This is a genomic window from Pseudomonas sp. NY15356 (assembly GCF_048068175.1).
Taxonomy (GTDB): Bacteria; Pseudomonadota; Gammaproteobacteria; order Pseudomonadales; family Pseudomonadaceae; genus Aquipseudomonas; species Aquipseudomonas putida_K.
The window spans coordinates 56,570-112,664 of sequence record NZ_JBLUPW010000001.1; the positions used below are offsets into that span (position 1 = coordinate 56,570).

The 56,095-nt window shown below is 64.6% G+C and carries 54 protein-coding genes (1 of these 54 only partly in view); 34 read left to right on the forward strand and 20 right to left on the reverse strand.

Annotated elements, in window-relative coordinates:
• The 14 genes from ACNFCI_RS00255 to ACNFCI_RS00320 form a co-directional block, all read left to right on the forward strand.
• A protein-coding gene (locus tag ACNFCI_RS00255) for a diguanylate cyclase (RefSeq protein WP_084858752.1) crosses the window boundary here: on the forward strand, positions 1-665 show its 3' end. 709 nt of this gene lie to the left of the window's left edge; 665 of the gene's 1,374 nt are visible here — the last part of the coding sequence; the start codon falls outside the window, past its left edge; its stop codon occupies positions 663-665.
• Positions 666-2,060: 1,395 nt separating this feature from the next.
• On the forward strand, positions 2,061-2,840 hold the full coding sequence (locus tag ACNFCI_RS00260; protein WP_416767354.1) for a methyl-accepting chemotaxis protein: 780 nt from the start codon (positions 2,061-2,063) through the stop codon (positions 2,838-2,840).
• Positions 2,841-2,957: 117 nt separating this feature from the next.
• On the forward strand, positions 2,958-4,742 hold the full coding sequence (locus ACNFCI_RS00265; RefSeq protein WP_416767186.1) for a protein-disulfide reductase DsbD: 1,785 nt from the start codon (positions 2,958-2,960) through the stop codon (positions 4,740-4,742).
• Positions 4,743-4,922: 180 nt separating this feature from the next.
• Positions 4,923-5,375 carry a type II 3-dehydroquinate dehydratase gene (gene aroQ / locus ACNFCI_RS00270; protein ID WP_070090423.1) on the forward strand — a complete coding sequence of 151 codons (453 nt, stop codon included), beginning with the start codon at positions 4,923-4,925 and terminating at the stop codon, positions 5,373-5,375.
• Between the two features lie 98 nt (positions 5,376-5,473).
• Entirely contained in the window at positions 5,474-5,941 is a 468-nt protein-coding gene (gene accB, locus ACNFCI_RS00275) for an acetyl-CoA carboxylase biotin carboxyl carrier protein (protein WP_416767188.1), read from the forward strand.
• A 17-nt stretch (positions 5,942-5,958) separates the two neighbouring features.
• Positions 5,959-7,314 carry an acetyl-CoA carboxylase biotin carboxylase subunit gene (gene accC / locus ACNFCI_RS00280; protein WP_084858756.1) on the forward strand — a complete coding sequence of 452 codons (1,356 nt, stop codon included), beginning with the start codon at positions 5,959-5,961 and terminating at the stop codon, positions 7,312-7,314.
• A 251-nt stretch (positions 7,315-7,565) separates the two neighbouring features.
• Positions 7,566-8,444, forward strand: coding sequence for a 50S ribosomal protein L11 methyltransferase (prmA, locus tag ACNFCI_RS00285; protein WP_416767190.1), 879 nt, complete (start codon positions 7,566-7,568; stop codon positions 8,442-8,444).
• Between the two features lie 39 nt (positions 8,445-8,483).
• Positions 8,484-9,803, forward strand: coding sequence for a DUF3426 domain-containing protein (locus ACNFCI_RS00290; RefSeq protein WP_416767191.1), 1,320 nt, complete (start codon positions 8,484-8,486; stop codon positions 9,801-9,803).
• Between the two features lie 370 nt (positions 9,804-10,173).
• Complete coding sequence (gene dusB / locus ACNFCI_RS00295; protein WP_084858759.1) at positions 10,174-11,187, forward strand: tRNA dihydrouridine synthase DusB; 1,014 nt, start codon at positions 10,174-10,176, stop codon at positions 11,185-11,187.
• Entirely contained in the window at positions 11,184-11,504 is a 321-nt protein-coding gene (gene fis / locus ACNFCI_RS00300; protein ID WP_008093076.1) for a DNA-binding transcriptional regulator Fis, read from the forward strand. Before dusB ends, fis begins: the two co-directional genes overlap by 4 nt.
• A gap of 76 nt (positions 11,505-11,580) precedes the next feature.
• Positions 11,581-13,188 (forward strand): bifunctional phosphoribosylaminoimidazolecarboxamide formyltransferase/IMP cyclohydrolase, encoded by a 1,608-nt coding sequence (gene purH, locus ACNFCI_RS00305; protein ID WP_224457041.1) that lies wholly within the window; start codon positions 11,581-11,583, stop codon positions 13,186-13,188.
• Between the two features lie 182 nt (positions 13,189-13,370).
• The gene (gene purD, locus ACNFCI_RS00310) at positions 13,371-14,663 is read left to right on the forward strand and encodes a phosphoribosylamine--glycine ligase (RefSeq protein ID WP_416767194.1); all 1,293 of its coding nucleotides are present in this window, start codon (positions 13,371-13,373) and stop codon (positions 14,661-14,663) included.
• 134 nt (positions 14,664-14,797) lie between these two features.
• Positions 14,798-17,569, forward strand: a complete 2,772-nt coding sequence (locus ACNFCI_RS00315; RefSeq protein ID WP_416767196.1) for a response regulator — start codon at positions 14,798-14,800, stop codon at positions 17,567-17,569.
• A 109-nt stretch (positions 17,570-17,678) separates the two neighbouring features.
• Positions 17,679-18,275 carry a MarC family protein gene (locus tag ACNFCI_RS00320; RefSeq protein WP_084858763.1) on the forward strand — a complete coding sequence of 199 codons (597 nt, stop codon included), beginning with the start codon at positions 17,679-17,681 and terminating at the stop codon, positions 18,273-18,275.
• Here ACNFCI_RS00320 and ACNFCI_RS00325 read toward each other — a convergent pair.
• The 7 genes from ACNFCI_RS00325 to cobG form a co-directional block, all read right to left on the reverse strand.
• Positions 18,268-18,921, reverse strand: a complete 654-nt coding sequence (locus ACNFCI_RS00325) for a hypothetical protein (RefSeq protein WP_084858764.1) — start codon at positions 18,919-18,921, stop codon at positions 18,268-18,270. The two genes, ACNFCI_RS00320 and ACNFCI_RS00325, sit on opposite strands and share 8 nt — an antisense overlap.
• The gene (locus tag ACNFCI_RS00330) at positions 18,914-19,600 is read right to left on the reverse strand and encodes a hypothetical protein (RefSeq protein WP_416767197.1); all 687 of its coding nucleotides are present in this window, start codon (positions 19,598-19,600) and stop codon (positions 18,914-18,916) included. The genes ACNFCI_RS00325 and ACNFCI_RS00330 overlap by 8 nt, the downstream gene beginning before the upstream one ends.
• Positions 19,601-19,650: 50 nt before the next feature.
• The gene (locus tag ACNFCI_RS00335) at positions 19,651-20,340 is read right to left on the reverse strand and encodes a hypothetical protein (RefSeq protein ID WP_084858766.1); all 690 of its coding nucleotides are present in this window, start codon (positions 20,338-20,340) and stop codon (positions 19,651-19,653) included.
• 117 nt (positions 20,341-20,457) lie between these two features.
• Positions 20,458-22,164: a precorrin-3B C(17)-methyltransferase gene (cobJ, locus tag ACNFCI_RS00340; protein WP_084858767.1), complete on the reverse strand. Its 1,707-nt coding sequence runs from the start codon at positions 22,162-22,164 to the stop codon at positions 20,458-20,460.
• Entirely contained in the window at positions 22,152-22,883 is a 732-nt protein-coding gene (locus tag ACNFCI_RS00345; protein ID WP_084858768.1) for a precorrin-2 C(20)-methyltransferase, read from the reverse strand. Before ACNFCI_RS00345 ends, cobJ begins: the two co-directional genes overlap by 13 nt.
• On the reverse strand, positions 22,883-23,509 hold the full coding sequence (locus ACNFCI_RS00350; protein ID WP_084858769.1) for a precorrin-8X methylmutase: 627 nt from the start codon (positions 23,507-23,509) through the stop codon (positions 22,883-22,885). The genes ACNFCI_RS00345 and ACNFCI_RS00350 overlap by 1 nt, the downstream gene beginning before the upstream one ends.
• Positions 23,502-24,827 (reverse strand): precorrin-3B synthase, encoded by a 1,326-nt coding sequence (gene cobG / locus ACNFCI_RS00355; protein ID WP_084858770.1) that lies wholly within the window; start codon positions 24,825-24,827, stop codon positions 23,502-23,504. The genes ACNFCI_RS00350 and cobG overlap by 8 nt, the downstream gene beginning before the upstream one ends.
• Before the next feature lie 177 nt (positions 24,828-25,004).
• On the opposite strand from cobG, the gene cbiE reads away from it, so the two are divergent.
• The 12 genes from cbiE (at position 25,005) to ACNFCI_RS00415 (ending at position 35,939) form a co-directional block, all read left to right on the forward strand.
• Positions 25,005-26,216, forward strand: a complete 1,212-nt coding sequence (gene cbiE / locus ACNFCI_RS00360; protein ID WP_324815306.1) for a precorrin-6y C5,15-methyltransferase (decarboxylating) subunit CbiE — start codon at positions 25,005-25,007, stop codon at positions 26,214-26,216.
• Positions 26,209-27,303, forward strand: coding sequence for a cobalt-precorrin-5B (C(1))-methyltransferase (locus ACNFCI_RS00365; protein WP_084858772.1), 1,095 nt, complete (start codon positions 26,209-26,211; stop codon positions 27,301-27,303). Before cbiE ends, ACNFCI_RS00365 begins: the two co-directional genes overlap by 8 nt.
• The gene (locus tag ACNFCI_RS00370) at positions 27,300-28,064 is read left to right on the forward strand and encodes a cobalt-precorrin-6A reductase (RefSeq protein ID WP_416767199.1); all 765 of its coding nucleotides are present in this window, start codon (positions 27,300-27,302) and stop codon (positions 28,062-28,064) included. The genes ACNFCI_RS00365 and ACNFCI_RS00370 overlap by 4 nt, the downstream gene beginning before the upstream one ends.
• Positions 28,065-28,109: 45 nt before the next feature.
• Positions 28,110-28,340, forward strand: a complete 231-nt coding sequence (vapB, locus tag ACNFCI_RS00375; protein WP_084858774.1) for a type II toxin-antitoxin system VapB family antitoxin — start codon at positions 28,110-28,112, stop codon at positions 28,338-28,340.
• Complete coding sequence (vapC, locus tag ACNFCI_RS00380; RefSeq protein ID WP_084858775.1) at positions 28,340-28,750, forward strand: type II toxin-antitoxin system tRNA(fMet)-specific endonuclease VapC; 411 nt, start codon at positions 28,340-28,342, stop codon at positions 28,748-28,750. Before vapB ends, vapC begins: the two co-directional genes overlap by 1 nt.
• 172 nt (positions 28,751-28,922) lie before the next feature.
• Complete coding sequence (locus ACNFCI_RS00385; RefSeq protein WP_084858776.1) at positions 28,923-29,312, forward strand: DUF2946 domain-containing protein; 390 nt, start codon at positions 28,923-28,925, stop codon at positions 29,310-29,312.
• 46 nt (positions 29,313-29,358) lie between these two features.
• A complete protein-coding gene (locus ACNFCI_RS00390) occupies positions 29,359-29,841 on the forward strand; it encodes a copper chaperone PCu(A)C (protein ID WP_084858777.1) in 483 nt (160 codons plus the stop codon).
• A 16-nt stretch (positions 29,842-29,857) separates the two neighbouring features.
• Complete coding sequence (locus ACNFCI_RS00395; protein WP_416767202.1) at positions 29,858-30,292, forward strand: DUF2946 domain-containing protein; 435 nt, start codon at positions 29,858-29,860, stop codon at positions 30,290-30,292.
• Between the two features lie 68 nt (positions 30,293-30,360).
• Entirely contained in the window at positions 30,361-32,400 is a 2,040-nt protein-coding gene (locus ACNFCI_RS00400; protein WP_416767204.1) for a TonB-dependent copper receptor, read from the forward strand.
• Positions 32,401-32,457: 57 nt separating this feature from the next.
• Positions 32,458-33,822 carry a PepSY-associated TM helix domain-containing protein gene (locus ACNFCI_RS00405; RefSeq protein WP_084858780.1) on the forward strand — a complete coding sequence of 455 codons (1,365 nt, stop codon included), beginning with the start codon at positions 32,458-32,460 and terminating at the stop codon, positions 33,820-33,822.
• A 143-nt stretch (positions 33,823-33,965) separates the two neighbouring features.
• Positions 33,966-35,381 (forward strand): D-serine/D-alanine/glycine transporter, encoded by a 1,416-nt coding sequence (gene cycA / locus ACNFCI_RS00410; protein ID WP_084854279.1) that lies wholly within the window; start codon positions 33,966-33,968, stop codon positions 35,379-35,381.
• A gap of 39 nt (positions 35,382-35,420) precedes the next feature.
• Positions 35,421-35,939: a GNAT family N-acetyltransferase gene (locus tag ACNFCI_RS00415; RefSeq protein WP_084854277.1), complete on the forward strand. Its 519-nt coding sequence runs from the start codon at positions 35,421-35,423 to the stop codon at positions 35,937-35,939.
• A gap of 204 nt (positions 35,940-36,143) precedes the next feature.
• Here the strand turns inward: ACNFCI_RS00415 and ACNFCI_RS00420 are convergent, their stop codons facing one another.
• Both ACNFCI_RS00420 and cbpA read right to left on the reverse strand, forming a co-directional pair.
• Positions 36,144-36,449: a chaperone modulator CbpM gene (locus ACNFCI_RS00420; RefSeq protein ID WP_084854275.1), complete on the reverse strand. Its 306-nt coding sequence runs from the start codon at positions 36,447-36,449 to the stop codon at positions 36,144-36,146.
• A 2-nt stretch (positions 36,450-36,451) separates the two neighbouring features.
• Complete coding sequence (gene cbpA, locus ACNFCI_RS00425) at positions 36,452-37,399, reverse strand: curved DNA-binding protein (RefSeq protein WP_084854273.1); 948 nt, start codon at positions 37,397-37,399, stop codon at positions 36,452-36,454.
• A gap of 164 nt (positions 37,400-37,563) precedes the next feature.
• On the opposite strand from cbpA, the gene ACNFCI_RS00430 reads away from it, so the two are divergent.
• A complete protein-coding gene (locus ACNFCI_RS00430; protein ID WP_084854271.1) occupies positions 37,564-38,835 on the forward strand; it encodes an Hsp70 family protein in 1,272 nt (423 codons plus the stop codon).
• A 134-nt stretch (positions 38,836-38,969) separates the two neighbouring features.
• Here the strand turns inward: ACNFCI_RS00430 and ACNFCI_RS00435 are convergent, their stop codons facing one another.
• From ACNFCI_RS00435 to ACNFCI_RS00445, 3 genes are all read right to left on the reverse strand, one after another.
• Complete coding sequence (locus ACNFCI_RS00435) at positions 38,970-39,977, reverse strand: AI-2E family transporter (protein ID WP_084854268.1); 1,008 nt, start codon at positions 39,975-39,977, stop codon at positions 38,970-38,972.
• A gap of 71 nt (positions 39,978-40,048) precedes the next feature.
• Entirely contained in the window at positions 40,049-40,321 is a 273-nt protein-coding gene (locus tag ACNFCI_RS00440; protein ID WP_084854266.1) for a PsiF family protein, read from the reverse strand.
• A gap of 73 nt (positions 40,322-40,394) precedes the next feature.
• Positions 40,395-41,180 (reverse strand): helix-turn-helix transcriptional regulator, encoded by a 786-nt coding sequence (locus tag ACNFCI_RS00445; protein WP_368829448.1) that lies wholly within the window; start codon positions 41,178-41,180, stop codon positions 40,395-40,397.
• 137 nt (positions 41,181-41,317) lie between these two features.
• Here ACNFCI_RS00445 and ACNFCI_RS00450 point away from each other — a divergent pair, with 137 nt between their 5' ends.
• Positions 41,318-42,211: a DMT family transporter gene (locus tag ACNFCI_RS00450; protein ID WP_368829449.1), complete on the forward strand. Its 894-nt coding sequence runs from the start codon at positions 41,318-41,320 to the stop codon at positions 42,209-42,211.
• On the opposite strand, the gene ACNFCI_RS00455 is transcribed toward ACNFCI_RS00450, so the two are convergent.
• Positions 42,192-43,082, reverse strand: a complete 891-nt coding sequence (locus ACNFCI_RS00455; protein WP_368829450.1) for an esterase/lipase family protein — start codon at positions 43,080-43,082, stop codon at positions 42,192-42,194. The two genes, ACNFCI_RS00450 and ACNFCI_RS00455, sit on opposite strands and share 20 nt — an antisense overlap.
• A 125-nt stretch (positions 43,083-43,207) precedes the next feature.
• On the opposite strand from ACNFCI_RS00455, the gene osmE reads away from it, so the two are divergent.
• Both osmE and ACNFCI_RS00465 read left to right on the forward strand, forming a co-directional pair.
• Positions 43,208-43,549 (forward strand): osmotically-inducible lipoprotein OsmE, encoded by a 342-nt coding sequence (gene osmE, locus ACNFCI_RS00460; protein WP_084854257.1) that lies wholly within the window; start codon positions 43,208-43,210, stop codon positions 43,547-43,549.
• A 47-nt stretch (positions 43,550-43,596) separates the two neighbouring features.
• A complete protein-coding gene (locus ACNFCI_RS00465; protein WP_084854306.1) occupies positions 43,597-44,127 on the forward strand; it encodes a ferritin-like domain-containing protein in 531 nt (176 codons plus the stop codon).
• A 64-nt stretch (positions 44,128-44,191) separates the two neighbouring features.
• On the opposite strand, the gene ACNFCI_RS00470 is transcribed toward ACNFCI_RS00465, so the two are convergent.
• Positions 44,192-46,255, reverse strand: coding sequence for an AsmA family protein (locus ACNFCI_RS00470; protein WP_368829451.1), 2,064 nt, complete (start codon positions 46,253-46,255; stop codon positions 44,192-44,194).
• Positions 46,256-46,575: 320 nt separating this feature from the next.
• On the opposite strand from ACNFCI_RS00470, the gene ACNFCI_RS00475 reads away from it, so the two are divergent.
• The 4 genes from ACNFCI_RS00475 (at position 46,576) to ACNFCI_RS00490 (ending at position 49,313) form a co-directional block, all read left to right on the forward strand.
• Entirely contained in the window at positions 46,576-47,031 is a 456-nt protein-coding gene (locus ACNFCI_RS00475) for a phage infection protein (RefSeq protein WP_368829452.1), read from the forward strand.
• Between the two features lie 121 nt (positions 47,032-47,152).
• Positions 47,153-47,785, forward strand: a complete 633-nt coding sequence (locus ACNFCI_RS00480; RefSeq protein ID WP_084854253.1) for a TetR family transcriptional regulator — start codon at positions 47,153-47,155, stop codon at positions 47,783-47,785.
• Between the two features lie 105 nt (positions 47,786-47,890).
• Positions 47,891-49,009 (forward strand): AGE family epimerase/isomerase, encoded by a 1,119-nt coding sequence (locus ACNFCI_RS00485; RefSeq protein WP_084854251.1) that lies wholly within the window; start codon positions 47,891-47,893, stop codon positions 49,007-49,009.
• A gap of 52 nt (positions 49,010-49,061) precedes the next feature.
• Complete coding sequence (locus ACNFCI_RS00490) at positions 49,062-49,313, forward strand: hypothetical protein (protein ID WP_084854249.1); 252 nt, start codon at positions 49,062-49,064, stop codon at positions 49,311-49,313.
• A gap of 47 nt (positions 49,314-49,360) precedes the next feature.
• Here ACNFCI_RS00490 and ACNFCI_RS00495 read toward each other — a convergent pair whose 3' ends face one another.
• The 6 genes from ACNFCI_RS00495 to ACNFCI_RS00520 form a co-directional block, all read right to left on the reverse strand.
• A complete protein-coding gene (locus ACNFCI_RS00495; protein WP_084854246.1) occupies positions 49,361-50,128 on the reverse strand; it encodes an SDR family oxidoreductase in 768 nt (255 codons plus the stop codon).
• Positions 50,129-50,788: 660 nt separating this feature from the next.
• Positions 50,789-51,505: an ABC transporter ATP-binding protein gene (locus ACNFCI_RS00500; RefSeq protein ID WP_084854241.1), complete on the reverse strand. Its 717-nt coding sequence runs from the start codon at positions 51,503-51,505 to the stop codon at positions 50,789-50,791.
• Entirely contained in the window at positions 51,502-52,377 is an 876-nt protein-coding gene (locus tag ACNFCI_RS00505; protein ID WP_084854238.1) for an ATP-binding cassette domain-containing protein, read from the reverse strand. The genes ACNFCI_RS00500 and ACNFCI_RS00505 overlap by 4 nt, the downstream gene beginning before the upstream one ends.
• The gene (gene livM / locus ACNFCI_RS00510; RefSeq protein ID WP_324817887.1) at positions 52,374-53,678 is read right to left on the reverse strand and encodes a high-affinity branched-chain amino acid ABC transporter permease LivM; all 1,305 of its coding nucleotides are present in this window, start codon (positions 53,676-53,678) and stop codon (positions 52,374-52,376) included. Before livM ends, ACNFCI_RS00505 begins: the two co-directional genes overlap by 4 nt.
• Before the next feature lie 2 nt (positions 53,679-53,680).
• A complete protein-coding gene (locus ACNFCI_RS00515) occupies positions 53,681-54,595 on the reverse strand; it encodes an ABC transporter permease subunit (protein WP_084854233.1) in 915 nt (304 codons plus the stop codon).
• A 157-nt stretch (positions 54,596-54,752) separates the two neighbouring features.
• The gene (locus tag ACNFCI_RS00520; RefSeq protein WP_084854231.1) at positions 54,753-55,889 is read right to left on the reverse strand and encodes a branched-chain amino acid ABC transporter substrate-binding protein; all 1,137 of its coding nucleotides are present in this window, start codon (positions 55,887-55,889) and stop codon (positions 54,753-54,755) included.
• Between the last annotated feature and the right edge of the window lie 206 nt (positions 55,890-56,095).

A 56,095-nucleotide genomic window follows, 5' to 3' on the forward strand; every position in this document is an offset into this window, starting at 1 on the left:
ACCGCTACGTCAGCGTGCCGATCATCTACCTCTCCGCCGAAGATGACCTGGACAAGCAGCTGGACGCCATGAGCGAGGGCGGCGACGATTTCCTGACCAAACCGATCCGCTCCCGACACCTGATCACCACAGTGCGCAACCGGGCCGCCCGCGCTCGCCACCTCAAGGCCCGCATGGTGCGCGACAGTCTCACCGGCCTGTACAACCACACCCATATCCTCCAGCTCCTTGAAGATTGCAGCTTTCGCGCTCGCCGCGAGATGCAGCCGCTGAGCTTCGCCATGCTCGATATCGACCACTTCAAGAAGATCAACGACCGCCATGGCCACCCCATGGGCGACCGGGTGATCAAGAGCCTGGCGCTGTTCCTCAAGCAGCGCCTGCGCAAGACCGACTTCATCGGCCGCTATGGCGGCGAGGAATTCGCCATCGTGATGCCCGACACGCCGCTTGAGGCCGCGCACAAGGTCCTCGACGAGATTCGCCAGCGCTTCGCCGAGATCCTCTACCCGGCCCAACCCCATGACCTGCGCTGCACTTTCAGCGCAGGGGTGGTGCAACTGGACCACAGGCTCGATGCGCTGACCATGGCCAGCGCCGCCGACGAAGCGCTGTACCGGGCCAAGCATGCCGGGCGCAATTGCGTGATGCGTGTAGAACCCTGAGCCCCGTGAAGCTTCAATCGCCGGCAAGCCGGCTCCCACAGGTATGGCGGTGTCTTTGAAAACAGCGCAGGACAGGTGGGAGCCGGCTTGCCGGCGATTGGACCAATACAGGCAAAACGCCACTTTTTTTCGCTCTCGGTCATCACCCGGTCACAAAACCGAAATAACTTCAGGCACCTACCGTTCCACCTCTATTGCTGGAAGTTCACGGCTATGCGCCTGAAGTGGCTGACCAATTTCAATACCCTGCTGCTGGTAACTGTCTGCATCGCACTGGGCGCGACCCTGTGGTGGTCGCAGCGCGCACTGGAGCGCCCCTATCAACTGATGGAACGCTACCTGGGCCTCTCCCAGCAGTTCCAGAACGATGCGGTGCGCAACATCCAGGCCTACCTGGCCAGCGGCGACGCCCTGCGGCACGCTGCAGCCACCGAGGCCACCCAAGCGCTGCAAGTAGCGCTCGCCGACTGGCCGGCGAACCTGGCCGAAACGCTACGCCCCAGCCTGGACGACCTGCAGGCCTTCACCGCCAACGAACTGCTCGCCGCCGGCAAGCTGGCCGGCGACCCGCAGGCTTTGCTGTTGCAGGCTGAACGCGAGCTGGGCGCCCATTTCGAGCAACTGGCCGAGTATGCCCGCAACAGCGACAACCCGGACGCTGCCCGCTACCTGGCACCCTTGCTGGACGCTTCGGTACACCTGGGGCGCCTGTCGCTGGCCCGTGGCAAGCTGGTCGCCAGCGGCCGCGCGGAGCTTGCCGAGGAAGTCGAGCGCGAACTGCAGCTGATTCGGGCACAGGCCCAGGTGGTCGATGGGCTGCCGTTGCTCGGCGTGACCCGTGCCACCGAATCCAACGCCGACGATTTCGCCGCGCTGATGGGCCTGGATACCCAAACCAGCGCCCAGCAGGAAGATGTCGCGGTAAGCCTCAAGCGCGAACTGCAGAGCCTGCTGGCGCGCTACCCGGCCGAGCTGCAACGAACCCGCGAGCAGATCGAGCGCCGCGCGGCCCTGGCCGCCAGCACCCGCGAACGCCTGGGCGCCGTGCAGCAGGCCATCGCCGGGCTGGAACCGGAAGTGCGCGGCCTGCATGCCAAGATCGCCAGCGAAGTGCGCCTGATCCAGGGCCTGATGATCGGCCTGATTCTGCTTATCGCCCTGCTCATCGACACGCTCCAGCGCCGCCTGGCACGCACCCTGAGCGACCTGGCCCCGGCCCTGTCGCGCTGGGCCGATGGCGATTTCGCCCGGCCGGTCGCCCTGGGCCGCACCAACCGCGAGCTGCACGATATCCAGGCCTCGCTCAACCGCCTGCGCCAGTACCTGGTGGAGCTGGTCGGTACACTGCGCCACAACGCCGAGCAGGTGGCAGGCAGCAGCCATGCCTTGGCCAGCATGAGCAGTGCCCTGCACGAAGGTGCCGAACGCCAGGCCGGGGACACGGGGCAGATCCGTGACGCCCTTGGCGAGCTCGAGGCGACCATCCAGCAGGTGGCCGGTGACGCCAGCGCCGCCGCCGATGCCAGCCGTGACGCTGGCCGCGCGGTGGAACAGGGGCAGGCGGTGATCGGCCAGAGTCTGTCCGGCCTACGGGCATTGGTGGACGAGGTTCAAGGCAACGCCCAGGCGATCGAGCAACTGGCCGAGGAATCGGCCACCATCGGTGGCGTGCTGACGGTGATCCGCGCCATCGCCGAACAGACCAACCTGCTGGCCCTCAACGCCGCCATCGAAGCGGCACGGGCCGGCGAGATGGGCCGGGGGTTCGCCGTGGTCGCCGACGAAGTGCGCTCCCTGGCCCAACGCACCACCGGCGCCACCGGCGAGATCCAGGCACTGATCGACCGCCTGCAACAAGCCGCCCGCGAGTCGGTGAGCGGCATGCGCGCCCAGCTCGCGCACGCCGAGGCCACGGCCAGCCAGGCCCAGGCGGCCGATGGCGCGCTGGATGAAATCGTCGGGGCGATTCGTACCATTGCCGATACGGCCGTACGCATTGCCGATGTGACAGCGCAGCAGACGGGCGCTGTGAGCGAGATCCGCGATCACAGCGAACGGATTCATGCGTTGGGCGAAGACAACCTGCAACGCATCGGCGAAGGGCGGGCGCAAGGGGAGCAGTTGCTGAGCCTGGGAGGGGAACTGAACCGGGCGGTGCAGGCTTTCAGGGTGTGAGACCGAGCGCCGCGCGGACGGCGCTTGGTCTCCCAGGCGATGACGATGTCGAGCACTACCCCCCAACCCACGGCAACTCCGCTATCATGCCCCCACGTTTCACCTAGCGAGACCGCCATGCGCCGCCTGTTTTTCCTGTTGTTCCTGCTGCTGGCCAGCCCTGCGTTCGCCACGGGCCTGCTCGACAATCGCCCCAGCGCCACCCTCGGCGCCGCTTCGCTGGGCAACAACGCCGATTTCCTCCCCGTCCATGAAGCCTTCAAGCTCAGCCTGGTGCAGGCCGACGCCCAGTCCATCAAGCTGCGCTTCGTCGCTACCGAGGGCTACTACCTCTACCGCCATCGTTTCCAGTTCCGCACCGAGCCTGCCGATATCCCCCTCGGCACGCCGAATATCCCCAAAGGCGAAGCCAAGCACGACGAATTCTTCGGCGACGTGGAGGTGTACCATGGCGTGCTCGACATCGAGCTGCCCCGCCCGGCCAACGACCCGCGCCCCTTCACCCTGCTGGTGGGCTACCAGGGCTGCGCCGACAAGGGCCTGTGCTACCCCCCGGAAACCGAACGCCTGAGCATCGACGGCACAGGCGGCCCAGCGGGTAGCGCACCAACCGGCACCGAACTGGGCTGGAACTGGCAATCGCTGCTGTTGTTCTTCCTCGCAGGCGTGGGGCTGACCTTCACGCCATGCGTACTGCCCATGCTGCCGATCCTCTCCGGCGTGGTACTGCGCGGCCAGGTGGGCGGCTGGCGAGGCCTGAGCCTGTCGCTGGCCTACGTGTTGCCGATGGCCATTTCCTTCGCCGTGCTCGGCGCCCTGATGGGGGTGTTCGGCGCCAGCCTGAACCTGCAGGCACGCCTGCAGTCGGCCTGGGTGCTGGTGCCCTTCGCCCTGTTCTTCGTGCTCTTCGCCCTGGCCATGTTCGGCCTGTTCGACATCAAGCTGCCCCAGGCCCTGAGCAGCCGTCTGAACAACGTCGCCAACCGCACCAAAGGCGGCTCGCTGCTGGGCGCTGCGGTGCTGGGCGTGCTGTCCAGCCTGCTGGTTTCACCCTGCGTATCGGCACCGCTGGCCGGAGCGCTTTTGTATATCAGTGCCAGCGGCGATGCCCTGGGCGGGGCGCTGAAGCTGTTCGCCCTGGGCCTGGGCATGGGAGCGCCATTGCTGGTGGTCGCCACCGGTGGTGCGGCCTGGTTGCCGAAAAGCGGCCCATGGATGAACACGGTCAAGAACGCCATCGGCGTGTTGCTGCTGGGCCTGGCCATCGGCCTGCTCAGCCGCGTGCTGCCGGGGCCGGCCACCTTGTTGCTGGTGGGCCTGCTGGCTGCGGGCGTGGCGCTGTTCCTCGGTGCCCTGGAGTTCGTGGTCAAGACGCCACGCCAGCGCCTGGCGCAGCTTCTTGGCCTGGCCCTGCTGGTCTATGCCCTGGCCTGTTGGTATGGCGCACTCAATGGCCAAGGCGACCCCTTGCGCCCCCTGCCACCACCGGCCATCGCAACCGCCACTGGCACGCCAGCCAGCCAGGTCGATGCCTGGCAGACCGTCACCACCCCAGCTGCGCTGGACGCCGCCCTGTCCCAGGCCAAGGCGGCCGGCCAGCCGGTGCTGCTGGACTGGTACGCCGACTGGTGCATCAGCTGCAAGGTGATCGAGCACGAGGTGCTCAATGCGCCCCAGGTGCAGCCCCAGCTCGCCGGCTTCAAGCTGCTGCGCTTCGATATCACCGAGAGCAATGCCGAGCAACGCACCCTGCTCGACCGTTACCAGCTGTTCGGCCCTCCCGCATTGCTGTTCTTTGCCGCGAACGGCAGCGAAATAACCGCCGATCGGGTCATTGGCGAAGTGAATGCCGTCGAATTTGCCGATCGTTTGGCGCGCGTGCGTCGCGATCTGGGTCTATAACTTCCCGCGAGCCGGCAATTTTCCCGCCATTAGTGACCAGACTTAATCATCTGGTCACATACTTTGCGCGAATCTCGGACAACGTGCTGGCTATTGCCGGGAACTGGACACCCGACGCCCTCTTGCGGCATAGTCGCCGCGCTCATGTCGTATTGCCCTACAAGACCAAGGAATTCGCAGATGGCAACCCTACTGGTGCTACACGGCCCCAACCTCAACCTGCTCGGTACCCGCGAGCCAGGCCACTATGGCGCCGTGACCCTGGCCCAGATCAACCAGGACCTGGAGCAGCGCGCCCGCGCCGCTGGCCACCACCTGCAATACCTGCAGAGCAATGCCGAGTACGAGCTGATCGACCGTATCCACGCCGCGCGCAACGAAGGCGTGGACTTCATCCTGATCAACCCGGCTGCTTTCACCCACACCAGCGTCGCATTACGTGACGCATTGCTGGCTGTGAGCATCCCATTCATCGAAGTGCACCTTTCCAACGTGCACAAGCGTGAACCGTTCCGTCATCACTCCTACTTTTCCGATGTCGCCGTAGGGGTGATCTGCGGCCTGGGCGCCACCGGCTACCGGTTGGCCCTGGAGTCTGCACTGGAATACCTGGCTGCCAACGCACAGCCCTGATGACAAGGCCTTGGCCCCTTCGGGCCAGGGCCTGGATAAACGTTCTAGCCACGTTTTTTAAATTACGTCCCCGACCGAACCTTGGGAGTTGATGATTAATGGATATCCGTAAAGTCAAGAAGCTGATCGAACTGCTGGAAGAGTCTGGCATCGACGAACTGGAGATCAAGGAAGGCGAAGAGTCCGTTCGCATCAGCCGTCACAGCAAGACCCCGGCAGGCGCCCAGTACTTCGCAGCCCCGGCTCCAGTAGCCGCCCCGGTTGCCGCTGCCGCCCCGGTCGCTGCCGCTGCCCCGGCCGCCGAAGCCGCCGCCGCTGCCCCGGCCCTCAAAGGCACCGTGATCCGCTCGCCGATGGTCGGCACCTTCTACCGCAAGCCTTCGCCGACCTCTGCCAACTTCGCCGAAGTCGGCCAGACCGTGAAGAAGGGCGACACCCTGTGCATCGTCGAAGCCATGAAGATGATGAACCACATCGAAGCCGATGTCGGTGGTGTCATCGACGCCATCCTGGTGGAAGACGGTCAGCCGGTTGAGTTCGACCAGCCGCTGTTCACCATCGTTTGAATCGCGGAGAGCCAACGATGTCTGGGAAGCTCGAAAAAGTCCTGATCGCCAACCGCGGGGAAATTGCCCTGCGGATCCTGCGTGCCTGCAAAGAGCTGGGTATCAAGACCGTCGCTGTTCACTCCACGGCCGACCGCGAACTGATGCACCTGGGCCTGGCAGACGAGTCGGTCTGCATCGGCCCTGCATCGTCCAAGGAATCCTACCTGCACATCCCGGCGATCATCGCTGCCGCCGAAGTGACAGGTGCCACCGCGATCCACCCCGGTTACGGCTTCCTGGCGGAAAACGCCGACTTCGCCGAACAGGTGGAGAAGTCCGGTTTCGCCTTCATCGGCCCTAAAGCCGACACCATCCGCCTGATGGGCGATAAGGTCTCGGCCAAGGACGCGATGATTCGTTCAGGCGTACCGACCGTACCTGGTTCCGATGGCCCGCTGCCCGAAGACGAGGAAGTCGCCCTGGCGATCGCCCGTGACGTCGGCTACCCGGTGATCATCAAGGCTGCCGGTGGTGGCGGTGGTCGCGGCATGCGCGTGGTGCACAAGGAAGAGGACCTGATCGCCTCGGCCAAGCTGACCCGTACCGAAGCCGGTGCCGCCTTCGGCAACCCGATGGTCTACCTGGAGAAGTTCCTGACCAACCCACGCCACGTGGAAGTCCAGGTACTGTCCGACGGCCAGGGCAACGCCATTCACCTGGGCGACCGCGACTGCTCGCTGCAGCGCCGTCACCAGAAGGTGCTGGAAGAGGCCCCGGCTCCGGGCATCGACGAGAAGGCCCGCCAGGAAGTCTTCAAGCGTTGCGTCGACGCGTGCATCGAGATCGGCTACCGCGGTGCCGGCACCTTCGAGTTCCTGTACGAGGACGGCCGCTTCTACTTCATCGAGATGAACACCCGCGTCCAGGTCGAGCACCCGGTTTCGGAGATGGTCACCGGCATCGACATCGTCAAGGAGATGCTGAGCATCGCCGCTGGCAACAAGCTGTCGATCCGCCAGGAAGACGTGGTGATCCGCGGTCACTCCCTGGAGTGCCGTATCAACGCCGAAGACCCGAAGAAGTTCATCCCGAGCCCAGGTACCGTCAAGCACTTCCATGCCCCGGGCGGCAATGGCGTGCGTGTCGACTCGCACCTGTACAGCGGCTACTCGGTTCCGCCGAACTACGACTCGCTGATCGGCAAGCTGATCACCTACGGCAAGGACCGCGACGAAGCCATGGCGCGCATGCGCAACGCCCTGGACGAGATCGTCGTCGACGGCATCAAGACCAACATCCCGCTGCACCGCGACCTGGTGCGTGATGAAGGTTTCTGCAAAGGCGGCGTCAACATCCACTACCTCGAGCACAAACTGGCCAACCAGGAGTGATCGCGTTAGCGTGATGAAAAAACCCCGGCCTGGTGCCGGGGTTTTTTATTGGCTGCGTTTCATACACGGGCCTTGAGAGCCGGCTTGCCGGCGATGGCTCGCACAGCCTATCTTGCAGGCCGGTGCAGGAATCGCAAAATGCCAGGTGCCGCCCCCCTTGCGACGACCTCTACAAACCCTACGCACTCAAGTAAACTGCCTAGCTCCGCGCAGCCCTGGCTGCCCCTGTCGATTTACCAAAGGTGCCCGCCATGCCCTGGCTGCAAGTTCGCCTGGCCATCAGCCCAGACCAAGCCGAAACCTACGAAGACGCCCTGCTCGAAGTCGGCGCTGTCTCGGTGACCTTCATGGACGCTGAGGACCAGCCCATCTTCGAACCGGACCTCAACACCACGCCGCTCTGGTCGCACACTCACCTGCTGGCCCTGTTCGAAGCCGATGCCGAGCCCGAGGCCGTGTTCGCCCACCTGCGCCTGCTGACCGGCGCCGAGTTGCCCGAGCACCATGCCGAGGTGATCGAAGACCAGGACTGGGAGCGCAGCTGGATGGACAACTTCCAGCCCATGCGTTTCGGCCAGCGCCTGTGGATCGTGCCCAGCTGGCACGAGGCGCCGGAAAAGGACGCGGTGAACCTGCTGCTCGACCCGGGCCTGGCCTTCGGTACCGGCACCCACCCGACCACCGCCCTGTGCCTGGAATGGCTCGACGGCCAGCAACTCGAAGGCACCCAGGTGCTGGACTTCGGCTGTGGCTCGGGGATCCTGGCCATTGCCGCGCTGTTGCTGGGCGCCCGCAAAGCGGTCGGCACCGACATCGACGTGCAAGCCCTCGAAGCCTCTCGCGACAATGCCGGGCGCAACGGCATCGCCGAACAGCGCCTGGCCTTGTACCTGCCCGAGCAGATGCCCGCCATGCAAGCCGACGTACTGGTCGCCAACATCCTGGCCGGCCCGCTGGTCTCGTTGGCGCCGCAACTGTCCGGCCTGGTCCGCCCCGGCGGCCTGCTGGCGCTCTCGGGCATCCTCGCCGAACAGGGCGAGGAAGTGGCCGCAGCCTACGCGGGCGACTTCGAACTGGACCCGATCGTCGTGCGCGACGGCTGGGTACGCATCAGTGGTCGCCGCCGCTAGCCAACTAGACTCAACTTTCTGCACAACCCGGATCGCCGCATGACCGACAGTTTCGTCACCCAGTGTCCTCATTGCCAGACCAGCTTTCGCGTCACGCACAATCAGTTGAGCGTGGCCCGGGGCGTGGTGCGCTGCGGCCATTGCCTGCAGGTGTTCAACGCCGCCAAGCAGTTGCTGGAGCAGAACCGCACCTCCCCTGCCCCGGCGGCACCGATACAGGCACCGGAGGCGACGCAACCGACGATCAACGAACGGCCAAATACCGAGCCCGAGGACTGGGCCATCACCGCCCAGGCGCTGGACAACCTGGACCTGGACCAGGAACTGGCTCGCCTGGAGCGTCGCGATGCGCCCGAAGAACGCCAGGCCCCGCCTCGCGAGGATGCCCTGCAGGCCCGTCGTGACGAGCATGGTCCTGACGACCATGCCGACGAACCCTTCGGTACGGCAACCGGCGAGCCGCCGGCACTCCAGGCCGCCGACGAACCGGCTCCGGTGTTGGTCGAACAAGAGGTCCTCGACCTCCAGGCAGAACCGCAGCCCGGTGACCGCACCGAGCCGACCCTGGGCAATGGCCTGGTCCTGGACGACGACGAGCCGCGAGCATTCGGCCAGGCCGAGCCCCATCACGACGACGGGCGGGGCGACCATTTCACTGGCCTGGATGACGATATCCCTGAAAAAGGGCTCTCCGCACGGGACGATGACGAGCATGGCCAACTGCGCCTGTCGGCCCGCGACGACGAGCTCGAGCGCCTCGCCGACGAGCGGCCCGAGCCTGCCTTGGCGGCCAAGGCCGAACGCCCGACGCGCAAGGAACCGCTGGTGCATGTGGTGGACGACCCGCTGCAGCTCGACTGGCAAAAGGCCAGGCCCAACTGGGCCAAGCGCCTGCTGTGGGGTGTGCTGACCCTGCTGGCCGCGGGTTTGCTGGCGTTCCAGTACATCAGCTACCACTTCGACGAAATGGCTCGCCAGGACCAGTACCGCCCCTGGTTCCAACAACTGTGCCCGATGCTTGGTTGCCAGGTACCGACCCGGGTGGATGTCAGCCGGATCAAGAGCAGCAACCTGGTGGTGCGTAGTCATCCGGATTTCAAGGGCGCACTGATCGTCGATGCGATCATCTACAACCGGGCCCCGTTCTCCCAGCCGTTCCCGCTGCTGGAGCTGCGATTTGCCGACCTCAACGGCCAACTGATCGCCAGCCGTCGCTTCAAGCCCAGCGAATACCTCTCGGGGGAGCTGGCCGGGCGCGGCGACATGCCGAGCCAGACGCCGATCCACATCGCCCTGGATATCCTCGACCCCGGTCCCAAGGCCGTGAACTACAGCCTGAGCTTCCGCTCGCCGGAATGACCCACAAGAGGCGCCTTGCGCCCGAACACCTGTAGGAGCGGGCTTGCCCCGCGATCAAGGGCGAAGCCCTTGCCAGGCGACGGAGATATCGGGCCCGACCTAATCGCGGGACAAGCCCGCTCCTACAGGGTTCCCTCAAGGGCCAGTAGATTTCCACCGCGCCTGGGGAGCAGTCTCGTGTCGCGATGGCCCGCGAAGCAGCCCGGAAAAACCCGTCAACGGCCCAAAATTTGCAGCTTGGACCGCAAAGTCATAAGCCCACAGCTGTTCAGATTTTATCCAGATTCATCTTTATCCGGTCATCGAGAGCGGGTATCATGCCAACCCTTTTTCGGACTCCAATGATTCGGCCCCACAACAGGGAACACCTATGTCGGCGGTACGCATCGGCCCTTACACACTGCGAAACAACCTGATCCTCGCGCCCATGGCCGGGGTCACGGACCAACCTTTCCGTACGCTTTGCCAGCGCCTGGGCGCCGGCATGGTCGTCTCGGAAATGGTGACCAGCGACATGAGCCTGTGGAACAGCCGCAAGTCGCGCCTGCGCCGCATCCATGATGGCGATCCCGAGCCACGCTCGGTGCAGATCGCCGGTGGCGATGCGCAGATGCTGGCCGCGGCGGCCCGGGCCAATGTCGAGGCTGGCGCCCAGATCATCGACATCAACATGGGCTGCCCGGCGAAAAAAGTCTGCAACAAGGCCGCCGGTTCTGCTTTATTGAGAGATGAAGCCTTGGTCAGCGAAATCCTCCACGCCGTGGTCGGCGCAGTGGAAGTACCGGTGACCCTGAAGATCCGCACCGGCTGGGACCGGGCGAACAAGAACGGCCTGACCGTGGCGAAGATCGCCGAGCAGGCCGGCATCCAGGCGCTGGCGGTACATGGCCGCACACGCGCCGACCTGTACACCGGCGAAGCCGAGTACGACACCATCGCTGCGATCAAGCAGGCGGTGTCGATCCCGGTTTTCGCCAATGGCGACATCACTTCGCCAGAAAAGGCCCGGGCGGTGCTGCACGCCACCGGTGTCGACGGCCTGCTGATCGGCCGTGCCGCCCAGGGGCGGCCGTGGATTTTCCGCGAGATCGAGCATTACCTGCGTACGGGCGAGCACCTGCCTGCTCCGGCGCTGGAGGAAGTGGAACACATTCTGCTGGAGCACTTGGCGGCGTTGCATGCCTTCTATGGCGATGTGATGGGCGTACGTATCGCCCGCAAGCACGTTGGCTGGTACCTGGCAACACGACCGGGCGGCAAGGAGTTCCGCGCCCGGTTCAATGCGCTGGAAGACACACAAGCGCAGTGCGCCAACGTTCGCGCGTTTTTTCGCGAACGTCGAGAGAGCCTTGAGACAGAGGACGGACAAGGGGTGGCCGCATGACGATGATGACCGAGACATTAGTGAGTGGAACAACGCCCGTGAGCGACAACGCCAACCTGAAACAGCACCTCAATACGCCGAGCGAAGAGGGCCAGACCCTGCGCGACAGCGTGGAGAAGGCGCTGCACAACTACTTCGCACACTTGGAAGGGGCGACCGTCACGGACGTCTACAACCTGGTGCTGTCGGAAGTCGAGGCACCGCTGCTCGAAAGCGTGATGAACTACGTCAAGGGCAACCAGACCAAGGCCAGCGAGATGCTCGGGCTCAACCGTGGCACCCTGCGCAAGAAGCTCAAGCAGTACGACCTGTTGTAACCGAACCCCAACCAGAAAAGGCGGCTCTCCCAAGAGGCGCCTTTTTTGCTGAATCCACCGCGTTATGGAATCCGAAATGACCGACCAGACTACCCGCCTGCCGATCCGCCGCGCCCTGATCAGCGTCTCCGACAAGACCGGGATCCTCGAGTTCGCCCGTGAGCTGCAACAGCTCGGCGTCGAGATCCTGTCCACCGGCGGCACCTACAAGCTGCTCAAGGACAACGGTGTGAACGCGGTGGAAGTGGCCGACTACACCGGCTTCGCTGAAATGATGGATGGCCGGGTCAAGACCCTGCATCCGAAGATCCACGGCGGCATCCTGGGCCGTCGCGGCATCGACGATGCCATCATGAACGAACACGGTATCAAGCCGATCGACCTGGTCGCGGTCAACCTGTACCCGTTCGAGGCAACCATCGCCAAGCCCGGCTGCGACCTGCCGACCGCCATCGAGAACATCGACATCGGCGGCCCGACCATGGTCCGTTCTGCAGCGAAGAACCACAAGGACGTCGCCATCGTGGTCAACGCCAGCGACTACGCCAGCGTCCTGGAGAACCTCAAGGCCGGCGGCCTGACCTACGCCCAGCGCTTCGACCTGATGCTCAAGGCCTTCGAACACACCGCCGCGTACGACGGCATGATCGCCAACTACATGGGCACCATCGACCAGGCCAAGGACACCCTGTCCACCGAAGGCCGCAGCGAGTTCCCGCGCACCTTCAACAGCCAGTTCGTCAAGGCCCAGGAAATGCGCTACGGCGAGAACCCGCACCAGAGCGCGGCGTTCTACGTCGAGGCCAAGAAGGGCGAGGCCAGCGTTTCCACCGCGCTTCAGCTGCAGGGCAAGGAGCTGTCGTTCAACAACGTGGCCGACACCGACGCCGCGCTCGAGTGCGTGAAGAGCTTCGTCAAGCCGGCCTGTGTCATCGTCAAGCACGCCAACCCATGCGGCGTGGCCGTGGTTCCGGAAGACGAAGGCGGCATCCGCAAGGCCTACGACCTGGCCTACGCCACCGACACCGAGTCGGCCTTCGGCGGCATCATCGCCTTCAACCGTGAACTGGATGGCGAAACCGCCAAGGCCATCGTCGATCGCCAGTTCGTCGAAGTGATCATCGCGCCGAAGATCTCCCAGGCTGCCCGCGAGGTGGTGGCTGCCAAGCAGAACGTGCGTCTGCTCGAGTGCGGCGAATGGCCTGCCGAACGTGCTGCCGGCTGGGACTTCAAGCGTGTCAACGGTGGCCTGTTGGTGCAAAGCCGTGACATCGGCATGATCACTGCCGAAGACCTGAAGGTCGTGACCAAGCGCGCCCCGACCGAGCAGGAGATTCACGACCTGGTCTTCGCCTGGAAAGTGGCCAAGTTCGTCAAGTCCAACGCCATCGTCTACGCCAAGCAACGCCAGACCATCGGCGTGGGCGCCGGCCAGATGAGCCGCGTCAACTCCGCCCGCATCGCCGCCATCAAGGCCGAGCATGCCGGCCTGCAGGTACAGGGCGCGGTCATGGCCTCGGATGCGTTCTTCCCGTTCCGTGACGGCATCGACAATGCGGCTAAAGTGGGTATCACGGCGGTGATCCAGCCAGGTGGTTCGATGCGCGATGCCGAAGTCATCGCCGCTGCCGACGAAGCTGGCATCGCCATGGTGTTCACCGGCATGCGCCACTTCCGCCACTGATTTACGGCAATCGGCCGCACTGAAGCAGGCATCTGCTGCGTTGGGGCCGCTTCCGCTGATGCTCATTGCCAAAAGGCAACTCCGCTCATCGGAACCGGCCCCGCCTTGCACCTACCTGCTTCATTGCGACCTCGTACAGCGTGAGGCTTTGCCTCCCGCCCGAAAGCATTCGAGGTTTTGACATGAAAGTTTTGATCATCGGCAGCGGCGGCCGTGAGCACGCCCTGGCCTGGAAAGTCGCCCAGGACCCACGGGTCGAGAAGGTCTACGTTGCCCCAGGCAACGCCGGCACCGCCACCGAAGCCAAGTGCGAGAACGTCGCCATCGACGTCACCGCCCTGGAGCAATTGGCCGACTTCGCCGAGCAGCACGTACAGATGACCATCGTCGGCCCAGAGGCCCCGCTGGTCGCCGGCGTCGTCGACCTGTTCCGCAGCCGCGGCCTGGACTGCTTCGGCCCAACCAAGGGCGCAGCCCAGCTGGAAGGCTCCAAGGCCTTCACCAAGGACTTCCTGGCACGTCACAAGATTCCGACCGCCGACTACCAGAACTTCACCGAAATCGAGCCGGCCCTGGCCTATCTGAAGGAAAAGGGCGCGCCGATCGTCATCAAGGCCGACGGCCTGGCCGCGGGCAAGGGCGTGATCGTCGCCATGACCCTCGAGGAAGCCGAAGCCGCCGTACGCGATATGCTCGCCGGCAACGCCTTCGGCGACGCAGGTTCGCGCGTGGTCATCGAGGAGTTCCTCGACGGCGAGGAAGCCAGCTTCATCGTCATGGTCGATGGCCATAACGTGCTGCCGATGGCCACCAGCCAGGACCACAAACGCGTCGGCGACCAGGACACCGGCCCGAACACCGGTGGCATGGGCGCCTACTCCCCGGCTCCGGTGGTCACCCCGGACGTGCACCAGCGCGTGATGGACCAGGTCATCTGGCCGACCGTGCGTGGCATGGCCGAGGAGGGCAACGTCTACACCGGCTTCCTGTACGCAGGCCTGATGATCGACAAGGCGGGCAACCCCAAGGTCATCGAGTTCAACTGCCGCTTCGGCGACCCGGAAACCCAGCCGGTCATGCTGCGCCTGGAATCGAGCCTGGTATTGCTGGTCGAAGCCGCCTTCGCCAAGGCCCTGGACAAAGTCGAGGCCCAGTGGAACCCGCAACCGAGCCTGGGCGTGGTCCTGGCTGCCGGCGGCTACCCGGGCGACTATGCCAAGGGTGACGTCATCAACGGCCTGGATGCGGCCGCCAAGCTCGAAGGCAAGGTCTTCCATGCCGGCACCGCCCTGAAGGACGGCCAGGTCGTCACCGCTGGCGGCCGTGTGCTCTGCGCCACCGCCATGGGCGCCACGGTCGAGGCTGCCCAGCAGCAGGCCTATCGCCTGGCCGAGCAGATCGACTGGAACGGCAGCTTCTACCGCACCGACATTGGCTACCGGGCCATCGCCCGCGAGCGTGGCGAGCACCAGTAACCTACACCGAATCGCCGTGTCGCCCCTGGCGCACGGCCTTCGGCCCGCCGACAAGGCCTCCCCGGGGGCTTGCCTCGGTCTTGGCGCCCCGCGCATAGTTGTAATCCGGCATCTTAGCTAGGAAGGACCTCGTCGTGCGTCGGCTTCGGATTGCCATTGCCCTGATCGTCAGCCTGCTGACACTGCTCTGCCTGCCTCCTGCCTCAGCCGAGCAAGGCGCAGGCTGGTCGGTCCTGCTCGATGAACAGGCCAACCTGCAATTGAGCGATGTGCGCTCGGAGCGCTACCGCAACCAGTTCAGCCCCATCCAGCTGCTCGAGCTCGACGCCGCACCGGCCGACCAGGCCCTCTGGCTGCACTACCGGCTCGAACCCGGTGAGCAGGAACAACTGCTGTGCATCTTCGCCCCAGACCTCTCGCGCCTGGACTTCTACGCCCTGGATGGCGAAAAGCTGGTGCGCCAGATGCACCATGGCCGCCAGGCCGGCAATGCCAGCCCGACCCTGCGCAGCAGCGACCACCTGTTGCCATTGCCCAACAGCCCCAACGCCCTGGAAATCTACGTACGGCTGGTCTCCGAACACCAGTTGCGCCCTGCCATCAGCCTCGAGCCTGCTGTGTCGGTCGCCGCCGACCAGACACGCCCCTTGTTGTTCGGCCTGCTGTTCGGCGGCCTGGCAATGCTGATCCTGCACAACCTGATCCGCTTCCTCTACACCCGCTCCAACACCACGCTGATCCTGGCCCTCTACCATGGCCTGATGCTGCTCAGCGCCCTGATCCTGCTCAACCTCAGCGGCCCCTGGTGGCACCTGTGGCACAGCGCGCAGACGCCGGCAGCCTACCTGACCCTGGTCCTGGCAGGCCTGGCCGGGCTGTATTTCACCCAACATTTCTTCAGCCCCTGCAGCTCGCTGCGGTGCAACCGCCTGTTGCATGGGGAGATGCTGATCGTCGCGGTCAGTGGCCTGGTGCTGCTGTTCGTCGATACCCTGCCGCTGAACCTGATGACCTACGCCCTGATGGCCCTGGGCAGCGTCACCATGCTGCTGGTCAGTGCCTACCACTGGTACAAGGGCTATGGGCCTGCGCGTCTGTTCGCCGTGGCCATGCTGGTGTTCAACCTAGGTGGCCTGGTGCTGCTGCCTGCCCTGCTGGGCCTTACCCGCACCACGACCCCCTGGCTGCTGTGCATTCTCATGGGGCTGACCGTGGCCAGCGGGCTGCTGTTGAACCTGGCGGTCAGCGAGCGCCTGCGCAGGATCAGCGAGGAACGCTTCCGCGCCAGCCGCGCCCTGGCCGCCAGCGATGCCGAGATCAACGCCAAGGCCGAGTTCCTGGCCAAGATCAGCCACGAAATCCGCACCCCCATGAATGGCGTGCTGGGCATGACCGAACTGCTGCTGGGCACGCCGTTGTCGGTCAAGCAGCGTGACTATGTGCAGACCATCCACAGCGCCGGCAATGAGCTGCTTACCCTGATCAACGAGATCCTCGACATTTCCAAGCTCGAGTCCCGCCAGATCGAACTGGACGATGTGCAGTTCGACCTCAACGCGTTGATCGAGGATTGCCTGAACATCTTCCGGGCCAAGGCCGAGCAGCAGAACATCGAGCTGATCAGTTTCACCCAGCCGCAGGTTCCGCAAGTGATCAGCGGCGACCCGACACGCCTGCGCCAGGCCCTGTCGAGCCTGCTGGACAATGCCCTGAAGAACACCGAGCAGGGCGAGATCCTGCTGGTGGTGGCCCTCGACCAACGAGGTGGCGTGCCGCGCCTGCGCATCGCCGTGCAGGACAGCGGCGATGCGATGCCGCCTGCCGAGCGCGAAGCCTTGCTGCAGGCCGAGCTGCACAGCCACCAGTTCCTCTCCAGCAACAAGCTCGGTGGCCACCTGGGGTTGGTCATTGCCAAGCAATTGATCGGCCTGATGCAAGGCGAGTTCGGGATCAAGAGCAGCAACAATACCGGGAACACCCTCTGGCTCACCCTGCCCCTGGATCCCTCGCGCCTGGAGCAACCGCCTACCGACCTGAACGGCCCGTTGCGCGACGCCCGCGTACTGGTGGTGGACGACAACGACACGTGTCGCAAGGTGCTGGTGCAGCAGTGCAGCGCCTGGGGCATGAATGTCAGCGCCGTGCCGTCGGGCAAGGAGGCCCTGGCCCTGCTGCGCACCAAGGCGCACCTGCGCGACTATTTCGACGCCGTGCTGCTGGACCAGAACATGCCAGGCATGACGGGCATGCAACTGGCCGCGAAGATCAAGGAGGACCCCAGCCTGAACCACGACATCCTCGTGGTGATGCTCACCGGTATCAGCAACGCGCCGAGCAAGATCATCGCCCGCAATGCCGGGGTCAAGCGCATCCTGGCCAAGCCGGTGGCTGGCTACACCCTCAAGACTACCCTGGCCGAAGAGCTTGCCCTGCGCGGCCGCGAACAGCCATCCGCGCCCGGCCCGACAGGCCCATCCGGGCCGTTGGACCTGCCCAGCGACTTTCGCGTGTTGGTGGCCGAGGACAACAGCATTTCGACCAAGGTCATCCGTGGCATGCTCGGCAAGCTCAACCTGGAGCCGGACACCGCCAGCAATGGCGAGGAGGCCCTGCGGGCAATGAAGGCACAGCGCTACGACCTGGTGCTGATGGACTGCGAGATGCCCGTGCTCGATGGCTTCTCCGCCACCGAGCAGCTGCGCGCCTGGGAAGCTGCCAACCAGCGTCAGCGCACCCCGGTGGTGGCGCTGACCGCGCACATCCTCAGCGAACACAAGGATCGCGCGCGCCAGGCGGGCATGGACGGGCACATGGCCAAGCCGGTGGAGCTGTCGCAATTGCGCGAAACGGTCCAATACTGGGCCAGCCAACGCGCAGCTGCCTCGGACCCATTACACACCCCCTGAACAGCGGCGCAAGCTTCATCGCGGGGCAACCCCGCTCCCCAGAATCAGAGGGTTGTCCCCGGAGTGCTGATACACTTGCCCACACCTCTCTCCGCCATGGATCCGCGCCATGCTCCATGAGTTGTTCAGCGTCTACCTGAAAATGCTCGTGCTCTACAGCCCGTTCTTCGTGCTGTCCTGCTTCATCAGCCTGACCCGCGGCTATTCCAGCAAGGAGCGCAAGCAACTGGCCTGGCGCGTGGCCGTCGCCGTGCTGGTGGCCAGCGTCCTGCTCTACCTGTTCGGGCGGGTGATCTTCGGTGTATTCGGCATCACCGCCGACGCCTTCCGTATCGGCGCCGGCAGCGTGCTGTTCATCTCAGCCCTGGGCATGGCCCAGGGCAAGTCGGCGGTACAGGCCGACAACGTGCAGCAGGACGTGACCATCGTGCCGCTGACCATCCCGCTCACCGTCGGCCCCGGCACCATCGGTGCATTGTTGGTGATGGGCGTGGGCCAGCCACACTGGGATGACAAGCTGCTGGCCATAGTCAGCATCGCCCTGGCCAGCTTCACCGTAGGCCTGGTGCTCTATCTCTCGTACCACATCGAACGCCTCCTCGGCGACCAGGGCCTGCAGATCGTCAGCCGCCTGATGGGGTTGTTCGTCTGTGCACTGGCGGCGCAGATCATCTTCACCGGGATCAAGGGCTACCTGCTCACCTGAGCTTGAGGTCGAGAATCGATCGACGACTTTGCGCTGTCACCCGGGATTGAATCTTCGCCTTGAACTCATCTCGGAAGATCCGCAGATTGAAGCGGATCAGCTCCGCACTTTGGATGCGTACCTGGGACTTGTGGTCGAAGCTGTAGAACAGAACCCCTCCCAACCTGGTATCGAGCGGCACATTCAACTCCATGTGATAAAGCACCATGTCGAAGTAATCGCCCGAATGACGCACGCAGGGCAACAATTGGAAATGCAACGTGCTCCCGGCTCGCGCGTTTATCTCGAATACCCGCATCGCCTTCGGGTCGTTTTCAAGCGCGTTCAACGCTTGGCCGGTCAACTCGGCATGCACGCCTGAGCCCGCCTGTTCGATCTGCATCACGGCATGGTCCACCAGCCGCCCACGGTCCGGGCCCCGACGTTGCACATTGGGTGGCGGCGTGGCATCCCACCCCAGGTAGCTCAGTTTGCGCCGGTAGTTGTCGAACCAGTTGCTGTTCAAGCCAGAGGTGAATTCGTCGCGCGTCGCGCGCTGCGCGAACAGGTTCACCAGCAGGATGTCCTCCCGATCCTCAGGGCTTACACCAGGCATGAACGCCGCCAGGCTGCCGGAAACGACACTGGCACTGCTTGCGTCATTCATGGCGTCGCCCTCCCGCACTGGGCAAGGCGACCTGGCATACGTACTGGGCTCGCACATGCGCATACTTCTCCCGAAGCCCGTCACGGATGTCCGCCAACGCACGTTCGGAAACCAGGTAACGGGTGGCGTGCAACGTCAATTGTTCCAACGCCAATACATCGAACCGCTGCCAGGGCCAACGTCGTTCGATGCCCTCACGGCTCTTGAAGCGCATCTCCCCGCTCACGATCGACGCGTCAGGCAACACCACCCGCAGCTCGGTCACCAAGGTGGCGCAAAGGTCCCGCTGGGGAGGTTGGACGCATTCGGTCCATAGGGCCTGCAAGGCTGGGTGCGCCTCAGGCAGGTCGACAGCCTTCAGGCAACGGGCTGCTCCCGCTCGGTACGCAGGTGCAAGCTTGCTCAATACACCACCGCACAATGCCTTGAACGGTTCGACCGACACCACCGGCTTGTCGGGCGACGCCAGCTCGGTGAAGGGGCAACCCAGGTCCAACTGGGTGTTTCGGTATTCCAACCGCCACCGTGTGTAGTCATCGAACACGGCATATTCCGCGCTCGCCTGAAGGTAGGCAGCCAATTGCAGGTCGAGCAGGGTCTCGATCTGTTGCGCACTCAACGTACTGGACATCAGCACCAGGCTGTTGCCGTTGAGCCACAAGGTGTAATCATGGGGCATGATTCATCCCTCCAAAGGCGCATCGGGAACGATTCCCGATGCGTATGGACTCAACGCTTGAGTTTCAGGCTCAGCAGGGTGGAGCGGGCATTCTTGCTCACGCGGTCGATCAAGACATCGCGGTTCTGCTCGTAGAGGCCACGATGGAAGACCAGCGCAGCAACACCGGTATACGTGGTGCTGCCATTGCTGTTCCATTTGAACAGCAGGAAGTTGCCGTTCACGTCCGGCTCGGCATCGGTATGGACAGCGGTCAGCAGCATGACCACCTCACCGTTGGCCGACTGGTTGCACTGTGCCAGGCTCAGGCCGCTGCGATCCTTTTCGAGGGTGTCGCGCTGAAGCAATTCGATGGCTTCGGGGCTATTGGCAAGCGCGTCGATCGCCGCCGTGCCGACCTCCTTGGCAGCACCGATGATGCCACCGGACAGAAAGCCCAGCGCCACCTGCAACCCCTTGCCCAGCAAGTTGCTGACCTGCAACTGCACATTACTGCTGACGGTGCGGTTCATTTCATAGCGAACCGGTATCCACCCCGTTTGCTGCATGATGTCGATGTAGAAGCCGAACCATTGGTCCGCCTGGTTCGTCGGGTGAAACTGCGCGGTGGCCGCCTGGGTGGCGAAGACATGACATTCCTTGGCAGCGTCACAGTTCGCCTTGCTCATGTGGTCAGGGAAGACGAACAGGTTCTTGTCAGCCAGCACTTCGACGCGCTGATTCTCGATTTTTTCGCTCATGGCCATGGTTCCTCGGTAGGTTGAAGCTGGAGCCGGGTGACTCCAGCCATCAACCTACCGAGCGCGACAGGCCGTGCCTGCCGCGAAAGGCTTCCTGGCCCGGTAAGCCTCCAACCCTCAGGGTCGGGCGCCGTACCAACGCGGTGTATAGACCCATTCGCCGCCGCCAGGGCGCTCGAACCGGCAGGTGGTCGAGGACCCCACCAACACCATGGTGCGCATGTCGACCATTTCCGGCTCCAGCTCGGCCAAGGTGACGACCCTGAGCGTCTGCCCTGGCCTACCGATATCTCGGCCAAGGACTACAGGTGTTTGCCCGTCACGGTGCTGGCGCACGATGTCCAGGGCACGCCCCAGCTGCCAGGGCCGCGAACGTGATATCGGATTGTAGAAGGCCAGCACCAGGTCAGCCTGGGCGGCAAGGTCCAGGCGCCGCTCGATGATCGACCAAGGCTTGAGGTTGTCCGACAACGACATGACGCAGAAGTCATGGCCCAGCGGCGCCCCCGCCTGGGCAGCGGTGGCCAGCGAAGCCGAGACCCCGGGCAGGATCTCCAGGTCCACCCGATGCCAGGCCGGGTCACTGGATTCGTGCAAGGCTTCGAGCACGGCTGCTGCCATGGCGAACACCCCCGGGTCCCCGGAGGACACCACCACCACTGAACGCCCCTGGGCCGCCAGCTCGAAGGCATGACGGGCGCGTTGCATCTCTTCGCGGTTGTCGGTGCAATGCAGTACCTGGTCCTCACGGAACGGGCCGGCCATACGCACATAGGTCTCGTAGCCGAGTACGTCCTGGGCACGGGCCAGCTCGGCCTTGACCGCCGGAACCATCAGCTCGGCCGCGCCGGGGCCAAGCCCGATCACGGCCAGGCGCCCTCGACGCCTGCCCACCTGCAGGGCATCCACGGGCGCCGCAGCCACTGCGACGACGAGACCATCCTGTTCGATCAACCGGGCTCCGGGCACGGCTTCGGCGACCATCCCGGCAAGGTCCGAGGCCAGGGTGGCGAAGCGCAGTTCGACGCCCAGTGCTTGCGCCGCATCGTGCAGGCCCTGGTCGGCCATGGCCTGCTCCGCGGCCAGCAGGCAGACCAGCGATTGCTCGGCGATACCAGCCTTGCGCAGCCCCTCACGTACCCGCTCGACGACACCCGAACCACCGCCCTCGACCGCCACGACCACGCAGTGGGCGTGGATCAACAACTCGTCACGGCTGGCCGGCCGCGCTTCACAGCCCACATGGATGGCGCGCTGGGCAGCCCGGTCCTGCGGCAGGTGCGCCTGGGCAAGCCAGGGCGCCTCGCCTTCCACGCGTACCGCCTCACCGGCCAACAGGTCGGAGACGAAGCGCTTGCCCTGCTCCAGGTCCGCCAGTGTGTAGCCTGGCGGCGGGTTGAGCAGGCAGGTGCCGAAACGCAGCTCGCCACTGGTGGTGATGGCCGGTGCTACATCCAGCGCCAGGCCGATCTCCCGGGCCATGACATTGACCCCGCCCAGGCCACCCAGCAGCGGCACCACGGCGCTGCCATCCTCGGCCACCGCCAGTACCGGTGGCTCGGCGCCCTTTTCCGCGAGCAGGCCGGCCAGGCTGCGAATCACGATGCCGGCGGCGCACAAGGCAATGATCGGTGAGCCCTGCCGGTAGAGCTGGCGCAGGGTGTCACCGAAGTTGTCGTAGCGTGCATCCACGTCCTCGACCCGCCCTTGCAGGCCATGGATCGTCGCCTGTGGATAACACCGCTGGATCCGCTGCGCGGTAGCCAGGCTGCCGGGGCCGAGGATGACGATCGCCGGGGCCTTCTGCATGTTCAGCCCTGCCATTTTTCACCCGGCACGACGATCAGCGAGAAGTATGGCGAGGATTGCGGGTCCACCTCGTCCAGCGGGACGATCTTCTGGTTGGCCATGGTCGCACGCTCCACGTAGAGCGCACGTTCGTCCAGGCCCAGTTCGCCCAGCACCTGGCGCACCTTGGGGAAGTTTCGCCCAAGCTTCATGATCACGGCAGCGTCGGCATCGGCCAGGCGCCGCTTGAGTTCGTCATGGGGCAACACGCCGGAGAGGACCGACAGGCTCTGGTTGCGATACACCAGCGGCGCGCCCAGCACCGAGGCCCCTCCGAGCATCGAACACACGCCAGGGACGACCTCGGCCTCGTAGCGCTGGGCCAGACGGTCGTGCAGGTACATGTAGGAGCCGTAGAAGAACGGGTCGCCCTCGCAGATCACCGCCACGTCACGCCCAGCGTCCAGGTGCGCGGCCACCTGCACGGCGGCCTCGTCGTAGAAGTCGCTGATCACCTGTTCGTAGGACAGCGGCGCCGGCAGCACTTCGGTCGTCACCGGATACACCAGTGGCAGCAAGGTCTGCGCCGCCTGCAGGTGCGCCTCGATGATGCCGAAGGCATTGCCCCGCTTGCCCTTGGCCACGAAGTAGGCCACCACGGGGGCCTCGCGCAGCAGGCGCAGGGCCTTGACCGTGATCAGTTCCGGGTCGCCGGGGCCTACGCCCAGGCCGAACAGACGTCCACGCGGCTGCATTATTCCACCTCCGTGGCCAGGGCGTTGACCGCGGCGGCGGCCATCGCGCTGCCGCCCAGGCGGCCCTGCATGATCACGAACGGCACGCCGCGGCTGTCGGCGGCCAGCATCGCCTTGGACTCCGCGGCGCCGACGAAGCCCACCGGGAAGCCCAGGATCAGTGCAGGCTTGGGCGCGCCGGCGTCGAGCATCTCCAGCAGGTAGAACAATGCGGTCGGGGCGTTGCCGATCACCACCACGCTGCCCTCCAGGTACGGGCGCCACAGTTCCAGGGCCACGGCCGAGCGGGTGTTGCCCTGCGCCTTGGCAAGGTCCGGTACGCTGGGGTCGCGCAAGGTGCAGATCACCGGGTTGTCGGCCGGCAGGCGCGCGCGGGTCACGCCTTCGGCGACCATGTGTGCGTCACAGAGGATCGGCGCGCCCTTGGCCAGGGCTTCGCGGCCGGCACGCCCGGCACCTTCGGAAAACTGCAGGCCGTCGATGGCATCGACCATGCCACAGGCATGGATCACCCGTACGGCGAGCTTCTCCAGGTCGGCGGGTATCCGCTCGAGCCGGGCTTCCTCGCGGATGATCCGGAAGGAATTGCGATAGATCTCCTGACCATCGCGGATGTAGTCAATCATCAAGGTGCTCCGTCGGCAGGTCGAGCATGGCGCCTGCTTCTTCTGGGGTGATGTCGGTTGCGCGAAGCCTGCCGAAACCCGGCTGGTGCCTGTCGCGCAGATAAAGGTCGTATCGGCCCGGTGAGCGGGCCAGCAAGGTGGCCGGGGCGACGTGGGCCGCAGCGCAGGAGCGGGGGCAGCCGGACAGGTGCACGCTGCCGGGGCGCCCGGCCTGCAGCAAGGGCGCGAGCGCCAGGGCATCAGCCTTGGTGTCGGCCAAGGCCTTGGCGCACCCCGTTGAGCCGGTACAGGCGGTGAGCCGGGCAAGGGGGTGATCGGCGTGGCAAAGCAGCCCCAGGGCGTGCAATGCTGCCTGGGCCTGCTCGAGCCGCGCCGGGTTCAGGTTGGGTATCACCAGGCTTTGCCAAGGGCTCAGGCGCAGGCTGCCATCACCCGCGGTATGGGCCACGCCAGCAATGCCGCGCAATTGGCTCGAGGTCAGGCGCCCCAACGGCGGAGCGATACCCAGGGCCATGCCCTGTCGCTGGGCCAAGGGGCCAAGCCAAGGGGCCCGGGCCGGCGCGCGGCGCCAGCCGAGTACCGCTGCATCACGGCGGATATCCAGGCCCAGGCCGCCGATGAACGCGTCGACCGGGCAATCGGCGAGCAACTGGCGCATGCGCGACTGCTGCGGCCCGGCCAGGTCGAGGAAGCGCACCAGCACTGCCTGCACCAGCGTCAGCCCCTGTTCGACCGGCACGGCGCCCATCGCCTGGCCAGGGCACCCGGCCAGGCCGAACGCAAGCCAGGTGTGCTGGTCGAGCGTCATTGCCGACAGCCACAGGTCATGGGGGTGCTCGAGCATCGCCAGGCCTTCGCCGCCGTCGAGCTGGATGGCGAACTTGGCCGACAGTTCATGCAAGCGAGGGGTGGTTTCCAGCATCCGCAGCATTTCCCCGGCCAATGGGCGGGTATCGAGCAGCATGGCGGGGTCGAGACCTGCGAGCGGGCTGAGCATCAGGTTACGCACATCGTCGAATGCGGCATCACGCGGCCCGAGCCCGGCATCGAGCAAGTTCTGCACCAGGCCCTGGCGGTCGTGGCCAATGCCACGGATCTGCAGGTTGGCGCGGTTGGTCGCTTCGATCACGCCCGTGGCGAAACGCTCGGCAGCGTCGGCTACGGCCTCGGCCTGCCCGGCCTGCAGCACGCCACCAGGCAGCTTGATGCGGCAGATCCCACCGTCGCGCGCATCGACGATGCGCCACAACCCCGGGCAGGCCGAGGGGCGGGGCGACACGAGGGTGCTTGGTGGCTGCGTCAAGGGGGCATCCGGCATCTTGAAAATGCGCTTGAGTGTAGAAGGCGCGGTATTATGCCTGCTTTGTCCGGCGGCATGAAAAACCGGCGGTCGAACACGACACAGAATTTCAGGGCGGTACACGCGGACTCTGTAGCCGCGGGCTTGCCCCGCGATGGGCTGCAGCGCAGCCCCAACATGGCGGATCAACAACAGATGGCACCCTGGCTGACAATAGTGGGCATCGGCGAAGACGGCTTCAACGGCTTGGGCAAGCAGGCCCGACGCGCCGTGCTGAGTGCCCCACGGATCTTTGGCAGCCCGCGCCAGCTGGCGCTCCTGCCTCGCTGCGTGGCTGGCGAACGCCTGAACTGGCCGAGCCCGTTCTCCCTGGCTCCGGTCCTGGCCCTGCGTGGCGAGCCGGTGTGCGTGCTGGCCAGCGGCGACCCGATGTTCTACGGCGTCGGTGCCAGCCTCGCCCGCCACCTACCCGCCGAAGAGCTGCTGGTGCTGCCGATGCCATCGTCCTGCGCCCTGGCCGCCGCCCGCCTGGGCTGGGCGTTGCAGGACGTGCAGGTGGTGTCGCTCGTCGCCCGCCCCCTGGCCGCGCTCAATGCCCACCTCTACAGCGGCCTGCGCCTGCTGGTGCTGAGCAACGACGGCGACAGCCCGGCGGCCATCGCCCATCTGCTTTGCGAGCGCGGCTTCGGCCCCAGCCGGCTGCAGGTCCTCGAACACCTGGGCGGCCCCCAGGCACGCCAGTTGTCCGGCAGCGCAGAAGACTGGCCCCACGGCCGGGCCGCAGACCTGAACCTGGTGGCCATCGAATGCCAGGCCTCGGCCACCACCCTGCAGCTGTCGCCCGTTGTCGGCCTGCCCGATAACGCCTTTCGCCATGACGGCCAGCTGACCAAGCGCGACGTGCGCGCCATCACCCTCGCCCGCCTGGCCCCTCGCCCTGGTCAGCTGCTGTGGGATGTGGGCGCCGGCTGCGGATCGATCGGCATCGAGTGGATGCGCGCCCACCCCAGCTGCCGCACCCTGGCCATCGAGGCCGACCAAGGGCGCCAGGCGCATATCGAGCATAACCGCGACGCCCTCGGCGTACCCGGCTTGCAACTGGTCCGCGGCAAGGCCCCCGAAGCGCTCGCCGGGCTTGAGCGCCCCGATGCGGTCTTCATCGGTGGCGGCGTCACCGGCGACGGCGTACTGGCCACGTGCTGGGAGCGGCTGCGCCCTGGCGGGCGTCTGGTGGCCAATGCCGTGACCCTGCAGAGCGAACTGGCCCTGGCCACGTTCCGCGACACCCATGGCGGCGAGCTGACCCGCCTCCACGTGGCCCATGCCCAGCCCCTGGGCAGCTTCGACACCTGGCGCCAGGCCCTGCCGATCACCCTGCTCGACGTGGTGAAACCTCTCGATGCGTGAAGAAACCCGCGAGAACGCCGCGCCCCTGCGCAGCGGCCTGACCACCGGCAGCTGCGCCACGGCCACCAGCCTGGCGGCGGCGCGCCTGCTGCTCACCGGCGAACCTGCCGATGCCGTGGAGATCACTTTGCCCAAGGGCAGGCAGGTGCAGATGCGCCTGGAATTCTGCCGCCTCACCGCCGCAGGCGCCGAGGCCGGCACGTTGAAGGATGCCGGCGATGACCCCGACGTGACCCACGGCGCCCTGCTCTACAGCCAGGTGCGCCTGCTCGATGCGCCAGGCGTGCGCTTCGTCGCCGGCGCGGGCGTGGGCACGGTCACCCGCCCGGGCCTGGTACTGGCGGTGGGCGAGCCAGCCATCAACCCGGTACCGCGGCGCATGATCAGCGAACACCTGCAACGCCTGGCGGACGCGTGCGGCCATGCAGGGGGTTTCGAAGTGACCGTCAACGTGCGCGACGGCGAACAGCTTGCCCTCAAGACCATGAACCCGCGCCTGGGCATCCTCGGCGGGCTGTCGATCCTCGGCACCAGCGGCATCGTCCGGCCATTCTCCTGCTCGGCCTACATCGCCTCGATCCAGCAAGGCATCGACGTTGCCCACACCAACGGCTACACCCACATCGCCGCCTGCACCGGCAACGCCAGCGAAGACACCATGCGCCAGGTCTACGGCCTGCCGGAAATCGCCCTGATCGAGATGGGCGACTTCGTCGGCGCCGTGCTCAAGCATCTGCGCAAGGTACCGGTACCGCGCCTGACCCTGTGTGGCGGCTTCGGCAAGATCAGCAAGCTCGCCGCCGGGCACATGGACCTGCACAGCCGCAGCTCGAGCATCGACCTACCCCAGCTGGCGCGCTGGGCTGCCGACATCGGCGCGGACTCAACGCTACAGGCGGCCATCATCGGCGCCAACACCAGCCAGCAGGCCCTGGCCCTGGCCCACACGGCGGGCATCGCCCTGGGCGATACAGTGTGCGCCCACGCCCTGGCGTTCGCGCGCAGCGTGGTGCCGGCCCAGGTGCAGGTCGAGGTGTTCGCCATCGATCGCCAAGGTGGCATCGTCGGCAGGGCGGGCGTGCAATGAGCATGCGCATCCTGCTGCTTGGCGGCGTCAGCGAAGCCCTGGCCATTGCCCGCCAGCTGGGGCCTGAACATATCTACAGCCTCGCCGGCATCGGCCGCGTGCCCCAGGACCTTGCCTGCCAGGTGCGCGTGGGCGGCTATGGCGGCGCCGATGGCCTGGCCACCTACCTGCGCGAGGAACGCATCAGCCTGCTGATCGACGCCACTCACCCGTATGCGGCGCAGATCAGCGCCAACGCAGCCCAGGCCGCCGCCACCGTCGGCATTCCCTGCTGGGCCCTGCGCCGGCCTGCCTGGCAGCCCCAGGCGGGCGATGACTGGCGCGAGGTGGACGGCTGGGCCGAGCTGATCAAGGCCCTCGCACCCTTCGAGCGGCCCTTGTTCACCCTCGGTCGCGAGCCCTTGCAGCACCTGCATGAAATCCCTGCCCACCAGTTCTGGACGTTGCGCGCCCTTGAGGCCTGCCCCGGCAACGAGCGCTGTGAGGTGATCGGTGCACGCGGGCCGTTCCACCTCGCGGACGAGCGCGCCTTGTTCGCCCGGCGGCGAATCGATGTGCTGGTGAGCAAGAACAGCGGCAGCACCGCCACCGAGCCCAAGCTCGAGGTGGCCCGGGAGCTGGGGGTGCCGGTACTGGTGCTCAAGCAGCCGGTATTGCCCAAAGTCGACCGGGAGTATGAAGAGGTACGCTTGCTTCTGAACGCCATTGCCGACCTTGGCCAGCCTCGCCCGATGTATATCCCATTGACATATACCAACTGAAGCCCAAACGTCGGACATACATTCTTGCTTCCCAGGAGGCTCGTCATGGATCAAGGTGCTGTCTTCAAAAGCAACCGCAGCCAGGCCATCCGTTTGCCCAAATCACTAGCCCTTCCCGAAGAAGTCACTCGCGTGGATATCGTCGCTGTTGGCCGTGCCCGCATCATTACGCCTGCTGGAGAAGCGTGGGATAGCTGGTTCGATGGAGAGGATGCAAGCCAGGACTTCATGGCCAGCCGCGACCAACCTGCCGACCAGGAGCGCGAAGGGTTCTGATGCTCAGGTACATGCTCGATACCAATATCTGCATCTTCACGATCAAGAACAAACCGCAATGTGTGCGTGAAGCGTTCAATCGCCACCATGGCCAATTGTCGATCAGCACCGTCACCTTGATGGAACTGGTTTACGGCGCAGAAAAATCCGCCGCCCCCGAGCGTAATCTGGCGGTCATCGAAGGTTTCGCTGCACGACTGGAGGTTCTGGAGTACGACAACCATGCTGCAGCTCACACAGGTCAACTACGAGCGGAACTTGCACGTGAAGGTCGCCCCATCGGGCCCTACGACCAGATGATCGCGGGCCACGCCAGAGCGCGCGGCCTGGTACTGGTCACCAACAACCGGCGAGCATTCCTTCGTGTGCCGGGGTTACGTGTAGAAGACTGGCTGTCTTCTGCCCGTTGACCTGTCAGGTATTTCGGCGGGCATCGCTCACAGCGCCAGCTTTTACGGGGACCACCTTGAGAAAGCCCCTACACCCAACCCTCACCCATGGTGCGACACTTCATCGCACCCGGGCTTTTTTACCTATACTCGCCCTTACAATAGCCACCTGATTCCTGACCGGATCTCTCTCATGACCCCACGTCGGCACATTGCGTGGATAGCCTGCCTGGCAGTGCTGTTCAACCTGCTGGCCATGCCGCTGTCGTCGGCCGCGCCCAAAGGGCCGGCCGAGCAGCTGCTGTGGGGTGCCTTCTGTTCGAGCATGGCGAACAAGAGCAAGGTCGATGTCCAGGCCCTGGCCAAGATCGACCTGGGGCCGCAGAGCGACGACAGCGCCAGCATGATGAATTGCTGGTGCTGCTCCGGCGCCGCGCCCCTGCTCGCATTGCCCGGCTACCCTGCGCAGCTGCATAACCCGCCGCTGATGCAAGCCGGCTTCGTAGCGCCTCTTGCCGACTACCGACCCACGCCGCGCCAGCTATGGCCGGCGCTCAATCCCCGCGCGTCCCCCCTGGCCTGAGTTCACCCCGCTGTCTGCCTGAACCTGTACAGATCGGAGACTCACCATGCTCAAGCACATCCTCGTCCTGGCCGCCCTGATGCTGCCCGGCGCTTTCGCCAATGCCCATGAATACACCGTGGGCAACCTGCATATCGCCCACCCCTGGTCCCTGGCGCTGCCGCCCAACGCCCCCAATGTCGCGGCCTACTTCGTCGTGCACAACAACGGCCAGCAGGACGACCGCCTGCTCTCGGTCGACAGCCCCATCACCGACGACGCCCAGTTGCACGAGCACGCCAGGACTGCCGATGGCCTGATGAAAATGCAGCAGGTGCCCAGCGTCCCGGTGCCGGCAGGCAAGGACCTGATCTTTGCCCCCAGCGCCTATCACGTGATGCTGATGCAACCCAAAGATCGCAGCCTGCTCAGCGATGGCAAGCGCTTCCCGCTGACCCTGCACTTCGAGAAAGCCGGCGATGTCACCGTCGAGGTGGCCGTGCAGCAGCAGCCACCTGCCGAGCAGCAAACGCACACACATAGCCACTGATCGTCGACGAACAGTCATGAGCCTGCCGCGCAACCGGTTCGCCCGCACTTCCCGCCCTGACCGTAGGCGCTTGGGGGGTGGCTGGCTGAGCCTGTTCGCCATGTGGATGATCTTCATCGGCCCGCTGGTTTCCCAGTCGATGCCGATGGAGCACCACGCCGGCATGACCATGTCCATGCCGATGGACATGGCGATGGCGGCCGAGCACGACCATGGCAGTGCAGGCCACCACGGCCAGGCCGATGGCAAGCTGCATGTGGTCTGGGAAAAATGCGGCTACTGCAGCCTGCTGTTCAATTGCCCGGCCCTACCCCAGACCCTCAGCCCGCTCAACGCCGCGGCCACCCTCCCCCCACTGCTCACGCCCGCCCCGGTTCGCCAAGGGCATGCTCGCCAGGCCATATTCCCGGGCGCTCGCAGCCGCGCTCCACCCCTTTCGATCATCGCCTGAACACAACCTGCCAACGCACGGAGCCACAGAGCTTCGCGCCTGTTCACGACTGATCGACTGGAATCACTATGTCCGGCTGTACCCCTGTTTTTGCCCTTTCCCTGCGCGGCACCCTCGCCGCCCTGTGCGGCTCGCTGCTCGCGCCCGTGGCCTTGGCCGCCGAAACCGGCCGCCTCGAAGGCCATGTGCATGACCCGGCCGAGCTGAGCCCGACGGTGGTCACCGCCATCGCCCCCAGCTCGCCGCTGACCGTGGTCGCCAACCCCAAGGACCCACGCCAGCCCGTGCCGGCCAGCGACGGTGCCGACTATCTCAAGACCATCCCCGGCTTCTCGGCAATCCGCGCAGGTGGCACCAATGGCGACCCAGTGCTGCGTGGCATGTTCGGCTCGCGGCTGAACATCCTCACCAACGGCGGCGTGATGCTGGGCGCCTGCCCCAGCCGCATGGACGCACCAACGTCCTACATCTCGCCGGAAACCTACGACCGACTGACAGTGATCAAGGGCCCGCAGAGCGTGATCTGGGGCCCGGGCGGTTCGGCCGGAACCATCCTCTTCGAGCGCGAGCCGGAGCAGTTCGGCGAACTCGGCAGCCGCGTCAACGCCAGCCTGCTGGCCGGCTCCCATGGCCGCTTCGACAAAGTGCTCGATGCCGCTGCCGGCACCCGCCAGGGCTACGCCCGCTTCGTCGGCAATCAGTCGCGAGCCGATGACTACGACGACGGTAACGGTGACACGGTGCCCTCACGCTGGGACAAGTGGAACGGCGACGTCACCCTCGGCTGGACGCCGGACCGGGACACCCTGCTGGAACTCACCGCCGGCAAGGGCGACGGCGAGGCCCGCTACGCCGGGCGCGGCATGGACGGCTCGCAGTTCAAGCGCGAGAGCCTGGGCCTGCGTTTCGAGAAGTCCAACCTGGGCGAAGTGCTCGACAAGGTAGAAGCACAGGTCTACTACAACTACGCCGACCATGTGATGGACAACTACAGCCTGCGCACGCCGGGCATGATGGCGATGGTCAGCAACGTCGACCGTCGCACCATGGGCGCACGCGTCAAGGCCACCTGGCGCTGGGCCGATGTGCAGTTGGTTTCCGGTATCGATGCGCAGACCAACGAACACCGCAAGCGCGGTGGCATGGCGGTGGACGCACACAAGGGCCAGCCCTGGACCAAGGACGCCGACTTCCACAACTATGGGCTGTTCAGCGAGCTGACCTGGTACGCCACCGGTGAGGATCGCCTGGTCACCGGGGCACGCCTCGATCGCGCCTCGGCCCGCGATTTCCGCAAGAACAGCCCTACCGCCGGGGACACCCGCGCCGACACCCTGCCCAGCGGTTTCGTGCGCTACGAGCACGACCTGATGGCGATTCCTGCCACCACCTACATCGGCCTTGGTCATGCCCAACGCTTCCCAGACTACTGGGAGCTGTTCTCGCCCAAACAGGGACCGAACGGTTCGCGCAATGCCTTCGACAGCATCAAGCCGGAAAAGACCACCCAGCTGGACTTCGGCATCCAGTACCGCGCTGAGCGCCTGGACGCCTGGGCCTCGGGCTATGTCGGGCAGATCCGTGACTACATCCTGTTCGACTATCAAGGCATGAACAGCCAGGCACGCAATATCGACGCCCGTATCATGGGCGGCGAACTCGGCGCGGCCTACAAGCTGAACGAAAACTGGAAAGCCGACGCCACCGTAGCCTACGCCTGGGGCAAGAACAGCAGCGATGACAAGGCCCTGCCGCAGATGCCGCCATTGGAAAGCCGCCTCGGCCTGACCTACAGCCGCGACACCTGGAGCGTCGGAGCCCTGTGGCGCCTGGTGGCGGCGCAGAACCGCATCGCCGAGAACCAGGGCAACGTGGTCGGCAAGGACTACGAGAACAGCGCGGGCTTCGGCGTGTTCTCGTTCAACGGCGCCTACAAGGTGAACCGCAACCTCAAGCTCAGCGCAGGCGTCGACAACCTGTTCGACAAGGCCTACGCCGAGCACCTGAACCTGGCCGGGAACGCCGGGTTCGGCTACCCGGCCAGCGACCCGCAGCCGGTGAACGAGCCCGGCAGGACCTTCTGGACCAAGGTCGACATCAGCTTCTGACAACAACGACCCAGGCGCGGCCGTCCCCGCGCCTGACCGGTCTCTCGGGAGGTTCACATGAACGAAAAACGCATCTCCTTCTACAACCTGGCCTGGCGCTGGCATTTCTATGCCGGTCTGTTCGTCGCGCCCTTCATGATCCTGCTGGCAATCACCGGGATCATCTACCTGTTCAAGCCCCAGCTCGACCCACTGCTCTACCGCGACCTGATGGTGGTCGAGGCCGGCCACCACCGGCAGGACGCCGACACGCTCCTGGCCGAGGTACGTCGGGCTTATCCACAGGGGCATGTGGGCCAGTACCTGCCGCCGGTCAGTGCCGAACGCAGCGCGCAGTTCGTGGTGCACGACGGCGGGCGCGAACTGAACGTGTTCATCGACCCGTACAGCGCCAAGGTACTCGGCGAGCAGGACGGCAAGAACAACCTGCAGGCAGTGGCCAGGGCCCTGCACGGTGAGCTGATGGTCGGCACCGTGGGTGATCGGCTGGTGGAGCTGGCCGCCGGCTGGGGCATCGTGCTGGTGGTGTCCGGCCTGTACCTGTGGTGGCCACGCGGACGCAGCAGTGCTGGCGTGTTGTGGCCACGGCTGTCGGCACGCGGCAGGGTGCTGTGGCGCGACCTGCATGCGGTCACGGGGTTCTGGGGCTCGCTCCTGCTGCTGTTGATGCTGCTCAGCGGCATGACTTGGACGGGCCTGTGGGGCAAGCAGTACGCCGACCTGTGGAATCGCTTCCCGGCGGCCATGTGGAACGACGTGCCCAAGTCCGATCAGCAGGCCCGCGAGCTGAACAATGCCCACCGCCAGACCGTGCCCTGGGCCGTGGAGAATACGCCGATGCCGGTGTCCGGCGCCCATGCCGAGCATGCAGGCCACCACGCCATGGCCAGCGGCCCCGCAGCCCCCCAGGTGACCTTGCAACAGGTCGAGGACGTGGCCACCGCGCGCAAGGTCGAGCCAGGCTACAGCATCACCCTGCCGACCACCGCCGAAGGCGTGTTCACCATCGCGGTGTTCGCCGACGACCCTCGCAATGACGCCACCCTGCACGTGGACCAGTACACCGGCCGGGTGCTGGCCGATGTGCGCTGGCAGGACTACAGCCCGGTCGCCCGCGCTACCGAGCTTGGGGTGATGCTGCACGAAGGGAAGATGTTCGGGCCGCTCAACCAGCTCATCATCCTGCTGGTGTGCCTGATGATCCTGCTGGGCTCGGTCAGCGGGCTGGTGATGTGGTGGAAGCGCCGCCCCAACGGTGGCCTGGGTGTGCCGCCACTGCGCCATGACCTGCCACGCTGGAAGACCGCCACAGGGGTGATGCTGGTGCTGGGTGTCGCGTTCCCGCTGGTGGGAATGTCGATGCTGGTGATGTGGGCAGTCGACAGCCTGGTGGTGCGCCGCAAGGTGCTCGCCAGGGCGTGACTCCATAGGGGCCGCGGTGCGGCCCTCTTGCACTCGCTCAGCCCAGGCAAAATGGAGTCGATCTGTCGCGCCACGATCTGGAACGCGCGTGTTAGCCTACCTGGCTTTCCCGCAAGAAGACCGATCTCAATGGAATGCAGCCCATGACCCGGACCTCCTCCACACCGGCAGACGACACCCATCTGCAACGCAACCTCACCAACCGCCATATCCAGCTGATCGCCATCGGCGGCGCCATCGGTACCGGCCTGTTCATGGGCTCGGGCAAGACCATCAGCCTGGCGGGCCCGTCGATCATCTTCGTCTACATGATCATCGGCTTCATGCTGTTCTTCGTCATGCGCGCCATGGGCGAACTGCTGCTGTCGAACCTCAACTACAAGTCCTTCATCGATTTCTCCGCCGACCTGCTGGGCCCCTGGGCCGGTTATTTCACCGGCTGGACCTACTGGTTCTGCTGGGTCATCACCGGCATCGCCGACGTGATCGCCATCGCCGCCTACTCGCAGTTCTGGTTCCCCGACCTGCCCCAGTGGATACCGGCGCTCACCTGCGTGGCGGTGCTGCTGTCGCTGAACCTGATCACCGTGAAGATGTTCGGCGAGATCGAGTTCTGGTTCGCCATGATCAAGATCGTCGCCATCCTGGGCCTGGTCGCAACGGGCCTGTACATGGTGATCACCGGCTTCGAGTCGCCCGCCGGGCGCACGGCGCAGTTGGCCAACCTGTGGAACGATGGCGGCATGTTCCCCAACGGCGTGATGGGCTTCTTTGCAGGATTCCAGATCGCCGTGTTCGCCTTCGTCGGCATCGAGCTGGTAGGCACCACGGCCGCTGAGGCGAAGAACCCCGAACGCACCCTGCCACGGGCGATCAACTCCATCCCCGTGCGCATCATCGTGTTCTACGTGCTGGCTTTGATCGCCATCATGGCAGTCACTCCGTGGCGCGACGTGGTGCCGGGCAAGAGCCCGTTCGTCGAACTGTTCGTCCTGGCCGGCCTGCCGGCGGCAGCGAGCATCATCAACTTCGTGGTGCTGACTTCAGCGGCGTCCTCGGCCAACAGCGGCGTGTTTTCCACCAGCCGCATGCTCTACGGCCTGTCCCAGGAAGGCGACGCGCCGAAGGCCTTCGAGAAGCTGTCGCGGCGGGCCGTGCCGGCCAACGGCCTGTATTTCTCCTGCACCTGCCTGCTGCTCGGTGCCGTGCTGATCTATGTGATCCCCGACCTGGTGGAGGCTTTCACCTTGGTCACCACGGTTTCGGCGCTGCTGTTCATGTTCGTCTGGACGCTGATCCTGCTGTCGTACCTGACCTACCGCAAGCACCGCCACGCACTGCACCAGGCCTCGACCTACAAGATGCCTGGCGGGCGCCTGATGTGCTATGTATGCCTGGTGTTCTTCGCCTTCATCCTGGTATTGCTGAGCCTGGAGGCCGATACCCGCGCTGCGCTGGTCGTCACGCCGCTGTGGTTCTTGATCCTGGCCGTGACCTACCAGGTGGTGCGGAACAAACGCCACCCACGCACCGCCGTGCGTGGCAACCAGGGCAGCTGAAGCTGCCCCAACCCGCACTCTCCCTTGCGAGCCGCCACCATGCACCCTGAAATCCGCGAAGCCCAGCCCGAAGACATCCCCGGCATCCTCGATATCTACAACGACGCCGTGCGCAACACCCTGGCGATCTGGAACGAAGCGCCGGTGGATCTTGCCAACCGCCTGGCCTGGTTCACCGCACGAGCCGAACAGGGCTACCCGATCCTGGTGGCGGTGGATGACAGCGGGGTGCTGGGCTATGCCTCGTTCGGGGACTGGCGGCCGTTCGAAGGGTTTCGCCACACCATCGAGCATTCGGTCTACGTGCGCAGCGACCAGCGCGGCAGGGGCCTGGGCCTGATGCTGCTGGAGGCCCTGATCGAACGGGCGCGGGCGTGCGGCAAGCATGTGATGGTCGCGGCGATCGAAAGCGGCAATGCCGCTTCGATCCGCCTGCACGAGCGGCTGGGCTTCGTGGTGACCGGGCAGATGCCGCAGGTGGGAGTGAAGTTCGGCCGCTGGCTGGACCTGACCTTCATGCAACTGATGCTCGACCCAGGGGCCGAGCCTAGGGACTGAGGGCCTGTCAGTTCGCCAACTATTGGGTTTTGCACAACCTCTGCGCGTAATCTCGGTGGGAGCTGGCGATAGCCTGCGATGGGCTGAAAAGCAGCCCCAAGCCCTCAAACGGTGGACTTAAGGGGCCGCTTTGCGGCCCATCGCAGGCTCCGCCAGCTCCCACAAGGGGCCCGCAGGGCGCCTGCACAATCAATCCAAGCAGGCTCACATATGGATGAAGCGGCCCAACCGCTGGCGCAGCATGCTGTTTTCGCTGCGCAGTTGCTGCACCTCGTCCAATAGCTCCAATGCCAGGGCCACGCCCTCCCATTCCAGCTCCAGCTCCTGGTGCAGCTTCACCGCCCGCTTGGCCAGCAACGGCGCCTGGTCATCGAACAACCAGTCCTCCGGCGTTCGCCCTGAGGGTTCAACGATGCCGTGTTCGACGATTTCGATCACGCAGTCGGCCGTGATGTCGGCTTCCTGACAGAGGGTTCGCATGTCCAGTTGAACGATCAGGGTGTTGCTCATGATCAACTACTCCATTGTGTCCTCGGATTGAACGCAGCCTTCTCGGAGAGCTTGGTCCAGAGTTCGCGCGTGGTGGCGTCCGACTGGCTGGGCATCACCACCTTGAGCTGGGCGTAGAGATCGCCGCGCTCGCCCTGCTTGTTCGCAAGGCCCATGCCCTTGACCCGCAGGCGCTGACCGCTCTGGCTGTCGGGGCGGATGGTCAGGTTGATCTTGCCGGTCAGCGTCGGCACCGCCACCTTGGCTCCCAGGGCCGCCTCCCACGGCGCCAGAGGCACGGTGATGATCAGGTCGTGCCCTTCGACATCGAACAGCGGGTGCGGGGCCATGCGGATGGTCAGGAACAGGTCGCCATTGGCTCCACCACCGATACCCGGGGCGCCCTGGCCTTTGAGGCGGATGCGCTCACCGTCCGTCACCCCGGCAGGGATCTTGACGTTCAGGGTCTTGGTGGTGAACCCGGTACGCTGCCCGGCCGCGTTGGTCTGCGGAACCTGGAAGCTGATCTGCTTGGATTCCTTGCTCAGGGTTTCTTCAAGGAAGATCGCCAGTTCCAGCTCCACGTCCTGCCCTCGCCTGCCCGCGCTGCGCTGCTGACCACGACCGAACGGGTTGCCGCCCCGGGCGCCGAAGATCGAACTGAAGAAATCGGAGAAGTCGCCGCCTTCGAAACCACCGCCGCCGCCACGGCTTTCCCAGCCCGGCGGCGCCTGGAACGGCCTGCCGTGCTGGCCACCGTACTTGCGGATCTCGTCGAACTCGGCGCGTTTCTGGGCGTCGCCCAGCACTTCGTAGGCCTCGTTGGCCTCCTTGAATTTTTCCTCGGCGTCGCGTTCCTTGCTGACGTCAGGGTGATACTTGCGCGCGAGCTTGCGGTAGGCGGCCTTGATCGCCTTGTCATCCGCCGTCGGCTCCACGCCGAGTATCTTGTAATAGTCTTTGAAGTCCATCTAAGGCATCACCGTTGGAAATTTTTACGATGTTTCTGAAGATTGGGGTCAAGCATAGCCTTTCAAGGTTCGCCTGGGGTTGCTGTAGAGCAGACGACCGGTCTTGATTTAGCCGGCCACTGGCATAAACTGCGCGGCCGTTTTGCCTCCGGAAGCTGCTCCCCATGTCTGACGTATCCCCGGCCCGTGCCTGTGGCATCGACTTCGGCACCTCCAATTCCACGGTCGGCTGGCACCGCCCCGGCGTGGAATCGCTGATCGCCCTGGAAGACGGCAAGATCACCCTGCCCTCGGTGGTCTTCTTCAACATCGAGGAGCGGCGCCCGGTCTATGGCCGCCTGGCCCTGCACGAATACCTGGAAGGCTACGAAGGGCGCCTGATGCGCTCGCTCAAGAGCCTGCTCGGCTCCAAGCTTATCAAGCACGACACCAGCGTGCTGGGGACCGCCTTGCCGTTCAAGGACCTGCTGGGCATGTTCATCGGCGAGCTGAAGAAACGCGCCGAGGCCAATGCCGGCCGCAGCTTCGACGAAGTGGTGCTGGGCCGCCCGGTGTTCTTCGTCGACGACGACCCGGCCGCCGACCAGGAGGCCGAGGACACCTTGGCCGAGGTGGCCCGCAAGATCGGTTTCAAGGAGGTCTCGTTCCAGTACGAGCCGATCGCCGCAGCGTTCGACTACGAGTCGGGCATCAGCCGCGAAGAGCTGGTGCTGATCGTCGACATCGGCGGTGGTACCTCGGACTTCACCCTGATCCGCCTGTCACCGCAACGCCACCTGGTGGCCGAGCGCCAGAGCGATATTCTCGCCACTGGCGGCGTGCACATCGGCGGTACCGACTTCGACAAGCAACTGAGCCTGCAAGGCGTGATGCCCTTGTTCGGCTATGGCAGCCGGATGAAGAGCCAGGCCTTGATGCCCACCAGCTACCACCTCAACCTGGCGACCTGGCACACCATCAACTCGCTGTATTCGCAGAAGTCGCAACTGGCCCTGGGCAGCATGCGCTACGACATCGAGGACACCTTGGGGATAGACCGGCTGTTCAAGCTGATCGAGGAGCGTGCCGGGCACTGGCTGGCCATGGAAGTGGAAGCGAGCAAGATCGAGCTGACCGAGCACGAAAGCCGGCGCATCGACCTGGGCCGTATCGAGCCGGCGCTGGCCGTCGACCTGACCCGTGGGCTGTTCGAGGAGGCCATCGAAGGGCTGCTGGAACGGGTGCGCGGAAGCGTCAGCGAGCTGCTGAACAAGGCCGGCGTGAGCGAGGGGCAAGTGGACACGGTGTTCTTCACCGGCGGCTCCAGCGGTATCCCGGCGCTGCGCAACAGCGTGGCAGCGATGCTGCCCAATGCCCGCCATGTGGAAGGCAACATCTTCGGCAGCATCGGCAGCGGGTTGGCGATCGAGGCGCGCAAGCGCTACGGAGTAGCCTGATAACCGGCGTCTGTCTGCACCGCCCTATCGCCGGCAAGCCGGCTCCCACAGGGATTTCGCAAGCCTTGAGAGCGGCGCAATCTCGGTGGGAGCCGGCTTGCCGGCGATAGGGCCAGTGCAGGCCACCACCGAACTCAGACCAACTCCGCCCGCTTCAGCTCGCTCTTGAGGTAGGCGTAGTAGATCGGCCCCGCCACCACCCCCGGCAGCCCGAACGCCGCCTCGAACACCAGCATCGCCAGCAGCAGCTCCCACGACTTGGCACTGATCTGCCCGCCGACGATCCGCGCGTTGAGGAAGTACTCGACCTTGTGGATCACGATCAGGTAGCCCAGCGCCGCCACCGCCACCCAGATCGACAGCGACAGGCCGACGATGGTGATCAGCGTGTTGGACATCAGGTTGCCGATCACCGGCAGCAGGCCCAGCAGGAACGTCAACACGATCAGGGTCTTGGTCAACGGCAGGTGCACGCCGAACAGCGGGAACACCACGGCCAGGAAGATCCCGGTGAAGAAGGTGTTGAGCAGGGAGATCTTGATCTGCGCGAAGACGATGTTGCGAAACGCCTGCACCAGCAGGCTCAGGCGTTCGAACAGCGCCGCGGCCAACGGTTTGCGCCGGGAGATGTCGGGGATCCGCTGCAGGGCGACGATGGCTCCCAGGATCATGCCGATCAGCAAGGTGACGAACATGTGCGCCATGCCCTTGCCCACCAGTTGCAGCTCGCCCAGGTGGCTCTTGAGCCAGTCGCCGATGGCCACCTTGAACTCGGCAGCGCTGGCCGGCAGGTAGCCTTCGATGAACGGCGGCAGCTGGCTGCGAGCCCGCTCTACGAGCCCCATGAACTTGTCCAGCGAAGCGCCAGGGTTTTCCGCCTCGTGCAAGAGGAAGCTGAAGGCACCTGCGATCAGCAGGGTCAGGGTGCTGACCACCAGGGTGCCGAGCAGGGCCACGGCCAGCCAGCGCGCACGCTGCCCGGCAATGACCGGTTGCAACCGGGGGGTGAGCATGTTGACCAGCTCGAACACCAGCAGGCCGGCCAACAGGCTGGGCAACAGCTTCAGGGGCAACGCCAGCAGCAGGCCGGCAAACACGATGATCCAGCTGGCCAGGGTGACCTGGCGGGGGGTGAAGGTCATACAGCCTCAACGGCAGACAACGGGAAAGATCCGCAGTCTGCCAGCCTTCGCCGTACAAACATAGGCGCAGGTCACTTCTTCTTGAGACAGTCGCTCATGAAGGCCTTGCGCTCATCGCCCTTGAGCGCCTTGCTGGTGGCATCGGCGTTGCAGGTCTTCATTTTCTCCTGCTGGGTGGTCTTCAGGCATTTGCTCATGAAGGCCTTGCGCTCGTCACCCTTGAGGGTTTGCGCGGTGGCTTCGGCGTTGCAGGTCTTCATTTTTTCTTGCTGCGCAGTGGCGGCGAATCCCTGCGCGCTGATCATCACACCCAATACCAGCAATGGTACGTGCAGCATCTTCATGAAGCATCTCCTTGTCTCCACGCTGTGTGCGCGGTCGTCGAGCAGAGTGTAGACAAAATTTGTTACTCCCTGCTCAGCCCATGCGTGCCCGCCGCCGGTACTGCTCCGGCGTGCAATGGGCCTGGCGCTGGAACATGGCGATGAACGCCGACGCGGTGCTGTAGCCGAGGTCGAATGCGATGGCCTGGATCGGCAGGCCCGCCTCCAGCGCCTCGATCGCACGCAAAAAACGCAGGCGCAGGCGCCACTCGCCGAAGCTGATACCCAGCTCGCGGAGAAACTGGCGCGCCAGGGTCCGTTCGCTGACGAACACCTGGCTGGCCCAGACGGCCAGCGGGCGGTTGTCCCCGGGCTCGGCATGCAAGGCGTCGAGCACCTGGCGCAGGCCCTCGCTGCGGGCGAAGGGCAAGTAGCAGCGTTGGGTCGGCGCCAGGTGCAACTGGTCGAGCAGCACCTGGACCAGGCGCAGATCACGTTCGTCCTGCGCGACCTTGAGGTCGCGCTGGGCGAAGTCGCCGAGGATGGCCTTGAGGATGTCGCTGATGACCAGGCTGCAAGGGCTTGCCGGCAAGCCTTGGCACACGTCCCGGTCGAGATAGACCGAGCGATAGACGATGGCCTGGGGGTTATAGCAGCCATGCTCGGTGCCCGGCGGGACCCACACGGCGTAATGCGGCGGCGAGACGAAGCGCTGCCCCTCGACATCCAGGTGCATGACGCCGTGGGCAGCGTAATTGAGCTGCCCCCAGGGATGACGGTGCGGGGCGCTGTGGGTGTCGGCGCCGAACTCATCGTAGCGGAAGTACACCGGGGCCGGGAGGTGGTCGAAGGTTGGGATGTCGAGGTATTTGCGGGCCATGTTGGCTGCTTCGTGGGGTGGATTGTCCGTTTGCAAGTATAGGCATATGGACGGACAAGAGATAATGGCTGCCAGTCGGGGTCGCTGCGCGACCCTTTCGCGGCACAAGACCGCTCCTACAAGAGATTCACTGCTGCATGAATTACCTGTTCCCCCTGCTGGCGATCCTTATCTGGGCCGGCAATACCGTAGTCACCAAGATGTCCGCAGGCGCTATCCACCCTGCGGAAATCGGCTTCTACCGCTGGTTGCTGGCAGGCCTGCTGTTCACCCCGTTCCTGTTGCCGCAGGTCTTGCGCAACCGTGCGGCCATCGCTCCCCATCTGGGCAAGGTCTTCATCCTCGGCGTGCTGGGCATGGCCATGTACCAGAGCCTGGCCTACTTCGCCGCCGGCATCACCAGTGCCACCAACATGGGCATCATCCTCTCGCTGATGCCGCTGATGTCCCTGGCCCTGGCCATCGCCTGGCTCGGCCAGCGGCTGACCTTCGGTGCGCTGTTCGGCGCCCTGGTGTCGTTCGTCGGCGTACTGGAAGTGGTCTCGGCAGGCCAGCCTGCGGCGCTGCTGCAGCAAGGCCTGAACGGCGGCGACCTGATGATGCTGGTGGCCACCTTCGCTTATGCGCTGTACAGCTTCCTGCTGAAGAAATGGCAACTGCGCGTACCCGCGATGCAGCTGCTGTACTTGCAGGTGCTGGTGGCGATCATCGTGCTGCTGCCGCTGTTCGTGCTGTCGCCGAAGACCGGCCTGAACGCGCATAACATTAGCCTGGTGCTGTATGCCTGTATCCTCGCCTCCATGGTCGCCCCCCGGGTATGGATGCAGGCCGTGCACCGCCTGGGCCCGAGCCGTACCACGCTGTTCTTCAACCTGCTGCCGGTGGTCACTGCGCTGATCGCCGCCGTGGTGCTGGACGAGCGCCTGGCCAGCTACCACTTGTACGGCGGCCTGCTGACTCTGCTGGGCGTGCTCCTTGCCGAGCGCTGGACCACGCCGCTGCGCAAGGTCGCTACAGCCCCGCAGCCTTGAGCCTTGCGGCATGCTCAGTGAACAAGCGCACCGGGTCGGCGCCCTTGCCCACGGCGCCGAGGGACTGGTTGACGATGTCCAGGTGGTCCAACGGGTAGTCGTCGCCGATCACCTGGCCCAGGTGCGAGCTGTAGCGCCCGACCATGCCGTCGCACTGGCCCCGTTCGCGCACGAAGGTACGCGCGAACAGCCGGCAGAAACGGTTGCTGCCATCGAAGCGGTTGCGCCCCTGGTCGGTGCGCCCAGGCTGCAAGGTCCCGGACCAGGAGTAATAGCGCACCCCATCGACTTCGTAGGCGCCTTCACCGCCCCAGGTCGTCGGCAGGCCCTGTGGATAGGCCTGGTTGAAGCGAGCGACCCCGGCGGTGGTGAAGGACTGGTGCGAAGCGTGCACATCGATGGGCAGCGGGTCACGGCGCCAGCCGGTCTCCAGCCATACCAGCAATACGGCCAGGGCATGCAAGGCCGCTTTGAGCAGTCGTCCCTGGGGTGAATCGGCCGGTGCCTTGCGCTCGAGGTAGTCGGCCAGCTCCGACCCCTGGTTGGGCCCGGCAACCGAGGTCACCGAGGCCACCCGGTCAGGGCGCTTGGCCGCGGCGTAGCGGGCGCTCAAGGCGCCCTGGCTATGGCCGATCAGGTTGACCCGCTCGGTGCCGGTACGCTGGCAGATATCCTCGATGATCGCTAGCAACTGTTCGCCGCGCAGTTCGCTGCAATGCAGCGGCGAGACCTGCACAGGGAACACCTGCGCACCGCCCCGGCGCAGCGCTGGCACGATACCGAACCAGTAGGGGTAGAGCAGCACCCGCACGAAACCGAGCATGCCCGGTACCAGCACCAGCGGGTAGCGCGTGGCCAGCGCCTGGTTCATGGCTCCCTCCCCTCTCCTGGGCGATGCGCCCAACACTACCGCGCAGGGTCTGGCCATCGCAATCGAACTCCCGGCGCGCGGTGCGGTTCCAAACCAGAACAGACCCCTGAGCAAGGAGCGGGACCATGTACAAACAGACCCTGGCAATCCTTTTGACCAGCGCGGCCCTGGCCGGCTGCGGCAGCCACCCGGAAAACCCGGTGGACTACGTGACCTACCGCGACGAACCGCTGGTCAAGCAGGTGGAGAACGGCATGACCATGCAGAAGGTCATCGCCATCGGCGGCAGCCCTTCGAGCGCCACCGACCTGCCCAACGGCGGCACCTGCAACGACTACATCCTCAACCGTGACGGCCATCAGCAGCCGTACTACGTGCGCTTCGACGCCACCGGCCATGTCGACGCCAAGGGCTTCAAGACCTGCAAGCAACGAGAAGAGGATCGCGAGGCCGTCCCTGGCGCCTGAGCCCTCCCTGATTGACCGTGACCCACCTGATCCTTTCGGAGATGAACATGAACACGACTGAACTGACCGACGTGCGAACCCTGCGCGAGCGCGCACGGCACCATGTCGAGCAAGGCGCCGTGACCGAAGGCTACAGTGCCGACCGCGACACGATCCTGCGCCTGCTCAACGAGGCGCTGGCCACGGAGCTGGTGTGCAACTTGCGCTACAAGCGCCACTACTTCATGGCCAGCGGCATCAAGGCCAGTGTGGCAGCCGACGAGTTTCTCGAACATGCCGGGCAGGAAGCCGAGCATGCCGACAAGCTGGCCGAGCGCATCGTCCAGCTCGGTGGCGAGCCGGACTTCAACCCGGACAACCTGAGCAGCAATGCCCACGCCCAATACGTGGCGGGCAATTCCCTGAAAGAGATGGTGCTGGAGGACCTGGTGGCCGAGCGCATCGCCATCGACAGCTACCGCGAGATCATCCAGTACATCGGCGAGAAGGACCCCACCACCCGGCGCATTTTCGAAGAAATCCTGGCCCAGGAAGAAGAGCATGCCGACGATATGGCGGACCTGTTGAAGGGGCTCTAGGTTACCGGGCTGCAGCGCAGCCCGAAGGGCCGAGTGATTCACACAGGGGTCGCGAAGCGGCCCCTTACTTTTTGCTCTTCACCGCAGCCGGCGCCTTGCCCGCCTTCATCCGCTCGAGCAACGGCGTGCACTGGTTGGGCACATCCCCACTGGGCGCGATCAGCGCCAGCAGCCCCGCCGCCGGCCCGATCGCCACACCCAAGGCCACCATCCCCGCTCCACGCAGCGCCAGCGGTACCGCTTGCACCCCCGCGCGCGGGTTGGCGAAGGTGCCACGCACATAAAGCGGCGAACGCAGGGAGAACAGGCGTACCCCCTTGGACTCAGGCGTGATCTTCAGGTCCAGGTGCTCACTGGCGAAATTCGCTGTGCCGTTGACGTAGATGATCGCGTTCTCGGTGTCGAAGACGAACAATCGGGTGGTCGCCAGGCCATCCTTGATGCCGACATCGGCCGCCGCGCAGTTGATCTTCACTTCTTCGTCGCCGAACAACTTGCCCAGCACATAGTTGCCCACGTTGAGCCCGGCGATCTCCATCAGGCTGCGGCTGATGGCGCCATCATTGATCAACAGGCTCAGGTCACCATTGGAGGTGCCCAGCAAGGCCGCTACCGAATTGCCGCGCCCACTCAGGTCAGCATCGCCATTGAGCTCGCCGAAGCTGGTCTGCATCGGTGCGAAGGTCGGGAACAACTGCTTGAGCTTGAAGCCACGGGCCGACAACCGTGCCCTACCCTGCAGCGGCACGCTGCGGCCATCCAGGCGGATGTTCGAATTCAGGTTGCCGCCGGCCACGCCAAAGCGCAGGGGTTCCAGGCGCAGCACGCCATCCTCCAGCACCACATGGGCGGACAAATCCTTGAACGGCAGTTGCTCGCTGTGAACGATGCGCTTGCCGCTGAAGGTGACGTCAGCATCCATGGCCCGCCAGCGCTCGGTACGAAACTCCTCCACCGGCAGCACCTTGCCTGCTGGCTGCTTGCTCGCCCCGCCACGAGCCTTCTGCTCGGCGTTGGAGTCGGCACCGATCAGCGGTGCCAGGTCCTTGAACAGCAGCTGATTGGACACCAGCGTGCCGGAGAGCCTGGGCCGCGGCTTGCTGGCGACGAAGGCCAGGTCACCATGGATGTCGCTGTCGCCGATCTTGCCGTTGAAACCTTCATAGCGGAATCGCGCCCCCTCAGGCTCGTGCAGGTTGGCGATCAGGTGGCCATCGGTGGCATAAGCCGGGGTGTCGGGCAGGGTCACGCCGGTCAGCGGGTAGAGATTGCCCAGGCTGCTGCCGGACAAGCGCAGGCGCAGGTCGAGCGCGCCGAGGTTGCGCGGGTCGGTCAGGGTGCCGGCGAGCGCCACCCGGGTATCGCCGATGCGTGCATCGGCCTGCAGCGGGAATGGCTGGCTGGCATCCTGCAAGGCCAGCAGGCCGCCGATCTTGCCAGTGCCGGACACGGCCTGACCCTTGTAGGTACCCTGCGCCTTCAGGCCGAAGGCGTAGTCCTGGGCACCACCGGCTTTCTCGGCACTGGCCTTGCCGACGATTTCGCTGAAGGGGATCGGCTTGCCCAAGGGGTCGATCTGCACGTTCATGCGGGTCTTGAGGGTCTGGTCGTCGAAACGCACGTTGCCTTGGTCGAAGCCGATGGCGCCGATGTCCAATACCCACTTGGACGGCTCGGCATTTTCATCCTTGGGCCCGAAGTCGAAGGTCCAGTTGGCACGGCCGTCGGCCAGCCGAGTGAGGCTTGCGGTCGGCTTGGTGAGGTCGATGCGCGGGATGACGATCTGCTGGAATACCAGCGGCAACGGCGCCAGGCGGAAGGCCACGCGCTCCAGGCCGACCATGCGTGGCTCCTCGAGCCAGTCGGGGTTGCCCAGGGTGAGGTCTTCGGCGATGAAGTGCGGCCAGGGCACCCAAGCCCGCCAGCCGCCCTCCTCGGGTTCGCGGCGCCACTGCACGGCGAGGTTGCCGTTGATCGCGAATGGCCTGTGCAGGGCTTCGGACACCTTCTCGTTGAGCAGCGGCTTGACGCGGTTCCAGTCGAATGTAGCGATCACTACCACCAGTATCGCCAGCAGGGTCAACAGGCTGGTGAAGATCCAGGCGAGGATTCGGACGGGACGCGTCATTGCGTGATTCTCCTGACTGCATGGCACGAAGCGGGTGCGAACTTAGTATGTCGGACTGACGAAAACCCGCTGGGTTTTATCAATGGCGATGATAACGGAGATTTTCCTGGCGCCTTTCTCAGCTTTTGGTCGGCCGTCACCGGCCCTGCATCAGGCGCACACAATCTCTCGAGGCGCTGAAATGGCCGGGTCAGAGCCTTCGCCCGCTGTATCAATGCCGTCGATTGTTACCATTATCCGTATGAACTTCTCTCTGGAGTTACCAAGCGTAGCATTGGCCTCGTACCCACTTTCCAGCCCCCCAGAGGAGCACCGAGATCATGAAACGCCACCTGCTGCTGAGCCTTGCCCTGTCTGCCCTTGCCGTCAACGCCTTCGCCCTGCCGGCCGAGGAACAACACCTGAACGCCGAGTCGCGCTCCAGCGCCGCCACTGTTTCGCAACCGCTGAACACCCTGGCAGAAGGTGGCTCCGATCGCCTGATCGAGCGTAACAACCGCGTCGCCGAGGGTGGTTCCGATCGCCTGATCGAACGTAACAACCGCGTCGCCGAAGGCGGTTCCGATCGCCTGATCGAACGTAACAACCGCGTCGCCGAAGGCGGCTCCGATCGCCTGATCGAGCGTAACAACCGTGTTGCCGAAGGCGGCTCCGATCGCTTGATCGAGCGTAACAACCGCGTCGCCGAAGGCGGCTCCGATCGCCTGATCGAGCGTAACAACCGTGTTGCCGAGGGTGGTTCCGATCGCCTGGTCGAACTCAGCCGCATGGGCTGATCGCCATGGCCAAGAACAACAACCCTCCCTGCACTGGCTGTTCCCCTCCAAGCCCGGTCCATTGACCGGGCTTCGTTTTTTTATCTAGAGTGCCCAGCCGTACAGCCACAGAATCCGCCCCATGCTGCCGCGCGCCGAACAAAAGCTACAGACCCGCCAGGCCCTACTGGATGCCGCCTGCCAGCTCATGGAGAGCGGCCGGGGTTTCGGCAGCATCAGCCTGCGCGAGGTGGCCAGGGCCGCCGGCATCGTCCCCACGGGCTTCTACCGCCACTTCCCGGACATGGACGCGTTGGGCCTGGCCCTGGTCGCCGAAGTCGATGCCACCTTCCGCCAGACCATCCGCCTCGTGCGGCACAACGAATTCGAGCTCGGAGGCATCACCGACGCCTCGGTGCGCATCTTCCTCGACGTGGTCGCCGCGCACCGCGCCCAGTTCCTGTTCCTGGCCCGCGAGCAGTACGGCGGCTCCCAGGCCGTGCGCCAGGCCATCGCCCGCCTGCGCCAGGATATCAGCGATGACCTGGCCACCGACCTTGCCCGTATGGCGCGCTGGCAGCACCTGGACAACGCGGCCCTGGCGGTCATGGCCGACCTGGTGGTCAAGACCGTATTCGCCACCTTGCCGGAGCTGATCGACTGCCCGGATCCCGACAACCCCCAGGCCCTGACGCCACAGGAAAAGATCACCCAGCAACTGCGCTTCATCTTCGTCGGCGCTCGGCACTGGCAAGGGCTCGGCAATCCGGGCTGATCCTGCTCTCCGTCGACAGCCCGCACTGGTGAACGTGAAGGCGAAAGCAACCCACAACCCCGTTCTGCTACCATGGCGCACTGCCCGATAGCGACGAGCGCCTTCATGCCCAACCCCCGCCTCCCTTTCCCCGAACTGGCCCGCTTCAACCAGCATTTCGCCGAACGTATCGTGCCGTTGTGGCAAGGCCCGGGCTGGAACGCCGAATTGGCTCTGCCCTTCGAGGCGCTCGACGGCACGCACCGGCCCATGCCGGTCCAACGCTACCGAGCCATGGCCTGCGCCCGTCAGCTGTACCTGTTCAGCAGCCGGATCGAGCAACCGGGCGCGGCCGAACGGGCTGCGGCGTTGTTCCGCTCGCTGCAACGTCACTTCCACGATGCCGAACACGGCGGCTGGTTCTACAGCATCGATGCCGAAGGCCAGCCATTGGACCGGCGCAAGGACCTCTATACCCATGCCTTCATCGTCTTCGCTTGCGCCCATTACTGGGGCAAGGTGCGCGAGGGTCTGGTGGAGTCCGCGCTCAATGCCGCCCTGGATATCGTCGCCGAGCGTTTCGCTCGGGATGACGGGCTGTATGAGGCCAGCCTGGACGAAGACTGGTCGGACCTGGGCAGCGGCCCGTTGCAGAACCCACAGATGCACCTGGCCGAGGCCTTCCTGCAAACGCTGGCGGTACGCAGCGATGACGCTACCCGCCAGGCCCTGCTGAACCTGTGCGAGGCCCTGCAAGCCCACTTCATCGACCCGGCCCACGGCCTGATGCTGGAAAAGCCCCGTGGGGCTGTGGATAACTGGTTCGAACCGGGCCACCAGTTCGAATGGTTCTACTTGCTCGACACCTCGCCGCTGTTGCGCGGCACCCCGTTGCATGCGTCCATCGATCGTGCGTTCACCTATGCCGAACAGTCCGGCGTGAAGGATTCGGCGGTGCTAGCCATGCTGGATGTGGACGGCAAGGTGATCGACCCCACCCAACGCATCTGGGCCCAGGCCGAATACCTGCGGGCGCTGGCATTGCGGCCGGGAAGCGAGACAACGTTGCTGGCGCAGCTGCACGCGCTACAGGGGCGATTCCTGCATCCTGGGGGTTGGTATGAATGCCGCGATGGCCAAGGCGAGGTCAGCCGGCACGACATGCCGTCCACCACGCCCTATCACTTGGCGACCTGTCTGGAAGGCCTGAAGAGTGCCTGTGCAGACATCACTTCCCTCTGCTGACCAGCAATCACACGGTTCACCCTTGTTCTTCCATCTGGGAGGAACAATGACGATGAACGACAACGATTTTGCAGCATTCGTAGAAGAGCAGATCAACAGGGCCGCACAGAAGATCATCGACAGCAGCAGCCAGCGCTACGATGAACACGCCCACGGGAAACTTAGCTATCTGCTGAGCTTGCGGCGCATCATAAACAAGCAAGCCAGCGCCGAGGATCTCGGCCGACAGGACGCGATCAACGATGTGCTCCAGGCCCTGGGCATCGTCGAGCCCAACCAAACCTATCTGTCTCTGATCAAATAAGGGGTCGAAGGCACTACGCGAACCGGCCAAGGCCGGTTCGCATCCGTTCAGCCTTGGCTCGAGCGGTGGACCGAGAACCCTGCCCAGTCCTGGCTCACCGGCATCAGCTCGAGGCTGTTGATATTGATGTGCGCTGGCTGGTTGAGAATCCAGAAGATGGTCTCGGCGATGTCCTGCGGCTGGATCGGCTCGGCGCCTGCATAAGTGGCATCGTAGCGCGCTTGGTCCCCGCCGAAGCGCACCAGCGAGAACTCGCTTTCACACAGACCCGGCTCGATATTACTGACGCGCACGCCCGTGCCGCGAAGGTCGCAGCGCAGGCTCAGGGAAAACTGCCCGACGAAGGCCTTGGTGCCGCCATACACATGGCTGCCCGGGTAGGGATAGTTACCTGCCACCGAGCCCACGTTGAGGATACTCGCGCCACGGCCATGGGCGATCAGGCGTGGCAGCAGCAGCCGGGTGGTGTACATCAGCCCCTTGATGTTGGTGTCGACCATGGTTTCCCAGTCGTCCAGGTCGCAGTCCTGCGCAGGCGAAGCGCCCAGGGCCAGACCTGCGTTGTTGACCAGGCCCTGGAGCTTGTCGAACGCCGGCGGCAGATTGGCAATCGCCTGTTCCATGGCCTTGCGGTCACGCACATCGAGCACCAGGCCATGGACTTCGGTCTGGCCCGACAGCTCGGCGCACAGGGCATCCAGGCGCTCCTTGCGCCGACCGGTGAGCACGAGCTTCCAACCGGCCTTTGCGAAACGTCGGGCGGTGGCTTCACCGAACCCGGAAGTGGCGCCGGTAATGAATACGGTGGACGTCATGCTGATCTCCTTTCAGGTGGATAAGTTGGTAGGCAGGCTTGCAGCATGCCCGCCGGCTCGGTTGCCAGCAAGCCAATCCAACTGCTGATCAAGAAATAGCCAGATATCTGAAACCCTTGCGGCAGAGGCCTCGGGCCCGCCTATGCTCATGTTATCCACAAAGCTTTCCCCACGGATTGGGGGCAACTTGTCCATCCTGCGGAACTCTTTTCTCCCGACAGGCTCTCGAAAACCCTCTGCCGTGATGGCCCAAGGCTTTCAGCGACGCCGTCTGCAGCCGTCTGTCCAAGGCTTTTGCACAGAGTTATCCACAAACCTTTCCAGGCGTCTGCATGCCTTCCCCAGGTCTATGAAACCAACGGAAAATCATCCCTGAAATGCTTTTGGTCAAAAAATATACAGAACGCTGCAAGCCTTGAAAACAAAGGCTTTGCGGCACATGCCACCATGTTTTCCACAGCCGGTTCCACACGATCCGTGGACAAAGCGAAGCCTGTGGAAACAACGACTTGCGAAGCGGTTTTGCGGGGTTTTCTGCGAGCTGTGCGACAAGTTGTCCACATAACGTTTAAGGCGCACGATCGCCGGCAAGCCGGCTCCCACAGGGAAGAACAGCGCCAAACCTGTGGGAGCCGGCTTGCCGGCGATTGAACGATAAGGTCAATGCCCGCCCAGGTAGGCGTTACGCACTTCCTCGTTGGCCAGCAGCTCCTTACCCGTCCCGCTCATGCGGATCTGCCCGTTGACCATTACATAGGCCCGGTCGGAAAGCTTCAACGCATGGTTGGCGTTCTGCTCCACCAGGAAGATGGTCATCCCGCTCTGGGCCAGTTCGCGCAAGGTCGAGAAGATCTGCTTGACCACGATCGGCGCCAGCCCCAGCGATGGCTCGTCGAGCAGCAACAGCTTGGGCCGGCTCATCAACGCCCGGGCGATGGCGAGCATTTGCTGCTCGCCGCCGGACATGGTCATCGCCCGCTGGTTACGGCGTTCCTTCAACCGAGGGAACAGCTCATACATGCGTTGCATGTCCGCATCGGCATGCTTGTCGCCGATGGGGATGGTCCCCATCATCAGGTTCTCCTCGACGGTCATGTCGGGAAATACCCGGCGCCCTTCCGGCGACTGGGCGATGCCGTTGGAGGCGATGTAGTGCGACGACTTGCGAGTGATATCGGTACCGCGATACACGATATGCCCAGAGGCCGCCCGCGGTTGGCCGAAGATCGACATCAGCAGGGTCGACTTGCCAGCGCCGTTGGCTCCGATCAGGCTCACCGTCTCGCCTTCGTTGATGTGCATGCTGACTTTCTTCAGCGCCTGGATCGGCCCGTAGAACACGTCCAGATCCTTGAGCTCGAGAATGGGTGCACTCATACCAGTTCCTCTTCGTCGGCACCCAGGTAGGCGGCGATCACCGTCGGGTTGTTACGGATGTCCTGCGGGGCGCCTTCAGCGATCACGTTGCCATGGTCGAGCACCACGATATGGTCGGAAATGCTCATGACCATGCCCATGTCGTGTTCGATCAGCACCACGGTGATGTCGTGCTCGTCGCGCAACACCCGGATCATGCGACTCAGCGCCTCGGTTTCCTGGGGGTTGAGGCCGGCGGCCGGTTCGTCCAGGCAGATGATCTTCGGCCGGGTGCACATGGCCCGGGCGATTTCCAGGCGGCGCTGCTGGCCGTAGGACAACTCGCCCGCCAGGCGGTTGGCGCAGTCGACCAGGTCGACCACCTCCAGCCAGTAGAACGCATGGTCCAGGGCATCGCTCTCGGCCTTGCGGTAGGCTTTGGTATTGAGCACGCCCGCCAGCAGGTTGCGGTTGACCCACATGTGCTGGGCCACCAGCAGGTTTTCCACCACCGACATTTCCTTGAACAACCGGATGTTCTGGAACGTGCGGGCCAGGCCGGCGCGGTTGACCAGGTGGGTACCGCCGAACATCTTGTAGTACATACGGTTGGCAAAACGCGCCGGCGACACGAAGTCGCCTGGCTGGAAGCGCTCGCCCAGCAGCTGGATGACGTTGGTCTTGCCGCCGCGCACGTTCAGCTCGATGCGCCCGCCACTGGCCTTGTAGAACCCGGTGAGGCAGTTGAACACGGTGGTCTTGCCGGCACCGTTGGGGCCGATCAGGGCGAAGATCTGGTTGCGCCGGACCTTAAGGCTGACATCGCTGAGCGCCTTGATGCCACCGAACTGCATCATCAGGTTGTCGACCGAGAGAATGATATCGTCGCTCATGGCGCCACTCCTTTACGCGGAACTACACCGGCGCGGCTGATACGGATCAACCCGCGAGGTCGCCAGATCATCATCAACACCATCAGCACGCCGAACAGCAGCACCCGGTATTCCGAGAAGCTGCGCAGCAGTTCTGGTGCCACGGTCAGCACGAACGCTGCGATCACCACGCCCACGGTGGAACCCATGCCACCGAGCACCACGATGGCCAGGATCAGCGCCGACTCGAAGAAGGTAAACGAGGATGGGTTGACGAAGCCCTGGTAGGTGGCGAAGAACACCCCTGCAAGCCCTGCGGTAGAGGCGCCGATGGTGAAGGCCGAGAGTTTGACCAGCACATGGTTCAAGCCCATGGAACGGCAGGCGATCTCGTCTTCGCGCAAGGCTTCCCAGGCACGGCCGACCGGCATGCGGGTCAGGCGGTGCTTGATGTACAGCACCGCCAGCACGACGATGAACAGCACTGCATAGATGAACACGAACTTGAGGTTGGCGTTGTAATCGAAGCCGAAGAATTCATGGATCGGCACGCCGCCGTCCTTGGCCCGACGGCCGAACTCAAGGCCCATGAAGGTCGGCGCCGGTGCCGGCATGCCGTTCGGGCCGCCGGTGAACGACAGCCAGTTGTTCAACACCAGGCGGATGATCTCGCCAAAGCCCAGGGTCACGATCGCCAGGTAGTCCCCGTGCATGCGCAGCACCGGGAACCCGAGTATGCACCCGGCCAGCGCCGCGGCGATCGCCGCCAGCGGCAGCACGCTCCAGAAGCCCAGGCCCAGGTACTGGTAGCCCAGGGCCAGGCCGTAGGCGCCGATGGCGTAGAACGCCACGTAGCCCAGGTCGAGCAGGCCGGCCAGGCCCACCACGATGTTCAGGCCCAGGCCCAGCAGCACATAGATCAGGCCGAGGATGACCACCGTGAGCAGGTACTTGTTGGCGAAGATCGGGAAGACGATGGCGATGACGATCAGCGCCGGGATGATGTAGCGCAGCCGCGACTTGTAGTCCGGCGCCAGCACATGCACCCCCGAGCCGCCGCTTTCGAAGCCCTGGAGCATGCGTTGCCCCGTCGGGGACTGAAGGAACAGGCTGAGGATGAAGCGCCCGATCATCACGCCACCGACCAGCCAGGCCACACGACGAGGCTCGGCATTGAAGCTGTAGCCATCGAGCACCACGCCGACCACAGGGCCGAACACGATCAGTGCGAGCAAGCCGGCGACGATGGTCTCCAGCAGGCTGCGCTTGATGTCGAAACCGGAAGAAACAGTATTGGGCGAAACAGGATTGGCAGCAGACATGTTCACACCTTAGCCACGAGCGGGCGACCCAGCAGGCCTTGGGGACGGAAGATCAGGATCATCACCAGCAGCGAGAAACTGAACACGTCCTTGTAGTCGGAGTTGATCAGGCCGGAGAACAACGACTCGGAGATCCCCAGGATGATGCCGCCGAGCATGGCGCCGGGGAGCGAGCCGATCCCGCCGAGCACCGCGGCGGTGAACGCCTTGATGCCAATGATGAAGCCAGCATAGAAGTCGAAGGTGCCGTAGTTCATGGTGATCAGCACGCCAGCCAGGGCGGCCATCACCGCGCCGATGACGAACACGTAGGAGATCACCCGGTCGGTGTTGATCCCCAGGATCGAGGCCATCTTGCGGTCTTGCTGGGTAGCGCGGCACATGCGGCCGAGCTTGGTGTACTTGATGACGTAGGTCAGCAGGGCCATGCCGATGAAGGCTGCCACCAGGATGAAGATCTTGGTGTAGGTCAACTGCACGAAACCGGTGCCCACTTCGACGCGTACAGCGCCTTCGAGCAGGGTTGGCACGCCTTGCTGGCGGGCGCCCTGGCTGATCTGCGCGTAATTCTGCAGGATCAGCGAAATGCCGATGGCACTGATCAAAGGTGCCAGGCGGGTGGAGTTACGCAGGGGCTTGTAGGCGATGCGCTCGATGGTGAAGCCGTAGACGCCGGTCACGACGATGGTGAACAACAAGGTTCCCAACATCAGCAGCGGAAACGACTCGATACCGAAATAGGCCAGCAATGCCAGGCTGATCGCCGCGAGGTACGCGGAGATCATGTACACCTCGCCGTGCGCGAAGTTGATCATGCCGATGATGCCATAGACCATTGTGTAGCCGATGGCGATCAGACCATAGACAGACCCGAGGGTCAGCCCATTGATCAGTTGCTGCAGGAAAATACCATCCATAACGCAATCTCACCTGATTGAGATTGCACGAGCGCCGACCACGGCGGGCTTTGGGTAAAGCGGCCCTCGCAGCGCAGAACTGTGCAGATCTTCGGATAAAGACAGGTACCGCGGGGCAGCGGCCCGGGGCAGTGCACGCCCGGGCCGGCAGCCATTGTTATTTTTGTTTTTCCAGCTGGTGGTACTTGCCGTTGGCATCCCACTGGTAGACCACGTAATCGGAGACGGTCAGGTCACCCTTGCTGTCCCACTTCTTCTCGCCCATGACGGTCTTGACCGGGTTGGCCTTGAGCCATTCGGCGGCGTCTTCGCCCTTGTTCGACTTGGCGCCGTTGAATGCGGCAGCCAGCGCCTGCAAGGACGCGTAGGCGTACAGGGTGTAGCCTTCAGGCTCAGTGCCGGCCTTGCGGAACTCCTCCACCACGGCCTTGCTGTCGGGCAGCAGGCGCGGGTCGGCGCCAAAGGTCATGTACACGCCATTGACGTACTGGGCGCCGCCGGCAGTGGCCACCAGTTCGTCGGTGACGATGCCGTCGTCGGACATGAACTTGACGTCCTTCAGGCCCTGCTCGCGCAGTTGGCGTACCAGCGGGCCGGCTTCGGGGTGCAGGCCGCCAAAGTAGACGACGTCGGCACCGGCGGCGCGAATCTTGGTGACCACGGCGCTGAAGTCTTTCTCGCCACGGGTCAGGCCTTCGTACAGCACCGGCTTCACGCCGCGTTTTTCCAGCTGTGCCTTGGTGGCGTCGGCCAGGCCTTGCCCATAGGTGTCCTTATCGTGCAGGACCACCACTTTCTTGCCCTTGAGCACGTCGACGATGTAGTCGCCGGCGACGATGCCTTGCTGGTCGTCACGGCCACACATGCGGAACATGGCGGTCAGGCCGCGCTCGGTGACCTGCGGGTTGGTGGAGCCTGGGGTGATGGCGATCACGCCAGCTTCGTCGTAGACCTCGGAAGCGGGAATGGTGTTGGAGGAGCAGAAGTGGCCCACCACACCGATCACCTTGTCCTGGTCGACCAGGCGGTTGGCCACGGCCACGGCCTGCTTCGGCTCGCAAGCATCGTCACCCTTGACCAGGACGATCTTCTCGCCGTTCACCCCACCAGCGGCGTTGATCTTGTCGGCCGCCGCCTGTGCACCTTTCATGTACTGTTCGCCAAACGCTGCGTTGGCACCGGTCATCGGGCCCGCGACGCCGATCTTGACGTCGGCTTGAACAAACGAAGAGACACCCAGTGCCGAAGCGACGGCGAGCGCCAGGAAACCTTTCTTGTAGAACGTCTGCGACATGAGGTGGTGCTCCTTAGAGTTTTTTTGGTTGGCACTACAACTTTCAGCATCAAGCTCAGAGCAAGCGGCGTGCCAGAGGTTTTGTCTTTGCGCAAAACGCACCCATGCGGCAGGCCAGAGGCGACCGACGGCCTTTTCTTTATTGAGCGTGCAACCGTCTGACACAGGCATGGCGCCACCCTCTCTCCTAGACAAGGCGCAACCAC

Excerpts from the sequence above, each read along its gene's own strand:
- osmE (WP_084854257.1), top strand. The coding sequence starts at position 43,208 with ATGTACAAACAGACCCTGGCAATCCTTTTGACCAGCGCGGCCCTGGCC.
- purH (WP_224457041.1), top strand. The coding sequence starts at position 11,581 with ATGACCGACCAGACTACCCGCCTGCCGATCCGCCGCGCCCTGATCAGC.
- ACNFCI_RS00430 (WP_084854271.1), top strand. The coding sequence starts at position 37,564 with ATGTCTGACGTATCCCCGGCCCGTGCCTGTGGCATCGACTTCGGCACC.
- ACNFCI_RS00365 (WP_084858772.1), top strand. The coding sequence starts at position 26,209 with ATGCGTGAAGAAACCCGCGAGAACGCCGCGCCCCTGCGCAGCGGCCTG.
- fis (WP_008093076.1), top strand. The coding sequence starts at position 11,184 with ATGACGATGATGACCGAGACATTAGTGAGTGGAACAACGCCCGTGAGC.
- accC (WP_084858756.1), top strand. The coding sequence starts at position 5,959 with ATGTCTGGGAAGCTCGAAAAAGTCCTGATCGCCAACCGCGGGGAAATT.
- ACNFCI_RS00490 (WP_084854249.1), top strand. The coding sequence starts at position 49,062 with ATGAACGACAACGATTTTGCAGCATTCGTAGAAGAGCAGATCAACAGG.
- ACNFCI_RS00455 (WP_368829450.1), bottom strand. The coding sequence starts at position 43,082 with ATGAACCAGGCGCTGGCCACGCGCTACCCGCTGGTGCTGGTACCGGGC.
- ACNFCI_RS00385 (WP_084858776.1), top strand. The coding sequence starts at position 28,923 with ATGACCCCACGTCGGCACATTGCGTGGATAGCCTGCCTGGCAGTGCTG.
- ACNFCI_RS00415 (WP_084854277.1), top strand. The coding sequence starts at position 35,421 with ATGCACCCTGAAATCCGCGAAGCCCAGCCCGAAGACATCCCCGGCATC.
- ACNFCI_RS00495 (WP_084854246.1), bottom strand. The coding sequence starts at position 50,128 with ATGACGTCCACCGTATTCATTACCGGCGCCACTTCCGGGTTCGGTGAA.
- ACNFCI_RS00390 (WP_084858777.1), top strand. The coding sequence starts at position 29,359 with ATGCTCAAGCACATCCTCGTCCTGGCCGCCCTGATGCTGCCCGGCGCT.
- ACNFCI_RS00395 (WP_416767202.1), top strand. The coding sequence starts at position 29,858 with ATGAGCCTGCCGCGCAACCGGTTCGCCCGCACTTCCCGCCCTGACCGT.
- ACNFCI_RS00345 (WP_084858768.1), bottom strand. The coding sequence starts at position 22,883 with ATGCAGCCGCGTGGACGTCTGTTCGGCCTGGGCGTAGGCCCCGGCGAC.
- cobJ (WP_084858767.1), bottom strand. The coding sequence starts at position 22,164 with ATGGCAGGGCTGAACATGCAGAAGGCCCCGGCGATCGTCATCCTCGGC.
- ACNFCI_RS00445 (WP_368829448.1), bottom strand. The coding sequence starts at position 41,180 with ATGGCCCGCAAATACCTCGACATCCCAACCTTCGACCACCTCCCGGCC.
- cbpA (WP_084854273.1), bottom strand. The coding sequence starts at position 37,399 with ATGGACTTCAAAGACTATTACAAGATACTCGGCGTGGAGCCGACGGCG.
- aroQ (WP_070090423.1), top strand. The coding sequence starts at position 4,923 with ATGGCAACCCTACTGGTGCTACACGGCCCCAACCTCAACCTGCTCGGT.
- vapB (WP_084858774.1), top strand. The coding sequence starts at position 28,110 with ATGGATCAAGGTGCTGTCTTCAAAAGCAACCGCAGCCAGGCCATCCGT.
- ACNFCI_RS00435 (WP_084854268.1), bottom strand. The coding sequence starts at position 39,977 with ATGACCTTCACCCCCCGCCAGGTCACCCTGGCCAGCTGGATCATCGTG.
- dusB (WP_084858759.1), top strand. The coding sequence starts at position 10,174 with ATGTCGGCGGTACGCATCGGCCCTTACACACTGCGAAACAACCTGATC.
- ACNFCI_RS00370 (WP_416767199.1), top strand. The coding sequence starts at position 27,300 with ATGAGCATGCGCATCCTGCTGCTTGGCGGCGTCAGCGAAGCCCTGGCC.
- ACNFCI_RS00350 (WP_084858769.1), bottom strand. The coding sequence starts at position 23,509 with ATGATTGACTACATCCGCGATGGTCAGGAGATCTATCGCAATTCCTTC.
- ACNFCI_RS00420 (WP_084854275.1), bottom strand. The coding sequence starts at position 36,449 with ATGAGCAACACCCTGATCGTTCAACTGGACATGCGAACCCTCTGTCAG.
- ACNFCI_RS00480 (WP_084854253.1), top strand. The coding sequence starts at position 47,153 with ATGCTGCCGCGCGCCGAACAAAAGCTACAGACCCGCCAGGCCCTACTG.
- ACNFCI_RS00520 (WP_084854231.1), bottom strand. The coding sequence starts at position 55,889 with ATGTCGCAGACGTTCTACAAGAAAGGTTTCCTGGCGCTCGCCGTCGCT.
- cobG (WP_084858770.1), bottom strand. The coding sequence starts at position 24,827 with ATGCCGGATGCCCCCTTGACGCAGCCACCAAGCACCCTCGTGTCGCCC.
- cycA (WP_084854279.1), top strand. The coding sequence starts at position 33,966 with ATGACCCGGACCTCCTCCACACCGGCAGACGACACCCATCTGCAACGC.
- livM (WP_324817887.1), bottom strand. The coding sequence starts at position 53,678 with ATGTCTGCTGCCAATCCTGTTTCGCCCAATACTGTTTCTTCCGGTTTC.
- ACNFCI_RS00500 (WP_084854241.1), bottom strand. The coding sequence starts at position 51,505 with ATGAGTGCACCCATTCTCGAGCTCAAGGATCTGGACGTGTTCTACGGG.
- ACNFCI_RS00290 (WP_416767191.1), top strand. The coding sequence starts at position 8,484 with ATGACCGACAGTTTCGTCACCCAGTGTCCTCATTGCCAGACCAGCTTT.
- ACNFCI_RS00335 (WP_084858766.1), bottom strand. The coding sequence starts at position 20,340 with ATGAGCGAAAAAATCGAGAATCAGCGCGTCGAAGTGCTGGCTGACAAG.
- ACNFCI_RS00265 (WP_416767186.1), top strand. The coding sequence starts at position 2,958 with ATGCGCCGCCTGTTTTTCCTGTTGTTCCTGCTGCTGGCCAGCCCTGCG.
- cbiE (WP_324815306.1), top strand. The coding sequence starts at position 25,005 with ATGGCACCCTGGCTGACAATAGTGGGCATCGGCGAAGACGGCTTCAAC.
- ACNFCI_RS00405 (WP_084858780.1), top strand. The coding sequence starts at position 32,458 with ATGAACGAAAAACGCATCTCCTTCTACAACCTGGCCTGGCGCTGGCAT.
- ACNFCI_RS00465 (WP_084854306.1), top strand. The coding sequence starts at position 43,597 with ATGAACACGACTGAACTGACCGACGTGCGAACCCTGCGCGAGCGCGCA.
- ACNFCI_RS00320 (WP_084858763.1), top strand. The coding sequence starts at position 17,679 with ATGCTCCATGAGTTGTTCAGCGTCTACCTGAAAATGCTCGTGCTCTAC.
- ACNFCI_RS00475 (WP_368829452.1), top strand. The coding sequence starts at position 46,576 with ATGAAACGCCACCTGCTGCTGAGCCTTGCCCTGTCTGCCCTTGCCGTC.
- ACNFCI_RS00485 (WP_084854251.1), top strand. The coding sequence starts at position 47,891 with ATGCCCAACCCCCGCCTCCCTTTCCCCGAACTGGCCCGCTTCAACCAG.
- ACNFCI_RS00470 (WP_368829451.1), bottom strand. The coding sequence starts at position 46,255 with ATGACGCGTCCCGTCCGAATCCTCGCCTGGATCTTCACCAGCCTGTTG.
- ACNFCI_RS00400 (WP_416767204.1), top strand. The coding sequence starts at position 30,361 with ATGTCCGGCTGTACCCCTGTTTTTGCCCTTTCCCTGCGCGGCACCCTC.
- purD (WP_416767194.1), top strand. The coding sequence starts at position 13,371 with ATGAAAGTTTTGATCATCGGCAGCGGCGGCCGTGAGCACGCCCTGGCC.
- prmA (WP_416767190.1), top strand. The coding sequence starts at position 7,566 with ATGCCCTGGCTGCAAGTTCGCCTGGCCATCAGCCCAGACCAAGCCGAA.
- ACNFCI_RS00450 (WP_368829449.1), top strand. The coding sequence starts at position 41,318 with ATGAATTACCTGTTCCCCCTGCTGGCGATCCTTATCTGGGCCGGCAAT.
- ACNFCI_RS00505 (WP_084854238.1), bottom strand. The coding sequence starts at position 52,377 with ATGAGCGACGATATCATTCTCTCGGTCGACAACCTGATGATGCAGTTC.
- ACNFCI_RS00515 (WP_084854233.1), bottom strand. The coding sequence starts at position 54,595 with ATGGATGGTATTTTCCTGCAGCAACTGATCAATGGGCTGACCCTCGGG.
- accB (WP_416767188.1), top strand. The coding sequence starts at position 5,474 with ATGGATATCCGTAAAGTCAAGAAGCTGATCGAACTGCTGGAAGAGTCT.
- ACNFCI_RS00260 (WP_416767354.1), top strand. The coding sequence starts at position 2,061 with ATGAGCAGTGCCCTGCACGAAGGTGCCGAACGCCAGGCCGGGGACACG.
- ACNFCI_RS00325 (WP_084858764.1), bottom strand. The coding sequence starts at position 18,921 with ATGAATGACGCAAGCAGTGCCAGTGTCGTTTCCGGCAGCCTGGCGGCG.
- vapC (WP_084858775.1), top strand. The coding sequence starts at position 28,340 with ATGCTCAGGTACATGCTCGATACCAATATCTGCATCTTCACGATCAAG.
- ACNFCI_RS00440 (WP_084854266.1), bottom strand. The coding sequence starts at position 40,321 with ATGAAGATGCTGCACGTACCATTGCTGGTATTGGGTGTGATGATCAGC.
- ACNFCI_RS00330 (WP_416767197.1), bottom strand. The coding sequence starts at position 19,600 with ATGCCCCATGATTACACCTTGTGGCTCAACGGCAACAGCCTGGTGCTG.